Genomic DNA, 50,886 nt, shown 5'->3' on the forward strand with positions numbered 1-50,886 from the left:
CCTGGCGACTGTTCGGGTTCGATGGAACGGCGGATGAAGACCCAGGCTCTGCCACGGGCTTGGTGTCCCAAGGGAGGTTCGGTCTCCCATCCGCCACCGCATCTGGCAGTAAATCGCCAAAAGCGGATAAAGGGAAGTTACAAGGGGGGTAAACCACACCCGTCAACGCCGCGTCTCCATTTTGTCGTCCGCAACCTTTTTGCCCGCCCTCACCCGGATCAGCGCCAGCACCGCGAGCGCCGTCACCATTACCACCGCGATCTCGCCCAATGTATCCGTGCCGCGGAAGTCGACGATGATGACGTTGACGACGTTGGCGCCGTGGGCGACGGTCTTGGAATAGGCGTTGAAGAAGTCGGTGAGCAGGGTGTCGAACGGCGCCTGCGTCGATTTCAAGAGGAGCAGCGTGAAGCCGAGGCCGCAGGCGACCGCGATCGTCCCGTCGAAGAGCGTTTGTCCTAGGGGCCGGTGGTCGCGGGGCGAGAGCCGCAGCCGCGTCATTACCAGCGCCAGGATGACCACCGACAGCGTCTCGACCATGAACTGGGTGAACGACAGGTCCGGCGCGCCGAACAGCAGGAAGATGACGGCGACGGCAAAACCCTGGATGCCGAGCGAAACGATCGCCGTCAGCCGATCCTTTGCACGCAGCACGGCGATAAGGCCGATCACCGCGATTGCGAAGAACGCGGCTTCCTGGACCAGCAATTGCTCCGGCCACCTGGGCATTGCCGGCAGTTCCCCGAACAGGAAGGGCGGGACGAGCAGCGTCACGGCCAGCAGGATGAAGGTGGCGGTGATGTAGATTTCCAGCCGGCCCGGCTGGACGAGGCGGGTGACGACGCCCGAAAGCCGCACCAGGCCGGAGACGAAATGGTCGAAACCGCGGTCCGGGCCGGGGCCAAGGCTTTCCACCGCCCGCACCATGAAGGCCCGCAGGTCCGTCAGCCGCCAGAAGGCGAGTGCGCCGAGCAATACGGTGATCACCGACAGAAGCAGGGGCACGCCGAGATGCGGCATGGTCGAAATGTCGATGACGATCTTCTGGGCGGTGATCGCGCTTGCCATCGGCGAGGAGATGTAACGATGCGCCACGCCGGAAAAGAGTGCGGCCGCCAGGCCGAGCACGGACAGAACGACCGGGCCCAGCCAGAGCGTCACCGGTCCTTCGTGGGCATGTTTCGGCGTCTCGACATCGGGGCCGAGGAAAGGTTTCAGCGCCACGGCAAAGCCAATCGCGAACATCAACGCATTGCCGATTACGGCGAGGCCGGTGAAAAACACCGCGCGCGGATTTCCGGCGACAAGCGCCGCATAGATCTCCTCCTTGGCGAGGAAACCGAAGAACAGCGGCAGGCCGCCCATGGAGAGCGCCGCCAGCAGCGCCGCGCCGAAGGTGACCGGCATGGCGGCGCGCAGGCCCCCGAGCTTCGTGACGTCGCGGCTGCCGGCCTCATGATCCACCGTGCCGGCGACCATGAACAGCGCGCCCTTGAACAGCGAATGGGCGACGAGATAAAGCACCGCCGCCTCGACCGCATGGGCCGAACCGAAACCGGTCAGCATGACCAAGAGACCGAGCGAGGCCATGGTCGTATAGGCAAGCATCAGCTTCAGGTCCGTCTGGCGGACTGCCAGAAACGTGCCGGCAATCAGCGTGATACCGCCGAAGAAGGGCAGCAGGATCATCCAGGCGGGCGTTTGCCCCATGACCGGGTTCAGCCGCATCAGCAGGTAGACGCCGGCCTTCACCATGGTTGCCGAATGCAGATAGGCGGAAACCGGCGTCGGCGCTTCCATGGCGTTCGGCAGCCAAAAATGGAACGGAAACTGCGCCGACTTGGTGAAGGCGCCGGCGAGCACCAGCAGCAGGGTTGCGAGATAGAACGGGCTCTGGCGCAGCCCGTCGCCAAGATGCACGAGCAGCGAAAGCTGGGTGACGCCGGTGATGTTCCAGAGGAAGACCAGGCCGGCGAGCAGGCAGAGCCCGCCGCCGCCGGTGACCACCAGCGCCTGAAGCGCCGCACGCCGCGCCGCCTCCCTCTCGTGATCGAAACCGATCAGCAGGAACGAGGTGATCGAGGTCAGTTCCCAATAGACGAACAGCATCAGAAAACTGTCGGAGACGACGAGGCCGAGCATGGCGCCCATGAAGGCGAGGATGAAGGCCATGAAGCGCCCCTGCCCCTCATGACCCTTCATGTAGCCGCCGGAATAAACGACGATCAGGGTGCCGATGCCGGTGATCAGAAGCGCGAAGGTGAGCGACAGGCCGTCGAGGAACCAGGAGAAGGAGAGGTTGAAGCTCGGCGCCCAGGCATAGCCCCCGGTCACCACTTCGCCGGCGGCGATTTCGGGCAGGAAGGTGCAGAAATGCGCAAATGCGAGCGCCGGGGCCAGCGCCAGAACCCAGGCGGCCCTGTCGCCCAGAAGGCGGGTAAGGACCGGTGCCAGAACTGCGGCGATAAAGGGCAGGAACAACGCGAAGAACGTCAACGCCGGCGCATTGGCAGCCATGTCATCTCCACGCTTCAGAAGCCCCACACCGCCCGACCGTTCGGAGGCAGGTGATTTTCTATGGGAAACGCGGCCTCGCCTCAAGCAGAACCGGACGAAACACACAGAAACGCGCGTTTTCCGGATTTTGATGGCAAGTGCCGCCAACGCTTAAGGGGGCAGCTTCTCGCGAGGAGCGGTCATTGCTGGCGTCGCAAAACTGCTAATTCTGCGGCCGGTCGAGCTATGTTGGGTTCGCGCTCCCGGCTGGTGCTTGGGCTATGCTTGGGAAACGGTTCGGCATCATGCCTCATGAGAAGGCTTCACGAAGAAGCCGAGAATTTCACCGTCACGCCGCGCTGCCGAAAATAGGCCTGCATCAGCTTTCTGCCGGAACGGTTGTTCTGCACGAGCTTAGCCGGGTCGAATACGGCCTCTTTCAAACCCGCCCGTGTCAACGCTGCCTTGAGAGTCGCGATATGCACGTCGATGTCGGCATTGTTCGCCTGGAGCGATTCATAAATGCGGCCTGTTGCATCTGCTACGGTCGGTTCAGTCACTACCACTCTCCTGCTGTTATTCGCGTGGCGCTTACCACATTTTTTCGGCTTGACCTTATTGTGGTGAAAAATCCCCTCGTCAATGTGCGACGATAGATTGGAACATCGCGTCCGCTTTCGAAGATGGGACTCCAGAGGCAGGCCAGCGGAAACCAGCATTACGGCCCGGATGCTAGGGCAACAATGCGCCAGAAGTGGACGCCGTCGCGCTTATGAGAGACGGCCGACCTGGAGACAAATGCGGAGGTTCCTGTACTAGAAGACAGAGCACCAAGACCGCTACCGCCTAAAACAGTGCAGTAGTGTAGATCAACAAGTCGTTCTCGCGTAATGAGAGCAACAACATCATCAGATTATCGAAGCTCTTCTAATGTCAACAAAACACACGGCGATTCTTTATGTCCATGGGATTGGCAACCCCGCCCGAAACTCGTCTCTAAGCAATTTTCTGGACTACTTTGATTTGTACGGGCAATCCCAAAGCAAGAAGGGAATTGGTAAACCGAGAGATTTTTCATACAAAACGGCTGTCAACGATGACGATCAAGTCATCCATTACGTAGATTTCAAAAGGATCGTTGAGGTAGATGGACGGCCACGTGTCGCCAAGACTATCAGAGTTTATGAAGCTTACTGGGTGCCAGAAGCGGAAAGCCGCTACTCCGTGTTGTATGTATGTTTCTGGCTTCTGATGCGTGCAATTAATCCTTTCCGCTTAGCCTTTTCATCGTGGCGCAACTTTCCATCTTTTCGCCTCGCGTGCTTGCATGAACTTGCAGCTTATAGAAGCAAAAATCGAATCGAGAAGCTTGAGAGAGCCTATCGGGATTTCGAAAACTGGGAGAGCCGACATAAATTCCCAAATGGATCGTTCAGAGAATTCAAAACCTTTCTGCGTGAACGTCCTCCTACGGTAGGAACGACTGCCGACGATCTTTTGTTGCTGGCCAGTGAATGGCGTCGCAATACGCGAAGAAAGGTCCGCAATAGGTCCGCCAAAGTCGCACTCGCACTTTTAGGCTCGACTGCCGTTACAGCGATCCAGTGTTATCTGTGCTACGGTACCTGGAAATTCATAGCAGCAGGAATGCCAAACATCATCGCCTACCTCTACGTCGTTGTGACGTTGGCGTCACTCCTTTGCTTGATAGCATTGGGAAAATCGGCAAAAAGCTACGCCTACGATGTCCTCACGTGGACAATTGACTCCGAAAGAGATCAGCGGTTCCAAACACGAGAACGCGTGGTTGCTTACACGAGAAAGCTCATCAGGTACGTCGCAGCCAGCGAAGACTGTGGTCAGTTTTTCATAGTCTCGCATAGCTTAGGAACGAGCATCGCGATGGAAGCGCTTCTGCAAGAAGGGCGACGCGCAAAAGCAGGCTCGGATAAAACCGAGCGGCTGCGCGTCCTAGAGAAACTCCATACAATTTTCACTATAGGCTCTCCTATCGATCTAATTTTCAATTTTTTTCAAATCGATACCACGTCTTCCCATCGATATAATCGACTTCGTGAGGAGCAACGCCTTTCTTTAGCAATGCCGCCCTTTCGTATCGAAGGTAGAGCAGGACGTGCCAGACTGGTGAATTTCTGGTCTCGGTTCGACCCAATCAGTTCACCTGTGACGTCATTACGTAAGAGTATTTCTGAGCGACGGGATGCCATAGCGAATATTGAGGCCATTCCGCCCGGCGTTCCTAACCCGATAGAGGCTCATACGAGCTATTACGCCGACCCGAAAGTCATGCAGGTCATTTATGCTGCTGTGATGGAGAGTTCCGATAGGGAAGAAACTACTGAAGACCAAGGCTCCAATAGTCCGCTCGGCATGTATGGCCCGTGGGTTAACCTTGTCACCGCAGCTATCACTGTAGCGCTGCTCACGGTCTTCGCTGTCCTGCCCAATTCCATGGCTTGGATAGTTATATTATTGTCGCTGCTGATATGGATTTTCATCGGTCGAAGATGGAGGAAAGAGGTGCTTCTGAGAGCCGAGCAGAAGCGCGGCGCTTTATTGAATCGATAAACCGATTGAACATCTCTTGATTGTCAGTTATCTGTGGAGGTAGAGCAAGGTGCAGCTCTCTTTTGACACGCACCTGTTAGGGGCTGCCTCTTGTAGGTGGCCCCGTTCTCTGTCGTGCAACACGCTTTCGGGTAGCGTGTGATGAGAAGTTTGGCTTCTGAAGACTGTCGCCTTCAAGTGTTTGAAATCCAGGTTTTCCGAGACGACGAACATTAGCGTCGTCATCGAAGTGATAGGCTGCAGCAGCAGTCTCAAATCCATTCAAAACTTGCAAGCCGCTGTCCGCTTTTGGGCCCGAAAACAGCCATGCCGGCATCCGCTCTCAAATCGCGGACTTTTCCTTCGCCGCCTCGATGCCTATCTATGGGGAAAACGAAAGGAACCTTGCGATGTCCGATGTGATCACCCCGAAAGTCCAGAAGACCGATGCGGAGTGGCGCGAGCTCTTGACGCCCGAGCAGTACCGAATCCTGCGGCAGGCCGGCACCGAACGCGCCTTTACCGGGCCCTTCTGGAACAGCCATGAAAAGGGCCTCTACAGCTGCGCCGCCTGCCACGAACCGCTGTTCGTCTCCGATACCAAGTTCGATTCCGGCTGCGGCTGGCCGAGCTATTTCGAGGCGGTGAATCCGGAGGCGATCACCGAAATCCGCGACGTGTCGCACGGCATGGTGCGCACCGAAGTCCGCTGCAGCAATTGCGGCGGCCATCTCGGCCACGTCTTCCCCGACGGCCCGCCGCCGACCGGCCTGCGCTACTGCATCAACGGCCATGCGATGGACTTCGAGGCGATGAAGTAAAGCAAAACACCCGAAGCGCCGGCGATCCGCCGGCGCTTTTTTTATTCTCAATAATCGTCGCTGATCTCAAGCCAGTAGCCGTCCGGGTCCTGCAGGTAGATCGACCGGACGCCGTCGGCACGGGTGTAGATCCTACCCTCGTTTCTCGCCAGATCGCCGTATTTCGTGCCGGTTGCGGCGATGTGGGCGACCGTGGCGTCGAGGTCGGTCACGGCGATGCAGAGATGGGTCGACATGGTGACATAGGTTTGGCCGAAATCGCCTTCGATCAGGTGGATCGACTGGTCGTCGCCGATGCCGAACCAGCGGATGTTCGGCTTGCGGGCCTTGCACTCGATTTCCGGCAGGCGCAGGACCCGGTGATAGAACTCGGCGCTGCGGGTTAGATCGCGAACCATGATGGACAGGTGGTTTATGCGAAGCGACGCGGTCATGCTCTCCTCCAACAGCACTCGCGGGACCGCCTGACGTCAGGTCGGGTCCTTGTCGTGGACAATGATCCGGGCGGCAGTTGCACCCGGGAATGCCGGCGGTAGTCATAAACCGAATGTGGGGTCTCGGAAAGCCGGGACGCTCTGTACGCTAGACCGGCAGTTCCACCATGAACGCGAAGCGGGCCTTTTCGCCCGGCTGGAGAACCACGCCGTAGGGACGTTTCGCCAGGTCGTCCGAACCGCCGAGTTCGGCCGCTGTGCCGTGCCAGGGTTCGATGCAGATGAAGGAGGCGCCGGGTTTTTGCCAGAGCGCCAGGTTCGGCAGGTTCTCGAAGGAAAATTTGAGCGCGGGACCGCCCTCGGCGGCATAGGTCAGCCCCTCGCCCGCCCCTTCCGGAAAGATCATCGCATCCGCCTCGAACATCGCATGGTCGAGCGTCAGGCTGCCGGCCGTAAACGGCGACGGCAGCTTTTCCGGGCTGACCAGCCCGCCCTCCAGCCGCGTCAAAGCCGGTTCGGCGCCGTTATCGAGGGTGATGGTATGGGCCTTGGCCGCCGCGCCGGGAATCGGCCAGACGAAGGCCGGGTGGAAACCGAAGCCGAAGGGCATCGGGTTCCGATCCCGGTTCTCGACTTCGGCCGCAACCGTCAGCGTCCGGCCATCCAGCGAATGCTCGACCGCCAACAAAAATTCGAATGGATAGACGGCGCGTGTCGCGTCGGAGGCGGCGAGTTCGTAACGGCACATGGTCTCGCTCGACGAGGCAAGCGTAAACTCGCTGCGGCGGGCAAAACCGTGCTGGCCCATCTCGTAGGGCTTGCCGTCGACGCTGATCCGGTTTTCCGGCGCCTTGCCGACCATCGGAAACAGAACCGGCGAGCGGCCGTTCCAGAAGGCGGCGTCGCCATTCCAGAGAAACGAGCGGCCATCGGCGGCTGTCAGCGCCTGCATCTCGGAGCCGAGCGAGGAGATGTCGACGGTCAGGTACGGGTTGGAGATGCGGGTGACGTCGGACATGGCGGCTCCTTCAGGTTCCGGTTCGGAATCATGTCCTCATCTTTGCGCACCAGACGTTTCGGTTCAATGACGCGCGGGGTGTTTTCGAGCGTCAAACGGCGCCAAGCCAGTTCGGCTCAGTCTTTCGCGACCTCGCCTGCATATTGATCGTCCGTCACCGCCCCCAGCCATTCCGCCGTGCTGCCGTTCAGCGCTTCCTGGATGGCGATATGGGTCATGGCGGTGGTCGGGGATGCGCCGTGCCAGTGTTTTTCGCCGGGCGGGAACCAGATCACGTCGCCGGGCCGGATGGCCCGGACCGGCTCGCCCCAGACCTGAGCGAGGCCAGCGCCAGCCGTGACGAGCAGCGTCTGGCCGAGCGGGTGGGTGTGCCAGTCGGTGCGCGCGCCCGGTTCGAAGGTGACCGAAAGGGCGCGCACCCGGGCCGGCTCCGGCGCCTCGACGATCGGATCGAGCCTGACGGTGCCGGTGAAATATTGTGGCGGCGCCTTCGAAGGCTGCGATCCGCTGCGCTTGATGTCCATGGTTCGATCCTCGCTGAACGACTGGTTACACTTCATATGGTCAGGTCATATAGGTCACAACGGGCGCGGCGCGACGTCCAAAAATTCTTGACTTCGGTTTTTGCACGGTTATGCCTTTCGGTCGAAGAGCGTCGGCCTTTGAGGTTCAGTTTGCCTAAGTAATCCCCGGTCTCGACAGGTTCACCCTCCCATGCGTGGAAGAGCGATGACGCTTGCCCGCGTGGGAACACTGTTCATCGGGGTGGCGGCTTGAGACCGGTTTGGCATTGATCGTGCCAGTGCGGCCTCGTGCTGCCCTGAACCGTCCGACTAAGACCTCCGACGCTTGCTCCCCACAGTCCGGACCTTCGCCACACCGTGCGCGCCCGAAAGGGCTTCTTGAGTGCCGTTTCCCGCATGAACTTCCTGACTGGAAGATCAAAACGGCATGTGCGACATCCTCCATCTCGAATGGACTGCAACCCCTAGAACTCCACCCCGGCCGATCCTTGCCTGCAGCGGCTGCGGGTTATCGAGACCGTTCCGCTCCAGCGGCCGCATCCGCCTCAATGCCAATGGCAAGCGGCTCGATGCCTGGCTCATCTACCGATGTATCGCCTGCGACGGCACCTGGAACCGGCCGATCTTCGAGCGGCAGACCATCCGGGCGATCGATCCCGCCCTGCTCGACGCGATGCAGGCGAGCACGCCGGATTTCGTTTCCCGCATCGAATTCGACGCTCAGGCGCTGAAGGCCAGGGCCGGACGCATCGAGGAAAGCGACGACATCGAGACGCGCAAGGCGGTGCTTCGCCACGATGCGGACTGGAGGCAGATCACAATCACGCTCGCCCTGCCCTATCCGACCGGCCTGCGGCTCGACCGGCTGCTGGCGGCGGAACTTCAGCTGTCGCGCAGCCGGCTGCAGGCGCTTTTCGACAGGCAGGAGATCCGGGTCGGGCCAGAGCGGAAGGACGCGCTGAAACGCGGCATCCGCGACGGCACCCAAATCACGCTCGACCTGCGCGACGAGGCCGAGCGAATGGCGGTGGGCAAGGCGGCGATGGGCGGCTGATCAGCGATAACCGGTGGCGTCGGCCGGCTTGCCGGGCTCCTGAACCTCGTTCAGGTAGCGCCAGCAATCCGGCCGCGAGCCGTCGACATCGTTGAACTCATAGACCTTGGCAAGGCCGCCGCTCGACAGCGACTGGCCGTTCCAGCGTGCCCGGTCTGGATCGGCGGCAAGCGCTGCCACCGCCCGACCGATGAAGCGCGGCGTTTCGGAAATGCAGAAATGCGGCTGGGCGACCAGAGCATCCCGCCAGTTTTCCTCGGTCACCTGGTAGATATCCAGCATCATCTCGGAGCGCATCCAGCCGGGCGTGATCGACACCGAGGTGCTGCCGACCTTTTCGAGATCCTTGCCGTGCGCCCAGGCCATGCGCGTCACCGCGGTTTTGGCGAGGTCGTAGAAGGGCGAGAGCCGATAATGTTCGGCATTGTATTCCGCCGTGCCATCGGTGACCTCGACCAGCAGGCCACCCGGCGTCTCGATCATCAGCTTCAGCGCATGATGGGCGGTGATCAGGTGGGTGTCGATCGCCAGCCGCAGCATGCGCAGGCCCTTTTCGAGGTCGTGCTCCCACACCGGCTTGTCCCATTCGAACAGATGTTCTCCGCCCCAGATGTCGTTGACAAGGATATCGAGCCTCCCCTGCTCCTCGCGGATGCGCCCGACGAGCGCTGCGACATCCTCCGGGACGAGGTGATCGAGCGGCACCGCGATGCCCGTGCCGCCGGCTAGCGTCACCAGTTCGGCGGTATCCTCGATCGTCTCCGGCCGCCCGTATTCCGACTGCTTCTCCCGGGTGGTCCGGCCGGTGACATAAACGGTTGCGCCAGCCGCCCCGAGCTCGACCGCGATACCCCGCCCGGCACCCCGCGTGGCGCCTGCCACCAGCGCGATTTTTCCCTCCAGAGGCTTTTTGTACACGTGCGACATGACGGCTCCTTCCCTTCCGGTTCCCTATGGTTAGAACTGGCGTTTCATATAAAGGCAATATATAAACGTTTATTCGTTTATAATTCGAGAGGCAAGATGGCGCGACCAAAAACCATGCCGGACAGGGACGTACTGGCGGCGGCGCTGAAGGTGATGCACGAAAAAGGCCCGGAGGCGCTGACCTTCGCTTCGCTCGCGGCGGCTTGCGGCCTTTCCGGCTCGACGCTGGTGCAGCGCTTCAGGAACAAGGAGGAACTTGCCCGCGCCGCGCTGCTGTTTGCCTGGGACGATCTGGATGCCAAGACGGAAGCGGCGATCGCCGCCGCGCCGAAAACGCCTCAAGGTGCCGTGGACATTCTCGTCGCGCTTTCCGGAGACTATGGCGGCATCGAAGCCTATGCCGAAGGCCTGCTGATGCTGCGGGAGGATTTTCGCGATCCGCGCCTGCGCGCCCGCGGCAGCGCCTGGGGCGAGGTTATCTCCACCGCGATCACCGCCTGTTTTGCATCGACACCCGGTAGGCCGGACAATATCGGCATGCTGATGGCCTCGCAGTGGCAGGGTTGTCTTCTCTGGTGGGGGTTCGATCCAGCGGGGCCGGTCGACGCGCATGTGCGCCGAAACCTGGAAGCGTTTGTCGCAGCGGTGCTGCCCGGACAATAGAAACGGCACGGGATCCCGTCAGCCCCTGACCGTGACAAGCGCCAGTTGACAATTTTCGAAAATTTGCCCTCCTTGTCGTGTCTCAATCTCAACAGGAAAGAGACAGCAATGCGCAAATCCTTCTACGTCACCCAAAGCATCTACTCGGAACCTGGGCCGTATCGCGAAACATTGATGCGCGGCGGCGTCGAGCCAAACTCAATTGCCCGGTGGATTAGCTCATTCATGCAACATCCTCGCGGGGCCGAATCCGAAGAACGAGGTTTCACACCCGAACAGGCCGCCGATCTTGAGCTTCGTTCCGTGGCCGAGATTCTGTCAATCGTTGTAGAGCGCAATTTGCTCGAAGGCGATGCCGTACAGCCTAAGGTTGGCGGCGTATGCCGGGATTTCGCGATACTGGCGGTTAGTAGATTTCGCGAACTCGGCACCCCGGCTCGCCTCCGTGTCGGGTTTTCCGACTATCTGGTGCCTGGTCATTGGGAAGATCATTGGCTTTGCGAATGGCATGACGGCGGGCGCTGGAAACGGCTCGATTTGGAGTTTGCAGCTATCGGGGGAGTTTCCTTCGACACCTTAGACGTGCCGCGCGCCCGCTTTCTAACAGCGGGCGAGGCATGGTTTCGGATCAAAGACGAACCGGAGATTGCCTCCCGTTTTGGCGTGTCGAGCCTCGGCCTCGGCGGGGAATGGTTTGTCGCGGGAAGCCTGCTTCGGGAAGTCGCAGCCCTGCGTAAACTGGAACTGAAACCGTGGGATTACTGGGGTCTATCAAAGGACCTCTCCCCCGTTTCAACCGAGTTGTCGTACCAGGCGAGGACGACGCTAGACCAACTCGCTTCACGGCTCAGGACCGTCGCTATCGATGGGGAGGACGAGCCGGAAGCTTTAGCGGACTGGCCTTTACCAGAGGAGGTTATCAGCTTCCCGCAAGGTGAGGCTGTAGCTGTCGTGCTGCGTAATTCCTGACTTCTGCGGCAAAAACGAGGCGCTGATTTTCAGGAAATTCCTGTCGCGAAAGTCAGAGTTTCGCGACAGGACATATTCCACATTTAAGTCGGGGGCTGGCGGGACCCCGGGCCTTTCGTCAACCTTCCAGCTCAGGCGATCTTGCCGCTGCGCCGCGGGTGAAGAATGGCAGCCAGCCGGCGGTAGGCGATCGACAGAATTTCCGTCTTCAGCGACACGATCGCGACACCGGCAAGCACGATCGCGGTGGCGATGATTTCTCTCAGGCTGACGGGTTCGCCCAGCAGGACAAAACCGAGGATAATCGTCCAGGGCGGCAGGAAATAACCGTTCATCGAACCGATGGTCGGACCCGCCTTCTTGAGGATGTTCATGTAGAGAACGATCGGCAGGGCCGTTCCGAACACGCCGAGGACGAGAAGCAACGGCAGGTTGTCGAGCGCCGGAGCGAAGGCCGAAAGACCGCCGAGATAGATCATCACCGCGAAGGTCGGCAGGCCGGAGAACAGCTGCTGTCCCAGCGCCAGCCGGACCGGCTGAGCATTTGGAATGCCGCGCACATAAAGATTGCCGAGCGCGTAGCTGACCGCGACGATGACCACGGCGCCGACGCCGCGAAGGCTGACGTTGTCGGCACCGAGCGCTGCCGGACCGATCAGCAGGACCATGCCGCCGAAGCCGGTCGCAAGCCCGAGCGCCACTTTCGGCGTCAGCCGCTCGCTGGCAAACAGCGCCTGCGCCAGAACCGCGACGACGAGCGGCGTGGAGGCCTGGATCATCGATGTCAGGCCCGCCGAAATTTCCGTCAGCGCATAGGCCGTCAGGCTGTTCGGGACGACGCCCTGCAGGAAACCGAGGACGACCCAGTCGCGCATTTCCCGTCCGCGCGGGAGAATGTTGTGGCCGGAGACGATCATCCAGACGGCGATCAGGCTGCCGCCCATCAGCCCCCTCACCGCCGTCAGGGCGAGCGGAGAGAGCGCGGTGCCCGCCAGCTTCAGCAGAATGAAAGCGCCTCCCCACAGAAACGAACAGGCAAGCATCTGCACGATCAGCGGGATTTCAAAGGACTTCCTTGCGGCGATCGAAGGCATGGTGGTCGGTTCCTCACCTATTTATCTTCACATGAAGATATTTGCCCTCAATTTATCTTCATGTCAAGATAGTTTTATCGAGACGGAGAATCGGAATGGCGCAGACGCAAAAAACGCAGGATCACATCGACCGGGCGCGGGCCCAGTGGGCCAAACAATTGCCGGATCTCGACACGGGCCCGATGGAGATTCTCGGCCGCGCCTACCGCCTGTCGCGGCTGGTCACGCCGTCGATCGAAGCGACATTCGCGTCGTTTCAGCTGGACCGCGGGGAATTCGACGTGATCGGGACGCTGCTGCGCTCCGGGCCGCCCCATCGGCTGACGCCGACGGAACTCTACCGGTCGCTGATGATCGCCTCCGGCAGCCTCACCCACCGGCTGGGCCGGCTGGAAAAGGCCGGACTGATCAAACGCGTTCCGTCCAACAGCGACGGCCGCAGCCTTTCCGTACAGTTGACTGACGAGGGCATCGGCAGGGCGGAGGCCGCATTCCGCCAGGATATGGCGAGCGAGGCGAAAGCGATCGCAGGCTTCGATCCGGAAAAGAAGGCGCAGCTTGCAGACCTGCTGCGGGAACTGAACCTCGCCGTCGAAGCCCATCTTTCCCGACAGGGACCGCCAGAACCCACGGAGGATTGACGAAAGGCGGGATCACGCGGAGACGAGCTTCCTCCGTGCCGGCAAGGTCATGGCGGCAACACCTGCGACGACGCAGACGAGGCCCGCCCATGCGCCCGGATGCAGGCTTTCGCCGAGGAAAACGACGCCGATCGCCACCCCGATAGGCACACGCAGATAGGCCTGCGAGGTCGCGCCGACCGAGCCGAGCGTCTGCATCAGCCTGAAATAGATGACGAAGGCGAGCGCCGTCGAAAACACCGAGAGCGTCACCAGCGCCAGGATCGAGTCCAGCGAGGGCTCAAGCGTCCAGGGCTTGTCTACGATCAGGCTTGCAGGGACCAGCAGCGCGGCGCCGCAGACGAGCGAGCCAGCCGCCGGCATGATCGGGTCGAGGCCCTTGAAGTTCTTGCCAAAGATCGCCGCGCCGGCATAACACACGGTCGCCAGCACGATCGCCAGCTGCGGCACCAGTCTCTCGCCGAGCCCCGACAGCGCTTCGACGCCGATCACCATGCAGATGCCGACCAGCCCCGCGCCGACGCCGAACAGTTTCCGCACCGTCACCGGCTCATGGCGGGTGATCAATGCCGTGATCAGGAAGGCGAAGATCGGCGTGGTGGAATTGAGGATCGCGGCAAGCCCGGCATCGGTTGATTGTTCCGCCCAGGCAATCAGCGTGAAGGGAATGGCGCTGTTCAGGCAAGCCTGGAACAGGAAGCGCGCCCATGTCGCTCCATCGCGCGGCAGCTTCAGGCCGCGCCAGCGGATCACGCCGAGCAGCACGGTTCCGGCAATCAGCGTCCGCAGTGCGATCAGCGTGACCGGCGGGATGGTTTCGACGCCGATCTTGATGAACGTATAGGAAGCGCCCCAGAGCGTGGAGAGCGCCAGGAGCAGCGCCAGTTCCCTGGTCATATTCGGTGTATTCGGCATGATGTCAGCTGGCCCGTTCGTATTTCGATGCGGATGTTCTAGGTGAAGACGCAGGGCTGATGCTTCGGTGCGGATCGAAGTATTCTCAAGCTGCGCTGCCCGATCGGCTGCACTTGCGGGCGGGCACCGCCTGTTGCAATGATGCGGGTTCATTCAAGGAACACGATATGCCCTCGACCGAGCTGTTTCTCGCCTTCCTCGCCACCACGGCGGTGTTCGCCTATATTCCCGGGCCGGCCATGCTTTATGCCGCGGCCCAGACGCTGGCGCGCGGGCGGTGGTCGGGGCTGATGGCCTCGCTCGGCATCCATATCGGCGGTTACGCGCATGTGTTCACCGCCGCCGCGGGGCTTTCGGTGCTCTTTCATGCCGTTCCGATCCTGTACATGGTGGTGAAGCTCGGCGGGGCGGCCTATCTCGTCTGGCTCGGCATCTCGCTGTTCCGCGCCAAGGCGGCGGGCGATGCGGAACTTCCGGAGATCGCGGAGAAATCCGGCCGGCGGGCGTTTTTCGAAAGCATCACGGTGGAAGTGCTGAACCCGAAGACGGCGATCTTCTTCCTCGCCTTCCTGCCGCAGTTCATCGACGCCTCGGCCGCCTTCCCCATCTGGCTGCAGTTCGCGATCCTCGGCACGATCGTCAACCTGATGTTCTCGTCCGCCGATATCGTCTGCGTCTTCCTCGCCGGCGCTGTCATCACCCGCCTGAAACGCTCGAGCGGAGCGCAACGGCTGATGCAGCGAGCCGGAGGGGCGCTGCTGGTGGGGCTGGGGGCGCATCTGGCGTTGCAGCGAAGCTAAAAGGAGTCGTCGGGGAAGAGTATGGCTTCGTAATCCTGAGCACCGTTGAGAATGTGCAGGATGTAAATCCGCTCGTCCACGATCCGGTAAAAGATCAGATAGTTGCCGTAAGGTATTCGGCGGATGCCGCTTGGTTCATGCCCTGGCATGAGCGGGTATCGTAAAGGCATGTCTGAGAGGGCCATGCTTCGTCCGACGATTTCACGTACGAAACTGATGGCGCGTCGGGGATTGCTTTGCTCGATATAGGCCCATATCCGGTTAAGGTCGCCACGCGCTTCGGGCGTGAAGATGACGATCACGCAGTGCGGTCTTTCATCCCGGCCGCATAACGGGCCTCGAAATCGGCCAGAACCTCTTCGGCAGGCGTTCCTCTTCCAGCTTCAGAATCCGCCAGTCCGCGTGCCAACGCAGCCTCAAGCTCCACGCGTCGCCGCTCCTTGATCTGTAGCAGCCGGAGGCCTTCGCGCAGAACGTCGTCGCGCGAATCGTAACGTCCGGCATTCACCAACTCGTCGACATAGTCTTCGAGATGTCTTCCGAGATTGTCGTCGCTGGCCATCGCACTATCCCTTTGCCGAGAGAATACCAAGTCCGATAGCCGTTATCAACATCACCCCATAACCTTCAGCTCCATGCAGGTCAGATCCAGCCAGCGGCCGAACTTGGTGCCGACCTCGGAAAACGTGCCGGCGGTGCGGAAGCCCAACTTCTCGTGCAGGCCGATCGAGGCGGTGTTTCCGGCCTCGATGCAGGCGACCATGACGTGGATGCCGTTCTCGGAGGCGCGGGCGATCAGCTCTTGCATCAGCAGCCGGCCGATGCCGGCGCCACGGAAATCGCGGTGGACGTAGACGGAATGCTCGACCGTGTGGCGGAACCCGTCGAAGGCGCGCCAGTCGCCATAGGAAGCGTAACCGGCGACCTTGCCGCCGACATCCGCCACGAGCACCGGAAAGCCGCGCGCCTTGCGGGCGGCGAACCATTCCTTGCGGTTCTGGAGGTCGACGAGGACCTCGTTCCAGATCGCCGTCGTGTTGGCGACCGCGTCGTTGTAGATCTCCATGACGGTGGGAAGATCGGCTTCGGTAGCGTCGCGGATAAGTGGTTGGGTCATCATATTTCGTCCATTATGATACTCGTTTGTCCACTATATCAGACGATGGAATGGCGAGTCCAGATTGGCTGGCCTACTCCTTTGATAACTTCATTGGAATTGATGAGGGAGGGGCGAGCCTGAAGCTAATCGGTTGCCCGCGACAAACCGAACCTCGGATCAAAAACCGCCGGAGAGGCTGAAGCAGGTCATCACCGCGCCGTAGTGGACGGCGGCGGCAGCGACGACGAACCCGTGCCAGATGGCGTTCTGGAACCGCAGCCGTTCCCAGACGTGGAAGATCACGCCAAGCGAATAGATGAAGCCGCCGATGACGATCAGCCAGACGGTGACCGCCGGGAGATATTGCGAGATCGGGCCGGCCACCATCACGCCGCTCCAGCCCATGGCGAGATAGAGCAGGATCGTCAGCTTGTCGAAACGACCGGGAAACAGGCATTTCAGCGTGATACCGAAGATCGCGGTCGCCCAGATCGCCAGAAGCATGGCGAATATCCAGGGGTCGTGCGCGCCGCGTTGCAGGAACGGCGTATAGGTCGCGGCGATCAGGATGAAGATCGCCGAATGGTCGAGCCGCCGCAGCACCCATTTGGTGCGCGAGTGAGGCCAGATATTGTAGGTGAACGAGATCGACAGGCAGATGATCAGTCCGAGGCCGTAGATCCAGGCGGCGGCGATCTCGCCATGGCTCGACCAGACGGTCGCATAGAAGATCAGGGCGGTGGCGCCGACCAGCGCGAACACGATACCGACGCCGTGGATGATGCCATCCGCGACGATCTCGTGAAAATCGTATTTCCGCCCGAAATTGAAAAACTCGTTCATCCGACCTTCCGCCTGCCTCGATCTAAGAATGAGCACGACTACCGCGGAAGGCAAGAGAGGGACGATTCACATTCCGTTTCCCGCGTTAAACTTCCTCCGACACCTCGGCGGCGCACGCCTGGCAAAGGGGCGTGTGCGGCACGGCATCCAGTCGCTGCTCGGCGATCGGCTGGCCGCATCTGGCGCAGATGCCGAACGTGCCGGCGGCGATGCGGTGAAGTGCCGCATCGATTGCCGCAAGCTCCCGTTCGCCGGTTTCGCCGAGTTCTTCCAGCACCTCGTCATTGTTGCGCTCGACGGCACGGTCTTCGTCGTCAGGATCGCGAGGCGTGACGAAATCCTGTTCGATGCGGCTCAGGCGGCCTTCCAGCTCTGCCTTTCTCGCCCTCAGAATGCTGCCATATCGTGACGTATCCATGGATCCGTTCCTTCTCAGCGGTCGACGAGGACCGAGCATGTGGCGTGGCGCACGACGCGGTCGGCAGTGGCACCGATCAGGTAGTTCGACAGGTCGGGGATATGCGAGGCGACGATGATCAAATCTGCGCCCTGCTCTTCCGAAGCGGCCAGGATTTCGCGCGCCGGCGCGCCCTGGCGGATTTCGATATCGGCCTCGATGCCGGCTTTTTCGCGAAGCTCGACGAGTTGCCGTTCGGCATCCTGACGGGCCGCAACTGTCAGATCGACGGTCAGCTCGGAGACAAGATAAGCGGGCATATCCTCGACCACGTTGACGATCAGGATCATGCCGCCCGTGTCGAGCAGGTTCGTTGCCGTGCGCAGAATGCGCTCGCCCTTTTCCAGAGCGGAAACATCCACCGCAACGACGATCTTCTTGTACATGCGATCTCCTTCATGTTTTTCGCCCATTGTAGCTTCATACGGTCCAAACCGCCTTGACCGAGGTCAAACCCGCCCATTGTCCATAATTTGGAGACGATCCATCGTCAGTTTGCGCTCTATCGTGAACGATGGGCATGGGCCATATAGGTTGCAACGAGGCGTTCACCCGCCCCATGCCCGAAAGGATTTCGATATGTCCGACGTCATGCAACCCTTCGCCCTGACCCGCCCGGCCCATGTCCGCGGCGCGCATCTGGTCGTCAGCGACCTGGCCCTGGTTTCCGGCTTCTACCAGAACATTATCGGCCTGAAGGTTATTGAAAAGAGCCCGAGCGGCGAAGTGCTGGGCGTCGGCGGCCAACCGCTCCTGACGCTTTCGACCGGCAAAAACGTCGCCCGTGCGCCGCGCAACGCCGCCGGCCTGTTCCACACCGCCTTCCTGGTGCCGAACCGGCAGGAGCTTGCCCACTGGCTGGCACATTCCGCCCATAACAATATCCGGCTGGAAGGCGCTTCCGACCACCTCGTCAGCGAGGCGATCTATCTGTCCGACCCCGAGGGCAACGGTATAGAGATCTACCGCGACCGAACCCCGCAGGAATGGACCTATCAGCCGGACGGTACGATCGCCATGGCGACCGAACGCCTGAACCTGCAGGAACTTTACAACAGCGCTCCGAAGCAGGCCTTCGACGGCATGGCCGATGGCACCGCCGTTGGTCACATCCATCTGCAGGTCGGCGATATTCCGCAGGCAGACGCCTTTTATCGCGACGTGCTGGGCCTGAAGGTGATGGCGCGGTATCCGGGCGCGAGCTTCTTTGCAACCGGCGACTACCACCACCATATCGCCGCCAATATCTGGAACAGCCGCGGCGCAAAGGCGCGCGAAAACAACATGACCGGGCTTTCGGACTACACGGTCCGGTTCAACGACAAGGCGGCGCTCGACAGGGCGCTTGCGGCGCTCGATGCCCAGGAGATCGCCACGACCAAGACCGCCGAAGGCTGGTCGCTGAAGGACCCGTGGGGCATCGGCCTGACGCTCGCCGCCTGAGTACCGTCACCCGTTTTGCCGACAAGCGGCGCTCCGGAACCGGAGCGCCGCTTTCGCGTTGAGAGCGATCACGGGGACCTCTGGACACGAAAAACATGAGTGCGCGCGGCAATGGCAAGCTGAAGAAACACCTGACGGAGATGCCGGCCCAGCGCAAGGAGGCGCTGCTGCACCCGGAAGAGATCGACGTGGTGGAGAACCTGCCGCTTGGGCGCGAGGCGCTCGACGTGGCGATGGCCTGGGCGGTGATCGGCATTTTCGCGATCGTGTTCTTCTCGCTCGTCCATTACATGTCGCTGATCCTGATCCCCGTCACGCTCGCTGTCGTCGTCGGCCTCATCCTGGGTCTTGTCGCGGATCGCCTCGGCAAGGCCGGCGTGCCCCGTTTCGGCATTGCCTTCATCCTCTCGACGCTGGTCTTCGCGGCCCTGTTCCTGATCATCAATTCGCTTGCTGAACCGGTCGCAAAGCTGATCCAGGAAGGTCCGAATTTCATCGAGCGGACCATCAACCGCATCAAACCGTTCCTCGAAAGCCAGCATTGGATCAACGTCTCGCCCGCGACATTCGAGACCGGGCCGATGTCGATGCAGTCGCTGATCGAGAATTCCGGCAATATCCTTGGCATCGTCACCGCCAACCTGACCCCTGCGATCGTCCAGGGAATGATCTTCTTTGCGGCCCTGCTGCTCTTCCTCTATGGCAGGGTGCGGTTGCGGCGCACGATCATTCTCGCCTTCCCCACACGCCGGCAGCGGCTGATGGCGATCCGGGTGCTCAATTCGATCGACGAGGTGCTCGGTTATTATTTTGCGACGGCCAGCCTGCTCTATCTGGGGCTCGGGGTGGTGATGGCGCTGATCGCCTATTTCGGCGGGCTTTCGATGCCGGTGCTATGGGGCCTGTTCGCTTTCGTCTCAAGCTTCATCCCGTTCGTCGGCATCACGCTGATGACGGTTTCGGTGGCGATCGCCGGCATTCTCACCCATGACGCTTTTTTCCTCGGCCTGATCCCGGCGGCAATCTTCTTCACCGTCCACCTGGCGATGGAGAACCTGCTCTTCCCGGCGATCATGGGCCGGCAGTGGGAAATCAACCCTTTCATCGTCTTCATCGCCATCCTGTTCTGGACCTGGATGTGGGGTGCGGTCGGGGCGATGCTCGCCCTGCCGCTTTCCCTCATCATGATGACGGTGCTGAACGAGCTTTTCCCCGACCGGAAGACGGTGCCGCACCTGCCGGGATGATGTCACTCGTAGAGGTAATACTTTTCCCACTCTTCGCGCGGGACTTTCGAACCGATCTTGTAGTCGAAGGACATCACTTCCAGACCCTTGTCGCCGGTCTCGCACTTGTATTTGAGCCGATACCAGTCGCCGGCACTGCGGAAGACAGCACCCGGCGCCCGGATGGCGTTGCCATCTTCGACCGGCTGGGAAAAGGTATAGGCGATCACCTTATCCGGTTTGAACTCGCCCTTGTTGTCCTTTTTGATGCGATCCATCGCCTCGATATCGCAGCGCTGTTCGCGCCGTTCATCCGGGGCGAGCGCATCGAGCTGCCGGACGATATGGGCATCGAGAGCATGCGCCGGCAGGGCGGAAAGAAGAGCCAATGCTGCGACTGACCAGGTTTTTATCATGTCATTTCCTATCCAATATGACTCGGACGGCCGGAAACTATGAGACGGTCACGCAATTGACCACCTACCAGAACGGGAAATAGGATGATGTGATCAAGGGGGTGAACAATGACCAAACTGCGCTACCCGGTTTTCGTCTCACCGCTCCCTCCAGAAGATGGCGGCGGTTTCCTCGCGACCGTACCGGATCTTCCCGGCTGCATGAGCGATGGCGAGACTCCGCAGGAAGCCCTTTCCAACGTACAAGACGCCATCGAAAGCTGGATCGAGGCAGCGCGGGACATGGGGCGGGATATCCCCGAGCCTTCATTGCAGGCCGCCCTCGGCTAAGCATTCCAGAAGCAACCCGCTTGCCTCGCGCCCAAGCGCCCCCTATCTCTGGCACTCCTCGCCTCACAATCGGAGTGCTTCCTTGGCCACCTCCCGTATACCGCCTTTCGCCGATCTTCCCGCCGCTCCCGTTGCGCCCAGGAAGCCGGTTTCCGATACCCGCCACGGCATTACCCGCACCGACGACTATGCCTGGTTCCGCGCCGACAACTGGCAGGCGATGTTCAAGGAACCGTCGCTTCTCGATCCGGAAATCCGCAAACATCTGGAGGCCGAGAACGCCTATATGGAAGCGGCCATGGGCGACACGGCCAAGCTGCAGAAAAAGCTGTTTGCCGAGATGCGCGGCCGCATCAAGGAAGACGACAGCTCCGTGCCGATGAAGGACGGGCCGTTCGCCTATGGCACGCTGTTCGTGACCGGCGGCGAACAGCCGCACTATTTCCGCACCCCGCGCGACGGTGGCGAAAAACACCTTCTGCTCGACGGCGACAAGGAAGCCGTGGGCAAGGACTATTTCCGGCTTTCCGGCATCGACCACACGAGCGACCATTCCCGCGGCATCTGGGGTTATGACGACAAGGGGTCGGAATATTTCACCCTGCGTATCCGTGACCTTGCCACGGGCGAAGACCTTGCCGACGTGGTCGAAAATACCGGTGGCGGCGGGGTGTGGGCGCCTGACGGCAAAAGCTTCTTCTATACACTGCAGGACGAGAACCACCGGCCCTCGAAAGTCTTCCATCACATCGTCGGCCAGCCGCAATCGGAAGACAGACTGGTCTACGAGGAGGAGGATCCGGGCTTCTTCATGGGCGTCGGCGGCTCGCTGCTCGACGACTTTATCTATATCGACATCCACGACCACGAGACCTCGGAATACCGGCTGCTCTCGACCAAGGATCTGACGGCCGAGCCGATGCTCGTCGCAGAGCGCGAGGAAGGCATCGAATATTCGATGACCGAAGGCGGCGACGTCTTCTACATCCTTACCAATGATGGCGACGCCAAAGACTTCAAGATCTGCCAAACGCCGGTTAACGCGCCGGGCAAAGAGAACTGGACCGAGGTCGTGCCGCACGAGCCCGGCCGGCTGATCATCAGCCACATGGCGTTCGCCCGTTATCTTCTGTGGCTGCAGCGCAAGGACGGCCTGCCGCAGATCATCATCCGCGACCGGGCGACCGGCGAGGAACATGCGATCGCCTTTGCGGAAGAGGCCTATTCGCTCGGCCTGCAGGGTGCCGCCGAATACGACAGCGACGTCATCCGCTTTTCCTATTCGTCGATGACGACGCCGAGCCAGCTTTACGACTACGACATGAGCACCCGCAAGCGGGTTCTCCTGAAGACCCAGGAAGTGCCGTCGGGCCATAATCCCGACGACTACGTCACCCGTCGGGTGATGGCGCCGGCGCATGACGGCGAACTGGTGCCGGTCTCGCTGCTCTACCGGAAAGATACGCCGCTCGACGGTTCGGCGCCCTGCCTGCTTTATGGGTACGGCGCCTACGGCATCACCATTCCGGCCGGGTTCTCGACCAATAACCTGTCGCTCGCCGATCGCGGCTTCGTTTATGCCATCGCCCATATTCGCGGCGGCAAGGACAAGGGGTTCGCCTGGTACGAGAACGGCAAGATGGAGCATAAGCACAATACGTTCAAAGACTTCATCGCCGCCGCTGACTATCTGAATCAAGCGAAGTTCACATCTTACGCGAACATCATCGCCGAAGGCGGTTCGGCCGGCGGCATGCTGATGGGTGGCATCGCCAACATGGCGCCGGAAAAATTCGCCGGCATCATCGCCGCCGTGCCCTTCGTCGATGTGCTCAACACCATGCTTGACGACACGCTGCCGCTCACCCCGCCGGAATGGCCGGAATGGGGCAACCCGATCGACAGCCTCGAAGAATACCAGTGGATCGCCGCCTACTCGCCTTACGACAATATCGAGGCGAAACCCTATCCGCCGATCCTCGCCATTTCCGGCCTGACGGACCCGCGCGTTACCTATTGGGAACCCACCAAGTGGGTCGCGAAGGTCCGAGAGTTCTCGACCGGCACCGCCCCGATCCTCTTGAAGACCAACATGGCGGCCGGCCATGGCGGCAAGTCGGGTCGCTTCCAGCGGCTGGAGGAGATCGCGTTCGAATATGCGTTTGCGATCAAGGTGGCGGGGAAGATGTAAGGGCGATTCTAACGGAGAGGGTATGCCGTGTCCGCCCCCCTCTGGCCTGCCGGCCATCTCCCCCACAGGTGGGGAGATTGGCTGGGCGCTAGCTCACCGCTCTACATTCAGCGTCTTATTCTGCGCGCTGCACGACGCTTGTTTGGAAGCGATGGTCGCGCCGCTTGTGATCTCCCCACCCGTGGGGGAGATGGCCGGCAGGCCAGAGGGGGGCGGATGTGCGATGCCCTTCAATGCAAGTCCGGCGACACCGGAACGCGCTAACGGGTTGCCCTTCGGGAGGGGAGAAAATGACCGTCTACATTGCCCTGCTTCGCGCGGTGAACGTCGCCGGCACCGCACTGCAGATGACCGAACTGAAATCCCTCTGCGAAACCCTCGGCTTCGCCGACGTCAAGACCTATATCCAGAGCGGCAATGTGCTGTTCCGGTCAGATGAGGCGGAGGCAAAGGTGGCCGACAAGCTCGACGAGGCGCTGGGTCGGAAGTTCGGCAGGAAGCCGGGCGTGATGGTGCGCTCCACCGGAGAGCTGGAGGCGATCGTCGAAAACGCGCCCTTCCCCGATGCCAAGCCGAATTTCCTGCTGGTGCATTTCCTCGCTGAAAGGGCCGCCAAGGATGCACTCGACAAGATGGTCGCGCCGGATGGCGAGGAAGCGGTCGTTGCCGGGCGCGAGATCTATGTCCATTATCCGATCGGCTCGGGCAAATCGAAGCTGAAACTGCCGGCGCTGAAACCCGGCACGTCGCGCAATCTCAACACCGTGCGCAAGCTCGCCGAAATGGCCCGCGTCATGGAAGGCTGAACGTCCGATGGCAGGCACCGTCATTCCGATCGTCTGCCATGCTGTCATCTTTCACGTCCCGGGCGTGGCTCGGATTTCGCCCGCCAGAGCGGCTTTACCTTGAGCGGCTAGGGACCCGCAGAGCGATATCCGACAGGTTTATCAGCAACCAGAACGGATGCGGAACGCGCCGAACAGCCGTTCATGTCATTTTTTTGTCAAGCCCCTGCCGTCAAAACGAAACATCAGACGCAAGCCTCGCGCAAGCTTCGTGCGTTAACTATTTGTTAACCATTCTGAACACGGGCGTTTCGCCATGAAGATCGATAGCGGCCTCAACGGCTATTATTATCCCAACCGGGCACAAGAGATGGACCGGAAAGTCGAAGAAGCGCCCCAGCGCGAGACTGTCGCCGCCCAGCGTTCTCCGAATGCCCTAACGGGAAGCAGTACGCTGCTGTCGCCTTCGCTTGCCAACGCGCTCTGGGTCATGGAAATCGACGATGCGGGTTCCGCAAACGTCGACATGCAGGTGCGGGCCGCCCAGCAGGACTGGGTCGAAGGCCGTTACCAGGAATTCGCTGAATTCTAAAATGCTCTTCTACGCTGCTTGAGCCGGCGTGACTTCCACTGTCACATGCGACAGATCCCGGATGTTCCGGAGCTTATCCTTGTAGAAGGACGGCGCCTGGGGGCTTGGCGTGACCAGCGCGACGATTGCCGCATGGTGCCCCGGCCCTACCTGCCAGACATGCAGGTCGGAAATCCTGTCCTCCTCCGTCTCGACACTCCGGCGGATCTTGCCTGCCAGTTCCTGGTCATCCGGCTGCGCATCCAGCAATATCGTCGCGGTCACCCGGATCAGCCCCCAGGACCAGCGCGCGATCACCAGGCCGCCGACCACACCCATGACCGGGTCCAGCCAGGACCAGCCGTAGGACCGGCCGAGAGCGAGCGCGACGATCGCCAGCACCGAGGTCAGCGCATCGGCAAGAACATGCAGGTAGGCGGCGCGCAGATTGTGATCCTTGGCAGCCCCGTGCGCATGGGCGCCATGATGACCGTGGTGTCCGTGATGGCCGCCATGATGATGACCGCCGTCATGGGCGTGGCCGCCGTCATGGGGATGATGATCCTCCCGCAGCAGCCAGGCGCTGAGCAGGTTGACCGCCAGCCCGGCTACGGCCACGAAGATCGCCTGGTCGAAATCGATCGCAACCGGATTGGCGAGGCGGGCAAAACTCTCCCAGGCGATCAACAGCGCGATCAGGGCGAGCACGATGGCACTGGCGAAACCGGCGAGATCGCCAAGCTTGCGGGTGCCGAACGTGTAGCGCGGATTGCGGGCCTGGCGGCGGGCATAGAGATAAGCGAGCGCCGCAATCAGCATGGCGCCGGCATGAGTGGACATGTGCCAGCCGTCGGCTGTCAGCGCCATCGAACCGAAGACCGAGCCGGCGACGATTTCCGCCACCATCATCGCCGTGGTCAGCGCGATTACCAGCCAGACCTTGCGCTCGTTGCGCTCATGGTCGGCGCCCAGAAACACGTGCTCGTGCTCCAGCTCCTCGATGGAATGGGCCATTGTCTTCTCCTTCGTCTCGATCAGCGGATATAGGTGCGGAGCGCCTCGGCGAGTTCGTCCACCGCCTGCGCCCTCTGTTTTTCATTGTCGGCATGCAGCACATGCTCATGGAGGTGATCTTCCATGACCTCGCCGGTCAGCCCGGCGAGCGCGCCGCGGATCGAGGCGAGCAGTTGCAGCACCTCGCCGCAAGGGGCTTCGGCCTCGAGCGCCCGCTCGACCGCCTCCATCTGCCCCTTCAACCGGCGCACCCGCGCCAGAAGCTTTGCCTTTTCCCGAATGGTATGCGCCACGGACGTCTCCACGTAATATAGGGGGGTATCCTATCTTTCCATGCACGGCCGACACAAGCCCAATCCGAAAGCTCCGTGCAGGTTTCGGGACCTAAGCCGCTAGTGGTCTCACACAAGGAGAGTCGCGATGACGACAATTGGCAGCACCAACCCATATTACGCATCTCTTTATGGCATCCTTGGCAAGAACAGCGGCGACAAGAATGCTTCGGGCGGCAGCGCCAATGACTACGCGGCGCCGCGGCAGTCCGTATCGGGCGGCATGACCGGCAGCGACACGGTGTTCGGCGCGAAACTGGCCGACAGCCTCTGGACGATGGAAAGCCAGGGTGTCGACATCGACCAGAACCCCGGCGATACCTGGCTTGGCGAAGCGCCCTCGACGAAAGACGAGGACGAATTCTTGGGTCTCGCCAAGAAGACCTTCGCCGAGCGCATCCGCGAACAGTATCTCAAGGACAAGGATATTACCGAACACGATCTCAAGATCATGTCGGCGAAAGACCGCGAGGCGGTCGAGGCGGATATCCGCAAGGCAATCCTCGAAGCCATGGGCGTCAACGGCCAGAAACAGGAAGCGACGATGGACATGGGCGGCAATCCAGCGGCCCTGGCGCAGGGCAACGCGCAGAAACAACAACAGCAGCAGCAGAACGGCACCGAGGACGATCCGCTGCTCTCCATGTAAGGTTATAAACACTCAGCGGCCGCAGCCTTGTCAGTCAGGGCTGTGGCCGTTTTAGGTTGGGCGACCGGCGCCATGTCCCCCGCTTGCCTTCATGCCGATGACTGACTAGATAATTCCTCTAGTGACTAGAGCTACAAGAGGAATTTTCAGCCATGCTGTCGATCGGCGATCTTTCGAAACGCACCGGCGTCAAGGTGCCGACCATCCGCTATTACGAGCAGATGGGCCTTATCGAAGCGGCGGAGCGCTCAGAGGGCAACCAGCGACGGTATGAGCGAAACGACCTCGAACGGCTCGCCTTCATCCGACACGCCCGCGACCTCGGGCTCGACATCCCGGCGATCCGCGAACTGATCGCGCTCAGCCAGCACCCCGACCTCCCTTGCGTCAACGCCGACAGGATCGCCGCCGATCATCTGGTCGCCGTGCGCGAAAAGATCGAAAAGCTGAAGAAGCTGGAGCACGAACTCGAACGGATCATCTCGCACTGCGACGGCCATTCGATCGAGGATTGTTATGTGATCCGGGCGCTATCCGACCACGGGCTGTGCGAGGGGGAGCATTGAAGGGCGGCGACGGCTTGCCTTAAGCGGCAGCCTCGATGTCGAATTCCAGGTGGATACGATCATAGGGAAAGACGATCCCCCCGCCCTCGGCCTTATCGATCACGCCACTGACCAGCAACATGTCCACGTCGCTGTGCACACCCTTGAAATCCCGGTCGACCCTGCGGGCCACCTCCCGAATGCTCAAAGGCCCCTGGCCCGTCATCGCCTGCACGATTTCCAGCCGTTTCGGCGCCAGAACACGATGGAGCATCTCCCAGGAAGGAAATGACAATACACTCGTCGCGGGCCTGCGCTCACCGACTTTGGACGCCTTTACGGCTTCAGAAACCGACGCCATGGACTGTTCGAGCGTTTCGATCTTCACCTTAAGGGTTGTCACGCAGCCATCCTCTCACGTCGGCAGTGAAATCGGCCAAGAGCTGGTCGATATCCTTGAAAAAATAGGCTGTTTCCAGCGTACCGAAATGCCTGTGATCGCCTTTTCCGGCTTCATTGTCATATCGCAACACGCACTCGCCTCCGGCCACCAGCGCCATGCTGTACTTGAATTCATGAGCGCTTCCGCGTAGCGAAGCCGGCACCTGCCAGATCACGACTTCAACGAACACGCCTTCCCGCAGATAGCTACGCGTCCTCTGAACCAATGTCGCTTTCGCCATTCGAGGCCTCGTGATGTCTGATGTAATATACCCCATCACGAGCAATCGGCAAGTAGGAAGGCGCTCGGGAAGCGAGCTGGTGATGATCGAGAATGCCGGCCATTCCACAGCCGATCAGGGCATGGCGGAGGCGATCGTGGCGGCCGCCAGCCGTTTCGCGGATGGCGCTTGACAAGATTTGAGATCGGGAGCATCTAGACGCCATGATCAACACGCGCACGACCACCGCCTGCTCGTATTTTTGGGCCTTCCTTTAAAGGGCGGCCCGACAGATCACCATGTCAACAAGCCGCCGTCAGGCGGCTTTGTTGTTTCAAACGGCACCTGACGGCAAGAAGACCGAAAAAGGATGCCGGAAATGACGGAAGATACCGATATCACCCTGCCCCGCCCGCCGGTCGTGACGATCCGCAACGCGAAATCGCGCGACCTGCCGGAACTCAACGAAATGATCGCGCTACTTGCCGCGCATCACAACGACCCCGCCGCCATCACCCCTGAAAAGCTCGAACGCGACCTGTTCGGCGAGATGCCGTGGATCAGCGCGCTCGTCGCCGATACGGGCTCGGATCTGATCGGCTACGCCATCCTCGTGCCGCTCTACCGGGCGCAGGAAGGCACCCGCGGCATGGACCTGCACCATCTCTTCGTGCGCGACGGCCATCGCGGCCACGGCATCGGCCAGCATCTCGTGTCACGCGCCCGCGAAATCGCCAAAAATGCCGGCTGCGACTATCTTTCGGTCAGCGCCGCCACCGGCAATTTCGCCGCCCACCGCTTCTACGAACAGATGGATTTCAAGCCGCGCCCGGTCACCGGCATGCGCTACACGCAGGCGCTGGCGTGAAATCTGCGGCCGAGGCCTATCCGGCGGCCTTGGCCAGGATTTCGCCTGCCCATTCGTTGAGGCTTTTTCCAGCCAGCTCCGCTGCTTTTGCGGCACGGGCGTGAACGTCGGGATCGATGCGAAACATCACCCGGCCGGAATAGGGCTTGTGCGGAGATCTTCCAAGTCGTTCACAGGTTTCCAGATAATCGTCGACCGCCTCGTGGAAGGCGGTCTTGAGATCGACGACGGAATCGGCGTGAAAGCCGACGACATCGGCAATGCCGGCGATGTGCCCGACAAAAATCTCGTCTTCGGCATCGAATTCGATGCGGGCCGAGTATCCCCTATATTCCAAGACATTCATGGCTCTATTCCTAACTGAGACAGAAAAAGCCGCGCATCCTTGATCTGATATCGCTTCGCTTCCTTATCCGGGTGGGGTCGATGGAAAAACACGACCAATCCGTCTTTTTCAAAACGAACTCGCGATCCGCTGCCCTCGAGCAGATGGCATCCAACCGCGATCAAAAGATTTTCGACGTCGCTCCAATCGATGGACGGCGACACCGGATCCCGAAATATGGCGACAAGCGTCTTGCGCTGCTTGCTGTTCATGCTAGCACTTTAATGCATGCTAGCAGATTTTGCAAGCAATCCACCTACCTCGCCGGCACCGCCTTCAGGTAGGCCGCGATCGCTTCCAGATCGCTTTTTGGCAGATGGGCGATGTTCTGCTGTACCTCGACCATCGAGCCGCCGACGGTGTCGAAATCGGGGGTGAAACCGGTTTCGAGATAACCGGCGATGTCGCTCTCGCTCCAGGAACCGATATCCTTCGAGCCCGGCGTGATGTTGGGGATGGTTCCCTTGCCTTCCGGATTGGGACCGCCGGCAAGCCAGCGGTCGGGGAGAAAACCGCCCGTCGCGTCGCGCGGCGTATGACATTCGCCGCAATGGCCGGGCCCTTCGACCAGGAACTGGCCGCGCTTGACCTTGTCATCGAGCGACGCGAGCTCAACCCGCGGCTGGTCGTTGAAATAGAGCAATTTCCAGCCGCCGACCGCCAGGCGGATATTGTAGGGGAACGGCAGCTCGTGCGGCGGGGCGACATTGGGGCTCGCCGGCAGGGTCTTCAGGTACCCGAAGAGATCGTTGACATCCTTGGCCGAAAGCCTGGAATAGGAACCGTAGGGGAAAGACGGAAAAAGGTGTTCGCCGTCAGGCCCAACGCCGCGGGTGGTGGCATTGCCGAACTGCGCCAGCGTCCAGTTGCCGATGCCGGCTTTCGGGTCGGGCGAGATATTGGGAATATGGAACGTGCCGAACGGGCTCGGCAGCGCCCTGCCCCCGGAGAGAACTTTGAGTGCATCGCCGGTGGCACCGGTCGCTGCATGACAGCTCGCGCAGCCGCCGGCCCAGAAAAGCTGCTCCCCCTTGGCAAGATCGGGGGCGCCGAGACCTGCCCAATGGGAATCCGGATAGGGATCGGGCTTGGTCGGCGCCAAGGCCATGGCTGTGCCGGCGGCGATCACCACGACGCCAGCCGCCAGGATTTTTGACCATATCGATGCCATTGCCTTCATCCTCCGGCGTTACTTTGCAATGCAAGGACGGCCGCAGAAAACTGCGGCCGTCCCGATGCTAAGACAAGGCAGCGATCACTTCAGGCGAAAGTTCTGATGGCAGGTGTTGCAGTTGCCGCCGAGCGTCTGCAGGGCCTTGCCGACAGCGGCCTGGTCTGCCGGCATGGAAGCCAGAACAGCCTCCGCATCGGAACCGAGCTTCTGTGCGTTCCCACGGAATTCGGCGTTCTTTTCCCAGATGGCCGGTGCCGCCTTGGTCTTGTCGCCCGTCTCGGAACCTGCCGGGAACTGATCGGGGAAAGCCTTGATATTGGTGCTGATCGTGGTCAGCGCCGTGCGGACCGCTGCCTGGTCATAGGGTTTTTCGCCCTTGGCGATCCCACCCAGAGCGCCGGCTGCGCCGCCAATACCCTTCATCAGCGCCTGGCGCTTGGCAATTGGGGTTTCCTGCGCGGTCACGGCCGTAAATCCAAGACAGAGTACGGCCGCGGCGGCGGCAATCAGTTTAAACTTCATCCATTCTTCTCCTCATCGAGCCGGTTACGCCGGCGCAGTTTTGCGAGGATCATGATTGCCGGCTTATGCGTTTGAAAAAAGTAACGTTCCTGTCATGACGCCGCGAGCGGCCCGCCTGTTGCCCGTCGGGCACGGAATATGAAGGAACTGTGTCTGTTGCCCGGACGGCCGTCGCCTGCCCTTCAGGCCATCACCCCTTCCCAGAGCGTCAGCATGGACACGGCAAGCAGCAGCAGGCCGGCGATCCGTCCCACCCAGATCGTCGCATTGCCGTTGCCGACCAGGAATTGCCGCGCGTGGCCGGCGGCGGCGGCGAGGCCGCCATAGATCGCGAACTGGGTCGTGGCTGTCATCGCCGCCATGATTGTCGCCTGCGGGGCAAGCGGGCCGAAATCCGGCCGCAGGAACTGCGGATAGACGGCGAGCATGAACAGATAGGCCTTGGGATTGATGAGGCAGGTGACCGCGCCGCGCCGGAACGCTTCCCAGTTCGACCGCGTGTCCGCCGGGCCGACATGATCGACGGTGATCGAACTGCGGATCAGGCTGACGCCGATCCAGGCCATGTAGAGCGCGCCGACGATCAAAAGCGGCTTGAACAGGACCGGCATCAGGCTTGCGAGCAGGCCGACGCCGACCGCGCCATAAAGCGAGTGCACCAGCCCGCCGGCGATGATGCCGGCGGTGGCAGCCATGCCCGCGGTGCGTCCGCGGGTCAGCGAATTGGCGAGCACGAAGATCATGTCCATGCCCGGCACGACGATGATGCCGAACAGAAGCGTAAAAAAGAGCCAGAGGTTTTCGGTGTAAGTCATGTCAGTTTCCAGAGCCTTGGATCATCGGCTTCGAATGCCGAAGCCTTGTTTTTCAATCGGATATGCGCTCCTATACGGCAGCCCAACTGACAGCGTGTTGTCAGTAGCGATCGTCTGGCCACAAGGAAACCCGGCATGCGCAAGGCCTCGCGCCTGTTCGAGATCATCCAGATCCTCCGGCTCGCCAGAAAGCCGGTGACGGCGGCGGAGATCGCCGTTCAGCTGGAAGTCACCGTGCGCTCCATCTACCGGGATATCGCGGCACTTCAGGCGATGCGGGTGCCGATCGAAGGCGGGCGCGGCATCGGTTATATCCTGCGCCCCGGCTTCACGCTGCCGCCGCTGATGCTGTCGATCGAGGAGACGGAGGCGATCGTGCTGGCGCTCGCGCTGCTGGAACGGACCGGCGACACGGAGCTGCGGCAGGCGGCCAAGCAGGTCAACCGCAAGATCGCCGCCGTGGTGCCGGCGCCGCTTGCCGGCACGTTTTCCGCCAATGCGCTGCATGCCTGGGGCTCGGTCGCGCCGGTGCCGGACGCGCTCGACCTGGCGATGGTGCGCCGGGCGATCCGCGACGAGCAGAAGCTGGCGCTCGACTACCGCGACGAATATGCACGTGCAACGGAACGGACGATCCGGCCGGTGGCGCTGATCTATTATTCACAGACGGCCAATATCGTCGCCTGGTGCGAACTGAGGCAGGCGATCCGCAATTTTCGCGCCGACCGGGTGGAGCATTGCGAACTGGCGGAAGATTTCTTCCGTGGCGAAGGCGAAAAACTGCGGTCGCTATGGATTCAGGGCTGGAGCAGTCCGCCGATGTGATCGCCCCGTGACCTTCGCCCTCCCCTGACAGCCGGCGGCTTTGTCCCTATGCTGCGCCCGCTTCGTCAGGAATCAGCGGGGCATGGGAGACATCGAATGCGTAAGGCCATTATCGTCTGGGGCGGATCGAAGATCCATGAGCCGGAGGAATGCGCCGGCATTACCGGCGCCATCCTTCGCGAGGACGGGTTTTCGGTCGAGATAACGGGCGATCTCGGCATCTTCGGCTCCCAGACCATCGCCACTGCTGATCTGCTGGTGCCGATCATTACCGGCGAAAAGCTGGAAAGGGTGCATGCCGATGCGCTTGTGAAGGCGGTGCGTGGCGGGCTCGGGCTTGGCGGCCACCACGGGGCGCTTGCAACCTCCTTCAAGGAGAGTGCTGCCTTCCGTTATCTTGCCGGGGTCACCTGGGTGGCGCATCCCGGCAATATCATCGACTACCGCGTCAACGTCACTCGCCCCAACGATCCGGTGATGCAGGGCATTGCGGATTTCGACTACCGGTCGGAGCAGTATTATCTGCATTACGACCCGTCGGTCGAAATCCTCGCGACGACGACCTTTTCAGGCAAATATGACGAGGCGGTGCGCAACGTGACGATGCCCGTCGTGTTCAAGCGCCATTTCGGCAAGGGACGGATCTTCTATTCGGCGCTCGGCCATGTGGCGGCCGAGTTTGAACATCCGCAGATGCGCAGCATCCTGCGGCGCGGGCTTTCCTGGGCGGCGCGCGGCTGAGCCTAGTGAGCGAGGGTGCGGCTTTCCTCACGGCCATGGCCGATGATCTCGATGCGGTCGGCAAAGATCTCGACGACGGCAAAGGTGTTTTCCGCCTGCGTATCGACCATGCCCTTGAAGTTGACGTACCAGGTGTTTCCGGCACGGCCGAGATTGCCGACGTGGTTATGGCCGTTCAAATAGGCGATGACGTTGCCGGAGCGGGCGAAGAGATCGGTCAGCCGCTCGGCACCCCAGAGATTGTGCTCGTTTTCGGGGTAAAGCGGATAATGGCCCATGACCACGACCTTCTCGTCCGCTGCACTTGCCCGCGCAAGCACCGCCTCCAGCCAGGCGAACTGCTCGTCGCTGATGCCGCCGTTCCATTCCTTGGCGTTGATCGCGCCTTCGGCCAGCAATGTCTTCAGCCGCTGCTGCGCCAAAGCGTGGCGCGGCTGGTCTTCCGGTGTTGAAAACAAGCTGATCTCGTTGCCGTCGATCACTACGAAGCGAACGCCGTCGCGGGCAAAATCGTGCCAGGCGGCCGGCATGCCGAGCCGCGCATGGACATCGTCGAGCTGCGCCGGCGCGACGAAGAAATCGTGGTTGCCCGGCATCAGAAAACTTTCGTGGCGCAGGCCCTGATAGACGGCAAGCACCGGATCGAAATTCTCCCAGCCGCGGTCGATGAGATCGCCGAGCGTCACCACGAAGGAGAGATCCTCGCCGTTGAGCACGCCGATCGCGTGGCGCAGCTTGTCGAGGCTGTTGGCGTAATAACGGTCCATCTCCAGCCATGGGGGCAGGTCGGCATATTGCGGATCGGCGATCACGCCGAAGCGGAGAAGCGGTTTTTCGTGGGGCATTTTCGCGGAGGTAATAGGTGGCTGTGACAGGCGTGTGACGCCCTGGCATTCGTATCAAGAAGGAAACCCGTTAAAGATCGGCCTCACGGCTCGGGGAGGAATTTCTGGTAAAGACATCGTCATCGATGTCGGCATCAAGGTGAAAATTCCGGAGATACCGGACGAGATTGGAGCCATCCTCCGGCACGGCTTTCCCGGCGACCTCAGCGGCTTCGAGGCTGACGATCATCGCCGCCGGCTTTTCATGCTGGGTCATTGTTACGAATTCGCCAGCATCCGCCTGATCGGCAAAGCCGGAAAGGCCCGCCTTGACATTCTCCAAGCTGACATCCGGCAATTCAGCCTCCAAAATTGTTGCAAGAAGCCATTCTGGGTCTTTCCAATAAAAAATCCAGGTGGGAGCAGACCAAAGTCATCGCCATCCGGAAACCTGTCCTTCAAGCGATCACCGTTCCCTGGTGAAAAACGATCTTCCAGCCGGTCGCAGTGTTCCTCCAGAACGTGGAGCGCCGGCTGAGGCGATCGGGCTCCTCCAGGATATACGACAAATGGTAGAGGTCGTCGACGAGGCGGCTGATGGTGAAATCCCGGCAGGGCCAATCGTGAGGCTCCGGCTCGCGGTATCGTTCGAGAAGGTTGGCGATGACGAACTCGCGTCGGTAGACCCTGCCGCTGGCGCCGATTTCCCAGAAGGCTTCATCGGTCATGGCTTCCAGCGCCTCCCGGCTGGTGCCGAATTCGCGGCGATGGAAGATCGGCTCGCGGGCGGCGAGTTCCGCAAGGACCATCTCTATCGATTGCTCATCCATAACCTGCTCCCCCTGCTTTCCGTCCCGATGACGGAGTTCAAAAACAAAAAACACCCGGCGCCTTGCGACACCGGGTGTGATCCTCGGGTTAAACCCGAGGAGGACGGCGGTTGGCCGGATTACTTCGTGGCGGCTTCGTAGCGCTCGAGGACGTAGTCCCAGTTGATCAGGCTGTCGACGAAGGCTTCGAGGTATTTCGGGCGGGCGTTGCGGTAGTCGATGTAATAGGAATGTTCCCAGACGTCGACGCCGAGGATCGGCTCTGCACCGTGAACCAGCGGGTTCTCGCCGTTCGGGGTCTTGGAGATGACGAGCTTGCCGTCTTTTACGGAAAGCCAGGCCCAGCCGGAGCCGAACTGCGTCGTGCCGGCGGCGATCAGGTCAGCCTTGAACTTGTCGTAGCCGCCAAGATCGGAGGCGACCGCCGCCTCGAGCTTGCCCGGCAGCTTGGTGCCGCCGCCGCCCTTCTTCATCCACTTCCAGAAATGGACGTGGTTGTAGTGCTGGGCAGCGTTGTTGAAGAGGCCCTGGTTGGTGCCGAAGGACTTCTTGACGACCTCCTCGAGCGACAGATCAGCCATGCCGGCTTCGGCAGCGAGCTTGTTGCCGTTGTCGACATAAGCCTTGTGATGCTTGTCGTGGTGGAATTCGAGCGTCTCTTTCGACATGAAGGGCGAAAGGGCTTCGTAGTCGTAGGGGAGTTCGGGAAGTTCGAAAGCCATTGGTCTACTCCTTGTTCGATAGCTACCTGGGTTCGGCAGATACCTGGGTAAAGCGTCGTGCGGGAACATAGGAGCGCAAGGCCCAAGAGGCAACGGTAACTTTGCCAAAAATCAAGCCAATCGGGTCAAGAACTTGCTGAAATTTCGAGATACAAGAAACGGGCCAGATCACGATTCGGAGCCCGTTTGATGAAGACCACTTTTGCTCTTGCCGCCGTCCTCCTCGCATCCGGCGTCACCGTTACGCACGCCGCCTCGGACGACGCCTGGTCCAACTTCCGCTCGGAGGTGGCCAAGGCCTGCGTGACCGCCGCCAAGGGGCTGATCGAGAACGGCAAGGCACTGGTCGATCCCTTCGGCAGCCAGAGCTACGGGCTCGCCATCGTCTCCGGCAAGGCGGTCGGCGCCAACGTGACGATCAGCACGATCTGCGCCTTCGACAAGAAGACCCGCAAAGCCGAGATCGGCGGCCAAATCTCCGCAGACAAGCTGACGGTGAAATAGCCTCACCGGATCAGGCGGCGCAGATGCGCGACCACGACGATGGGCCGACAATTTTTCCGCTCGTCTGGCGACCTTCCCGCGCGGGTAAAACGGGAACCTTTCTTCACGCCTGCGGATTGAAAGCGAACGCCCGTGGCAAAGAGGAGGCTGCATGTCGCTCGACTTCCTGACGTCTGATTTCCTGATCTTCGTTGCCATAGGCTTCTTCGCACAGGTTGTCGACGGGGCGCTCGGCATGGCCTTCGGGGTGCTGACGACGACCAGCCTGCTTGCCATCGGCGTCGCGCCCGCGGCTGCAAGCGCCATGACCCACGTGACGGAGTGTTTCACGACCGCCGCCTCGGGACTGTCGCATCTCTATAACCGCAACGTCGATTGGCGGCTGGTGGCAAGGCTTGCGCCGGCCGGTATGATCGGCGGGGCGATCGGCGCCTATGTTCTGTCGAATATCGACGGCAAGGCGATCGAGCCCTTCGTCTCGGTCTACCTGATCGCCATCGGCCTGTTCATCCTCTACAAGGCCTTTCAGCCGAAGTTTCCGCGCGACGTGCGCGACTGGATCGTGCCTTATGTCGGCGGCGCCGGCGGACTGCTCGATGCGATGGGCGGCGGCGGATGGGGGCCGATCGTCACCAGCTCGCTGCTCGGCCGCGGCCACGACCCAAAGAAGGTGATCGGCTCCACCAACCTCACCGAATTCGCCGTCACCACCCTGATTTCCGCAACCTTCATCATGGCGCTCGGCTGGTCGGAACTCTCTTCTGCCCTCGGCCTCATCCTCGGCGGCATCCTGGCCGCCCCGATCGGCGCCTTCATCGTCCGCTACCTGCCGGTCAAACCCCTGATGATCGCCGTCTCGATGATCATCATCGGCACGGCTGCGGTCCGGCTTGTGTGAGGGGAGGACATACGACCGGCCAGACTGGCGGCCGCACGTGGAATATGGCAGACTTATCTCATGAAGAACGACGCCGAAATCTCCGAGGACCTCAGCCGCCGTGTCGACCAGCTCGCGGCCCGCTCCAGGCTGACGCGCGGGCAGATCATCGAAGACGCGCTGGCTCACGGTCGCTCGCTCGCCTGGCAGGAAAAGTGGATCGCTGGGGTGGAGGCAGGGCTTGCCGACGCAGACAACGGCAGTTTCGCGACGGAGGCGGAAATCGCTGCCGTGTTGACCAAGTACGGGCCGGCTTAAGCTTCCCGTGCGGATCGTTTTCACCCGGCGCTATCTACGAAAATTAGCAAGCATCGGAGATTATATCGGCGAGCGTAACCCGCGCGCGGCAGCCCGCGTCGTGCACGAGATCCACTCGAAGACCGTTCGGCTGCTATCGGACAATCCATTTATCGGGCGCCTCGGTGAAATCAGCGGCACGCGCGAGCTGGTGATCGTCAGCACGCCTTACGTCGTCGCCTATCGTGTGACGGAAAACCAGGTGGAAGTGCTTTTCGTCCAGCATGGCGCCCAGGAATGGCCTGACAAGGTGTGACAGCGAAAATAGCGCCCCTTGCCCGATTGTGATAGGCTTGCCCGCGAACAGGAACAGACCGATGCGCCCGAACCGATCGATTACCATCTCCCTGCCGGAAGACATGGCCGAACTGGTCCAGAAGAAAGTCGCGTCCGGCGAATTTGCTGACGAAAGCGAGGTTGTCGCCGAAGGATTGCGATATCTGGCGGACCATGATGCGGGCATAGAGAGCTGGCTGCGGGATGAGGTCGTGCCGACCGTCACGGCGCATGATCCTTCCAAGGCAATTCCGATCAACGAAGTCCGGCGGCGCATCACTGCGCATATGGATGCGCGCGACAAAGACACCCGTCTTCCCGAATGAGATACCGGGTTGTTTTCGATCCGGCAGCGAATGGCGACCTTGCCGAACTCTATGACTACATCGCTCCGAAAGCCGGCCGTGCCATTGCCCGGCGATATATCAATGAACTCGTCGGCCACTGCGCGGCCTTTGAAACCTTCCCCGCCCGCGGCACGACGCATGACGAGTTCGGCCCCGGCATCCGCGTCGTCGGCTTCAAACGGAAGGCCAGCATCGTCTTTCGCATCGATGCCGACCTCGTGACGATCATGCGCATTCTACATCGGGGCAAAAGCCTTACCGGCGCGGACGACGTCGAAGACGACGAATTCTAACTTATCGCCTGCCCCACACGCACGCCGCGTGGAGGTTTCAGGCCTCGTCGCCGGGGGAGCGGGCCCAGTCCATGTAGAGTTCCAGCGCCTTGCGGGCGACCGGGCCTTCCTGGAGCTGGCGTTCCTCGAAACGGTTGACCGGCACGATCTTGGAATAGTTGCCGGAGGTGAAGATTTCGTCGGCATCCATGAAATCCTCGACCGTCAGCGTCATCTCGCGCACGTCGAAACCGCCGAGGCGCAGGAGGTTGATGACGCGCGAGCGGGTGATGCCGGCAAGGAACGTGCCGTTGGCGACCGGCGTCATGATCACCCCGTCCTTGACCATGAAGATGTTCGAGGACGCGGTTTCGGCGACATTGCCGTTCATGTCGCGTGCCAGCGCATTGTCGAAGCCGCGGTTGCGCGCTTCCATGATCATACGGCCGCTATTGGGATAAAGGCTGCCGGTCTTGGCGCCGGTCATCGCCACTTCCGGGTTCGGGCGGCGATAGGGCGAGACGGTGAGCGACGAGGGTTTGGCGGTCTGCATCGGCGCCTCGAACAGGCAGAGCGCGAAGCGGGTCGATTCGGGATCGGCGGTGACGACGCTGTAGGGCATGCCGTGTTCCGACCAGTACATCGGCTTGATGTAGATCGCCGTCTTGCCGTCGAACTTCTTGACGCCTTCCCAGGCGAGCGCCTCGATCTCCTCGGGCTGCATCACCGGCTGCATGCCCATGTTCCTGGCCGAGCGGTTGACGCGCTGGCAATGCTGGTCGATGTCCGGCGCGATGCCATCGAACCAGCGGGCGCCATCGAACACGGTGGAGCCGAGCCACATGGCATGCGAGGTCGGTCCGATCAGCTTCGGATTGCCCTCCAGCCATTCGCCGTCCACGAACGTCCAGGTGGTGGTACGCGGGGCTGTGTTGACGGGCATGGCGATCTCCTTGGTCATTCCGGGGTCATTCGCGTGAGGCGCTTCAAAATTGAGGGTGAGTGAAGTCCGGGGCCGCCACCGAGGTCAAGCGATAATATGAGATGGATCATCACAAAAATTGATATTTTTGACCATGGAGACCGGGGTGCCGGAGTGGCATGTTTCAGCGAGACAAGATCGAAGGAAGCTGGAAATGGCATGGTCTGCGGAGCAATATGTGAAATTCGAGGACGAGCGGACGCGGCCGGCGCGCGATCTTCTGGCGCAGGTGCCGCTTGCCTCAGTGGCTCGCGCCTATGACCTCGGCTGCGGTCCGGGCAATTCTACGGAGCTGATCGCGGCACGGTTCGGGGCCGCCAATGTCACCGGCCTCGACAGTGACGACAACATGCTGACGGCGGCGCGCAAGCGCCTGCCCGGCACGCAGTTCACCAAGGCCGATCTGAAGACCTGGATCCCGGAGGAGCCGGCCGACCTGCTTTACGCCAATGCCGTCTTCCAATGGGTGCCGGACCATATTTCCGTGCTCGCCCGGCTGATGGACCACCTGGCGCCCGGCGGCGTGCTGGCCGTGCAGATGCCGGACAACCTCTCCGAACCCAGCCACACGCTGATGGAGGAGACCGGTGCCGCCGGCCCGTGGAAGGCAGCCTTCGAAGGCGGCAGGGTTCGCCGGCCGGTGCTGCCGCAGCCGACCGCCTATTTCGACCGGCTGGTGCCTAAATCCGCCCGCGTCGACGTCTGGCACACGGTCTATTACCATCCGCTTGGCGATGCGCATGCGATCGTCGAATGGGTCAAGGCGACCGGGCTCCGCCCCTATCTCGACGCCGCCGACCCTGCTCATGCCGAAGCCTTTGCGGCCGACTATACCGCCCGCATTGCCAAGGCCTACCCGCCGATGGCCGACGGGCGGGTGCTGTTGCGCTTCCCGCGGTTCTTCATCATCGCAGTGAAAGCCTGAAGGGCGGTTTCAAGGGGTGCCCGGCGGCTTCAAGGCGTGCCCGGTGGCGGGGCCAGCGGGTTTTGCGCCTGGGGCTGCGTGACTTCGATCCGGCCGAGACCAGAATCATTCATCCAGATGATGCTGAGGACACAACCGACCAGGATCATCAGCACCGCGATAAAAAGCCAACGCATCAAAAACTCTCCCCCGGCCCTCAACCGGAATGTACCCGGCCAAGGAAGTCGCGGATGAGCGGGGCGACCTCGTCGAGATTGGTTTCCAGCAGCCAATGACCACCATCGAGAAGATGAAGTTCCGCCCTCGGCAAGTCGCGCAGGAACGCGCGGGCGGATTTTTCCGGCATGTAGCCGTCCTGGGGACCCCAGACGATCAGGGTCGGCGGCTGGCGATCGCGCAGATATTGCTGATAACGCGGAAACCAGGCGACGTTCTCGCGCAGCCCGGCGATGACATCGACCGCGATCTGCCGCCGCGTCTCGTCCATCAGGGCCCAATGCAGTTTCCAAAGGTCGGGCGAGATGCGTTCGGCGATCTCCGGCCGCACTTCGTTGAGGAACTCTTCCCTGAAACCCTCCTCGTTGACGGCGCCGGCGATCTTGCGGCGGCCTTCCTCGGTCGGGTTGCGCCAGAATTCCTGCAGGGCGGCGTATTTGGGGCCAAGCGCGTCCTCGTAGATGTCGCCGTTCTGGATGATCAGCGCGGCGATCTTCTCCGGGCGCCGGATCGCCAGACGAAGACCGATCTGCGACCCGAAATCGTGGAGGTAGAGCGCGAACCGGTCGAGACCGAGCGTTTGCGTGAACTCGTCCAGGAAGCCAGTGAAACCATCGAAATCATAGGCAAAGCCGGAGGGCGTGTCGGTATAGCCCGAACCTGGAAAATCCGGCGCGACCAGATGCCATCGATCGGCAAGCCGGGGCATCAATTCGCGGAATTCATAGGACGAGCACGGATAGCCATGCGGCAGCAGAAGCACGGGTGCACCGGCCCTGCCCGCCTCCCGGTAAAACACCTTGATGCCGTTGAGGTCGAGCCACTTGTGTTTTACCCGCATCCTCTCCCGGGGGGCTTCGGTGGTCATGTCCATGATCATCGCTCCTTGGCTGCCAGCCCTTCAAGAAAGGTTCATGCTGGAAATGTTCCGTGACCATTTCGTGGCACCAGGCCGACTTTTCGCATCGCGGCGACGTCGGCGGTTCTCCAGCTTGACGCACCCGGCGCGTAGCCGCAACGCAGCAAAATGGTTGACTCGGGCCGGTTCGGCTTGCACTCTCGATCCTTCCCGTTTTCATCGTCCTGCCCGAAAAGCCGTTCGAAGCCATGCCGAAACCATCCACATTGTCGCTGACGCAGGACCTGGTCGACCTTTGCTTTCGCGAGGAGATCGATCCCGGGCAGCCGGCCACATGGGAGCCGCTGACCGACGACGATTTCATCGAGATCGCCGATCGGCTGGCCGCGGAAATCGGCGAGGATCCGCTTTGGGTGTTCGCCTATGGCTCGCTGATCTGGAAGCCGGGCTTCGATAGCATCGCCTGCCAGCGGGCAGCCGCGTTCGGCTGGCATCGCTCCTTTTCGCTCAGGATCGAGCGCGGTCGCGGCTCGCCGGCACAGCCGGGGCTGATGATGATGCTGTCGCGCGGCGGCCGCTGCGACGGGGTGATCTACCGGGTGGCCGACGACGACAAGCGCGTCCAGATCGAAAAAGCACTGCGCCGCGAGGTCAGCCATCGCGACAGCCTCGCCTCGTTCCGCTGGCTGCCGGTCCGCACCCAGGCCGGCGAGACCGTGCGGGCGCTGACCTTCTGGGTCGGCGGCACCAGCAAGCGCATCGTCCGGCCGCTGCTGCCGCTCGACGAGGTCGCAAAGATTCTGGCGCGCGCCTGCGGGCATCGGGGCTCCTGTGCCGAATATCTCTACAATACCGTCGTGCATCTCGCCGAATTCGGCATCCGCGACCGCAATCTCTGGCGGTTGCAGGAGATGGTGGCGAAGGAGATCCGGGTGATGCATGTGCGGGAGGCGGTTGCGGTCGGGGCGTGAGGCGGGAAATGGGAGAGGTCGGGCCGTGTCAGCCCCCCTCTGCCCTGCCGGGCATCTCCCCCACAGGTGGGGAGATTGGCTGGGAGCGCCGGCGTCTCCCAAGAAACAGACGCTACTATTCCGCGCAGGCCAATATTGGGCGAAGGTCGAGCCGCATGTGATCTCCCCACCCGTGGGGGAGATGGCCGGCAGGCCAGAGGGGGGCTGGCGATCTCGTCAGAAGAGGTTTGAAATCGCCTCGCCACAAAACCAGTTGCAAAAAGCAATCAGCTGAGTTATTCCTAAACCAGTTTCAATTCGCAATCGGTTATGGGAGGCCGTCATGCGTCCGGTTCTGTATTCACATCCGTTCTCGTCCTACTGCCAGAAGGTGCTGACCGCGCTCTATGAGAACGGCACCGACTTCGACACCCGCATGCTCGGGCCGGAGGATCCTTCGGCTTACCAGGATCTCTGCAGCATGTGGCCGGTGAAGCGTTTTCCGATCCTGATCGACGGGGAGAAACGGGTCTTCGAATCGTCGATCGTCATCGAATATCTCGACCAGCATTATCCCGGCCCGGTAAAACTGATCCCGGACGACGCGGACGCGGCGCTCGATGTGCGGATGATGGACCGCTTCTTCGACAACTACGTCTCCATCCCGCAGCAGAAGGTCGTCTTCAACGCCATCCGCCCGGAAGAGAGCCGCGATCCCTATGGCGTGCAGGAAGCCCGCGACATGCTGGACGCCGCCTATGGCTGGCTCGACCAGCGCATGGCGGACCGGGAATGGGCGGCCGGAGGGGCATTCAGCCTCGCCGACTGCGCCGCCGCGCCCGCCCTCTTCTATGCGGACTGGACGCACCGGATCGGCGAGCAGTTCGCCCATGTGCGGGCCTATCGCGATCGCCTGCTCGCCCGGCCGTCTTTTGCGCGGGCGGTGGACGAGGCCCGGCCTTACCGCTCGTTCTTCCCGCTCGGCGCACCGGATCGGGACTAGGATGGGTCACCGGCAGTAGCGGGCTTCAGAACATGCTGTCATTGGCGATCGGCAGACCGCGCATCGCAGCATAGACTCGCCACACCTCGTGGCGCAGGACTGCACTTGGGCGCACGCCGCCGCTGCCGTAGTTCTTGTATTTGTCGCGATAGGCTTCCATAAAAACCCTCACCGCCTCGATCACGTCGGCATGCAGCTCCGCCCTGCGGCGCAGCTCCTCCCTCTCGGAACGGAGGATCTCAAAGCTCTGAACAAGCAACCGCAGGTCTTCGGTCGACATGGCGACATGCGAGCGATCGGCCGAACCGGCAGCCACCTCCGCCCGTATCCGGGCGATGATTTCATTCAGCTGGTCATTCATGGGATTAGATTCTCCTAATCCTGCCGATGTGGGTGGCAAAATTGACCAATGCAAGGCGAAACTGTGGCCTGAAAGACACGTTTGCCGATCAACATGACTGGAACGGTCTCCTAAAGTCGTGCCGCGATAAAGTCGATATAGGTGCGAATGCGCAGGGCGAGGTGCTCATGGCCGGCGTAAACGGCATGGATTTCCTCGATATCTTCGGGATTGAAATCCTCCAGAACCGGCACGAGCCGGCCCGCCTCGATATCCGGTTCCACATGGAAACGCCCGACCCGGCCGATGCCGAGATGATCCAGGCAGAACTGCCGGATGATCGAGCCGTTGCTCGCCTTCAGGTTTCCGGAAACCGGCAACAGCTCCCGGCTGCCGGTTTTCGGATCACGAAAAGGCCAGCCTTCGACCGCCCGCCGGAAATTAAAATTGATGCAGTTGTGATGGATAAGCTCGGCCGGCATTTTCGGGACACCGTGACGCTCCAGATAGCCGGGCGAGGCGATCACCACCTGGCGGCTCTCGCCGAGCTTTCGCGCCATCAGCGACGAGTTGCGCATCGGCCCGTGGCGGATGGCGATATCGACGCGCTCACGAATGAGATCGACGATGTCGTCGGTCAGGGTGATATCGAGCTGAATATCGGGGAAAAGCTGCTGAAACTCGCAGGTCAGCGGCAGGATGTAACGCTCGCCGAAGCCGACCGAAGCGTTGATCGACAGCGGCCCGCGCGGCAGCGTCCGCCCACCGCCGGAGACCATTTCCTCCGTATCGGCGATCTCGGCAATGATGCGCTGCGCCCGCGCCAGATAGGTCTCCCCCTCCGGCGTCAACTGCAACATGCGGGTGGATCGGACCACGAGGCGGGTGCCGAGCCGGTCCTCCAGGCGGGTCACGAGTTTACTGACGGCGGAGGGGGAGAGCTTTAGCTTGCGACCGGCGGCCGAGAAGCTCTTGAGCTCGGCGGCCAGGGCAAAGACTTCCATTTCTCCGGCGCGGTTGTCCATTTGGGGCTCGCTTTCAGATTTCGATCAATTCGGTTGTGCCGCGGCGCCCCCCTCTGGCCTGCCGGCCATCTCCCCCACGGGTGGGGAGATCGGCTGGGCGCGCCGGCTTCGCGTGGAGCCCCTCCCCCTTGTGGGGAGGGGTTGGGGAGGGGTTTTCGCTCCGCATAAAAACCCCTCCCGCCTGCCGGCCACCCTCCCCACAAGGGGGAGGGTTAAGACTGCCGCACCGTCTCCTCTAAACGATCGCTTGTCTGGAAATGGCGGTCGCGCCCAGCCAATCTCCCCACCCGTGGGGGAGATGGCCGGCAGGCCAGAGGGGGGCCGGCTTGCTCCACCATCAATGTCACCTGTGACTTCAATTCACAAATGATTATCCGCTTATGCGGCTACACACGCAAGTCCGAGGTAACGATATTGCGGTGCATCAAATGCAACTCCTTCCTCCCAAGGACAAGGACCTAAGCCAATGCCTCTCGCTCTCTACGCGCTGACGGCCGGTGCCTTCGGCATCGGGGTCACCGAATTCGTCATCATGGGCCTGCTGATCGACGTCAGCAAAGATCTCGGCGTATCGATCTCCGCCGCCGGCCTGTTGATCTCCGGTTACGCGCTCGGCGTCGTCGCCGGTGCGCCCATCCTCGGCATGCTGACCGGCAAATGGTCGCGCAAGACCCTGCTGATGAGCCTGATGGTGGTGTTCACCGTCGGCAACCTCGCCTGTGCGCTGGCGCCCGACTACTGGACGCTGATGGCGGCACGGGTGCTGACCGCGTTCGCGCATGCCTCGTTCTTCGGCGTCGGTTCAGTGGTCGCCACCAGCCTGGTTGCCCCGAACAAAAAGGCTTCGGCCATCGCCATCATGTTCACCGGCCTGACGGTCGCCAATATTCTCGGCGTCCCCTTCGGCACCTGGCTCGGCCAGGCCTATGGCTGGCGCTCGACCTTCTTTGCCGTCACCCTGATCGGTCTCGTGGCGCTCGCCGTCATCGCGTTGGTCGTCCCGAAGGACAAGGCCGCCGATAATCAGGAGGAAGGCTCGCAAGGCGCGCTTGCCGTGCTCGGCCGCCGTTCGGTTCTGCTCGGGCTTTTGATCACCGTGCTGAGCTGGGTCGGCGTGTTTGCGGGCTTCACCTATATCGCGCCGATCCTGACCCAGATCACCGGCTTTTCGGAAGCCGCCGTTTCGCCGATCCTGCTCGTCTTCGGCGGCGGTCTGGTGATCGGCAACCTTGCCGGCGGCTGGCTTGCCGATCGTCACCTGGTGCCGACCATCGTCGCCAGCCTCATCGCGCTCTCGGTCGTGCTGCTGGCGCTGACCGCCGCGATCCACCAGCCGGTGCTCGCCGTCATCGCCATCGGCCTGTTCGGCGCCGCAGCGTTCGCAACGGTCTCGCCGCTGCAGATCTGGGTGCTGCAGAAGGCCGAAGGTGCCGGCCAGGGGCTTGCCTCGTCGTTCAACATCGCCGCCTTCAACCTCGGCAACGCGATCGGCGCATGGCTCGGCGGCGTGGTCATCGACCACGGCCCAGGCCTCGGCTCGGTCACCCTGATCGCCGGGCTGGTGCCGCTTGCCGCGCTTGCCGTCGCCCTCTTCGCCATCCGGCTGGACAAGCGCGAAACCGCCGTCAGCGGTACGCCCGCCCTCTCCTCACCTGCCGAATAGTTTTCACACTCGAGGATCACGATCATGGAATACCGCAATCTCGGACAATCCGGCCTCAGGGTGCCGGTGCTTAGCTTCGGAGCCGGTACGTTCGGCGGCTCCGGCCCGCTGTTCAGCCACTGGGGCACGACCGATGTCGAGGAAGCCCGCCGCCTCGTCGACATCTGCCTCGAGGCCGGCGTCAACCTGTTCGACACGGCCGACGTCTATTCGGCCGGCGCTTCGGAAGAGGTGCTGGGAGAGGCGATCAAGGGTCGGCGCGACCAAGTGCTGATCTCCACTAAGGCCAGCCTGCCGACCGGCGACGGGCCGAACGACTGGGGCTCCTCCCGCTCCCGCCTGATCACCGCGGTGGATGCCGCCCTGAAGCGGCTCGGCACCGACCATATCGACATCTTCCAGCTGCACGCCTTCGATGCCTCGACTCCGGTCGAAGAGGTCGTCTCGACGCTCGACCAGCTCGTGAAGGATGGCAAGCTGCGTTATATCGGCGTCTCGAACTTCTCCGGCTGGCAGATCATGAAATCGCTCGCCGCCGCCGAGAAACATGACTGGACGCGTTATGTCGTGAACCAGGTCTATTATTCGCTGGTCGGCCGCGACTACGAATGGGACCTGATGCCGCTTGGGCAGGACCAGGGGCTTGGTGCGCTGGTCTGGAGCCCGCTCGGCTGGGGACGCCTCACCGGCAAGATCAGCCGCGGTAAACCGCTTCCGGAAGGCAGCCGCCTGCATGAGACGGCGGATTTCGGCCCGCCTGTCGAAGACGAGCTGCTCTACCGGGTGGTCGATGCGTTGCAGGTGGTGGCGGACGAGACGGGCAAGACGGTGCCGCAGGTGGCGATCAACTGGCTTGTCAGCCGCCCGACCGTCTCCTCGGTGATCATCGGCGCCCGTAACGAGGAGCAGCTTCGCCAGAATCTCGGCTCGGTCGGCTGGTCGCTGACGACAGAGCAGATCGGCAGGCTCGACGCGGCAAGCACTGTCACCGCCCCCTACCCGCATTTCCCCTATCGGCGCCAGGAAGGTTTTGCCCGCCTCAACCCGCCGCTTGCCGGCTGACGCCTCCTGAAATCAGGGTGGTTGATCCGTCACAGAATCGGTCCATGTAATACGGGCCTCATTTGGCCCGGCCGTTTGCCGGGCTTTCCCTTCAGGAGTTCCATATGTTCACAGTCAGCGCCAATGGCGCCAACATTCCCGCCCTCGGCTTCGGCACCTTCCGCATGCCTGACGAAGACGTCGCCCGCGTGCTGCCGGAGGCCCTGAAGCTCGGTTTCCGCCATGTCGATACCGCCCAGATCTACAAGAACGAGACGGCCGTCGGCGATGTGCTTTCCAAGTCCGGCATCCCGCGCGCCGACATCTTTCTCACCACCAAGGTCTGGGTCGACCGCGTCGGCCATTCCGCCTTCATCGCCTCGGTCGACGAGAGCCTCGCCAAGCTGAAGACCGACTATGTCGACCTGCTTCTCCTCCACTGGCCGCAGAGCGAAATGCCGCTCGCCGACCGCATGGGTGCGTTGAACGCGCTCAAAAAGGCCGGCAAGGTGAAGAATATCGGCGTCTCCAATTTTTCCGTGGCACTGATCGCCGAAGCGGTGAAGCTCTCGGATGCGCCGCTTGCCACCAACCAGGTGGAATACCATCCCTATCTCGACCAGACGAAGGTTCTCGCCGAAGTCGCCGAGCACGGCATGTCGCTGACCGCCTATTACCTGATGGCGAACGGCGCGGTGCCGAGCGACGCAGTCTTGAAGGATATCGGCGCCAAGCATGGCAAGACGGCCGCGCAGGTGACGCTGCGCTGGGCGATCCAGCAGAAGGACGTGATCGCGCTTTCCAAGACCGCGACCGTTTCCCGTCTGCCGGAAAACTTCGACGTGTTCGATTTCGCGCTGGCGGAAGACGAAATGCAGGCGATCCACGCGCTTGCCAAGCCGACTGGCCGTATCGTCAACCCGGGGCATCTGGCCCCGGAATGGGATCTTTGAGATTCTTCGACAAACTGACATGATGCGCCGGAAATCTCCGGCGCGTTTTTTGTTTCTGAGGAAAGCCAATGACCGAGAGCAAAAAGCCTATGGCCCGCGACTCGCTGGCCATTGAGGATGACGCGCCGGATTTGACGGAAAGCCCGTGGGCCGAAAAGCTGACGTCGGCACCGGTCATCCGCGGCCGTCCCAAAAGCGAGCAGACCAAGGTGTCGACGACGATCAGGCTGGACGCAGATGTGTTGGAAGGTTTCAGAGCCGGTGGACCGGGCTGGCAGTCCCGTATCAACGACGTCCTGAAGGCATGGCTCGCCGGGAGATGAGAAAGGCCCCCGGAAACATCCGGAGGCCTTCCCTGGTCACAGCCAGCCTTTCCGCTTGAAATAGAGATACGGCAGGGCCATCGAGACGATCATCATGGCAATCGCCATATGGTAGCCGTAGGTCCATTGCAGTTCCGGCTGGTTGGCGAAGTTCATGCCGTAGATCGAAGCGACCAGGGTCGGCGGCAGGAAGACGACGGAGGCGACCGAGAAAATCTTGATGATCTGGTTCTGTTCGAGATTGATCAGCCCCAGCGTCGCATCCAGCAGGAAATTGATCTTGCCGGACAGGAAGGCGGAGTGATCGCCAAGCGACGTGGCGTCCCGCTGCAGCAATTTCAGGCGCTGGCGCAGTTCCTTGGTCAGCTTGCGGTCGACACCGTCGAGCGCCGCATAATAGGCAACAACGCGGGAGACACTGACGAGGCTTTCGCGCACGACGGTGATGAACTCACCCTTCTGACCGACCTCGCGGATGAGGTCCTGCAGGTCGCGCGTCTTCGCGTTGGCCTTGGCGGCCTTGGTCGAGAAGACCTCCTGGGAAATCTGGTCGATCTCGGTGCCGAGCCGTTCCAGCGTATCGGCCATGCGGTCGATGATCGCCTCGATCAGCCCCGTCATGATCAGTTCGCCGTAGCTGCAATGCAGGCCCGTTCCGTTCGGCTTGCGGGCGCGCGCCATGAAGGCGTCGAAGGGGCGCGGCTCGGCATATCGGACAGTGACCAGGACCTGGCCTTTGACGATGAAGGTGACGGGAACCTTTCGCGGCGTGCCGGCATCGGGCCTGGTCAGCACCGTCATGGTCATGAACTCGGCGCCGTCCTCCTGATAGAGGCGGGCGGAAAGCTCGATGTCCTCCATCTCGTCCATGGTCGGCACGGTGATGCCAAGATACTCGCCGACGGCGCGTTCTTCCTCGGACGTGGGGCTGACAAGGTCGTACCAGACGATGGGAGGCTTTGCGGGAGCGGGCGTTGCAAGATCGAGCGTTGCAAGATCGGACGTTGCAAGGTCGGACGTTACGGGTGCCGACACGTCGGATGCCGCCGGCGCTGCGGCAACAGCCGGCACATCGGAGGCGACGGAAACAAGGCGATCAAGGTCGTAGGCATGGATGCGCAGCATGACGGCTCCTTTTTCGGACCATCGGTCCCTTCGGAGCACGCATCCTTATCAAGAAGGACTAGAGCCCCGGAGGAACGGGTCGGTATGATGACGTCGAACTTCGACTGTCGGGGTTCATCTCAATTGTCCTTTGAAAGAGTGGCGCCCGGTCGGACGTCACTTCGCTTTCGGAAATGTGCCTTAAAGGATGAAAAGTCAATGGCTTTTCTGTCGCAGCCGCCGCCGAAACAACTGCCGTCATTTCGGGCCGGATAACCGGGGGGATCGGCCGCCGCGAACCGGGAAACCGGGCGATCGGACGGTTCATCTGGTGATCCGGAAGCCGACCGGTTTTTCCGCGAGCGTCGCCGGTTGTCGCTCCGCACCGGAGACCGACGCGCCGGGCGGACCGTGCCGGAAACGCTCGAGCATTTGCGATATGCCGGCGGTTGATCCCGCGAGCAAAGCAAGGACGGAACCATCCGGCTCGTTGCGGACCCAGCCCGTCAAACCCAGCTGTTCCGCCTCTTGACGGGTCCAGGCACGGAAACCGACGCCTTGCACCCTTCCCGTTATCCGCACCATGGCGGCCTCGTCGTCATCGGACATGGCAACCTCCCATTCTGGGTCACTCTCATTGACATGGGGAGTGCGGAACCGAGGACAAGCCTGCAAGAGTGCCGACGGTATCCGATTGGTCCCTCGCCCGTCTCATTGCTTTAAGACAAAAAAAGCCGCCGGCCTCGCGGCCGACGGCTTGAAAAAGTCGAAGGAGGCAGATCAGACGAACTGCGACAGGCCCGGAACCGAAGCGATGACCGTATCGACCACTTCGTCGCCGGCATGTTCGCGGGCGACCGCCATGGTTTCCTTGGCAAGGCCGGTGATCTCGCCCATGCCGAGACCCTGGCTCATCAGCTGCTGGCCGAGCGCCATGACGCCGCCGCCGAAGCTTGCCATCAGGCCGCCGAGAAGACCGCCGCCGCCCGCACCTTCGCCGTTGAACTTGGCGACCAGATCGGAAGCGCCTGGGATCGCCTCGATCATCTTGGCAACCGCGCCGTCATCGGCCTCGCGCTGCAGGAAACCGAGCATCATGCCGATCGCCTTTTCGGCGACGTCAGGGGCAATGCCGACATTCTCGGCGACGCGGGAAACCAGTTCGTTCATCAATCTCTCCTGAAGGTTTTGACGTTCACGTCAACGTAAAACAACCATCCAATAAACTCAAGCCACAGGGGCTTTGCAATTTTCACGGTGGATTCGACGCTCAAGCGTTGTTGCCAGTCCGCTGCGAGCTTATAAAAGCTTTGTGAGAGCATTGCGATGGACGAATGAAAAGCATCGCAGGCCCGCAAAACGCTCGCCGACCTGAACGGCTCTATCCTTTTGTTTTCATGCGATGCCGGGCGGGAAACCGCTTCACACTTTTCCTGGAATTGCTATTAAGGACGGATAGCCGCACGAATTTGCAGGGAATGGAACCGAATGGACGATACGGGAAAGCTCTTCATCGGCGGCAGCCGCAAGCCGGACGATTCGCTCAACAAGGCTGAATATCTGGAACTGAAGTTCGGCAACCGCCACGGTCTCGTCACCGGCGCCACCGGCACCGGCAAGACGGTGACCCTGCAGGTGCTCGCCGAAGGGTTCTCGAAGGCCGGCGTGCCCGTCTT

The 50,886-nt window shown here is 61.5% G+C and carries 68 protein-coding genes (1 of these 68 only partly in view); 32 read left to right on the plus strand and 36 right to left on the minus strand.

Annotated features, from left to right (window positions below):
• Positions 1 to 162 precede the first annotated feature (162 nt).
• Entirely contained in the window at positions 163 to 2,517 is a 2,355-nt protein-coding gene (locus AC1DLT_RS20775) for a putative monovalent cation/H+ antiporter subunit A (protein ID WP_477488018.1), read from the minus strand.
• 302 nt (positions 2,518 to 2,819) lie between these two features.
• On the minus strand, positions 2,820 to 3,056 hold the full coding sequence (locus AC1DLT_RS20780) for a hypothetical protein (protein ID WP_477488019.1): 237 nt from the start codon (positions 3,054 to 3,056) through the stop codon (positions 2,820 to 2,822).
• Between the two features lie 370 nt (positions 3,057 to 3,426).
• Here AC1DLT_RS20780 and AC1DLT_RS20785 point away from each other — a divergent pair, with 370 nt between their 5' ends.
• Positions 3,427 to 5,085: a hypothetical protein gene (locus AC1DLT_RS20785; protein WP_477488020.1), complete on the plus strand. Its 1,659-nt coding sequence runs from the start codon at positions 3,427 to 3,429 to the stop codon at positions 5,083 to 5,085.
• A gap of 389 nt (positions 5,086 to 5,474) precedes the next feature.
• Positions 5,475 to 5,885 (plus strand): peptide-methionine (R)-S-oxide reductase MsrB, encoded by a 411-nt coding sequence (gene msrB / locus AC1DLT_RS20790; protein ID WP_038584863.1) that lies wholly within the window; start codon positions 5,475 to 5,477, stop codon positions 5,883 to 5,885.
• A gap of 47 nt (positions 5,886 to 5,932) precedes the next feature.
• Here the strand turns inward: msrB and AC1DLT_RS20795 are convergent, their stop codons facing one another.
• The 3 genes from AC1DLT_RS20795 to AC1DLT_RS20805 all read right to left on the minus strand — a co-directional run bounded on the left by AC1DLT_RS20795 (position 5,933) and on the right by AC1DLT_RS20805 (position 7,861).
• A complete protein-coding gene (locus AC1DLT_RS20795; protein WP_477488021.1) occupies positions 5,933 to 6,319 on the minus strand; it encodes a VOC family protein in 387 nt (128 codons plus the stop codon).
• Positions 6,320 to 6,467: 148 nt separating this feature from the next.
• A complete protein-coding gene (locus tag AC1DLT_RS20800; protein WP_477488022.1) occupies positions 6,468 to 7,337 on the minus strand; it encodes an aldose 1-epimerase family protein in 870 nt (289 codons plus the stop codon).
• Between the two features lie 116 nt (positions 7,338 to 7,453).
• The gene (locus AC1DLT_RS20805; RefSeq protein ID WP_038584852.1) at positions 7,454 to 7,861 is read right to left on the minus strand and encodes a (R)-mandelonitrile lyase; all 408 of its coding nucleotides are present in this window, start codon (positions 7,859 to 7,861) and stop codon (positions 7,454 to 7,456) included.
• A 427-nt stretch (positions 7,862 to 8,288) separates the two neighbouring features.
• Between AC1DLT_RS20805 and AC1DLT_RS20810 the strand changes: the two genes are divergently transcribed.
• Positions 8,289 to 8,915: a DUF1062 domain-containing protein gene (locus AC1DLT_RS20810; RefSeq protein ID WP_477488023.1), complete on the plus strand. Its 627-nt coding sequence runs from the start codon at positions 8,289 to 8,291 to the stop codon at positions 8,913 to 8,915.
• Here AC1DLT_RS20810 and AC1DLT_RS20815 read toward each other — a convergent pair whose 3' ends face one another.
• Positions 8,916 to 9,842 carry an SDR family oxidoreductase gene (locus AC1DLT_RS20815; RefSeq protein WP_477488024.1) on the minus strand — a complete coding sequence of 309 codons (927 nt, stop codon included), beginning with the start codon at positions 9,840 to 9,842 and terminating at the stop codon, positions 8,916 to 8,918. It abuts the gene before it with no gap.
• Positions 9,843 to 9,938: 96 nt separating this feature from the next.
• On the opposite strand from AC1DLT_RS20815, the gene AC1DLT_RS20820 reads away from it, so the two are divergent.
• Together AC1DLT_RS20820 and AC1DLT_RS20825 are read left to right on the plus strand one after the other, a co-directional pair.
• On the plus strand, positions 9,939 to 10,505 hold the full coding sequence (locus AC1DLT_RS20820) for a TetR/AcrR family transcriptional regulator (RefSeq protein ID WP_477488025.1): 567 nt from the start codon (positions 9,939 to 9,941) through the stop codon (positions 10,503 to 10,505).
• A gap of 108 nt (positions 10,506 to 10,613) precedes the next feature.
• Positions 10,614 to 11,474: a transglutaminase-like domain-containing protein gene (locus AC1DLT_RS20825; protein ID WP_477488026.1), complete on the plus strand. Its 861-nt coding sequence runs from the start codon at positions 10,614 to 10,616 to the stop codon at positions 11,472 to 11,474.
• Between the two features lie 131 nt (positions 11,475 to 11,605).
• Here the strand turns inward: AC1DLT_RS20825 and AC1DLT_RS20830 are convergent, their stop codons facing one another.
• Positions 11,606 to 12,568 carry a DMT family transporter gene (locus AC1DLT_RS20830; RefSeq protein WP_477488027.1) on the minus strand — a complete coding sequence of 321 codons (963 nt, stop codon included), beginning with the start codon at positions 12,566 to 12,568 and terminating at the stop codon, positions 11,606 to 11,608.
• Positions 12,569 to 12,663: 95 nt separating this feature from the next.
• On the opposite strand from AC1DLT_RS20830, the gene AC1DLT_RS20835 reads away from it, so the two are divergent.
• Positions 12,664 to 13,209, plus strand: coding sequence for a MarR family winged helix-turn-helix transcriptional regulator (locus AC1DLT_RS20835; protein WP_477488028.1), 546 nt, complete (start codon positions 12,664 to 12,666; stop codon positions 13,207 to 13,209).
• Positions 13,210 to 13,221: 12 nt separating this feature from the next.
• On the opposite strand, the gene AC1DLT_RS20840 is transcribed toward AC1DLT_RS20835, so the two are convergent.
• Complete coding sequence (locus AC1DLT_RS20840; protein ID WP_477488029.1) at positions 13,222 to 14,124, minus strand: DMT family transporter; 903 nt, start codon at positions 14,122 to 14,124, stop codon at positions 13,222 to 13,224.
• 167 nt (positions 14,125 to 14,291) lie between these two features.
• On the opposite strand from AC1DLT_RS20840, the gene AC1DLT_RS20845 reads away from it, so the two are divergent.
• Complete coding sequence (locus tag AC1DLT_RS20845) at positions 14,292 to 14,924, plus strand: LysE family translocator (protein ID WP_477488030.1); 633 nt, start codon at positions 14,292 to 14,294, stop codon at positions 14,922 to 14,924.
• On the opposite strand, the gene AC1DLT_RS20850 is transcribed toward AC1DLT_RS20845, so the two are convergent.
• The 6 genes from AC1DLT_RS20850 to AC1DLT_RS20875 form a co-directional block, all read right to left on the minus strand.
• Positions 14,921 to 15,226, minus strand: coding sequence for a type II toxin-antitoxin system RelE/ParE family toxin (locus tag AC1DLT_RS20850; protein WP_477488031.1), 306 nt, complete (start codon positions 15,224 to 15,226; stop codon positions 14,921 to 14,923). The two genes, AC1DLT_RS20845 and AC1DLT_RS20850, sit on opposite strands and share 4 nt — an antisense overlap.
• Positions 15,223 to 15,486: a type II toxin-antitoxin system ParD family antitoxin gene (locus tag AC1DLT_RS20855; protein ID WP_477488032.1), complete on the minus strand. Its 264-nt coding sequence runs from the start codon at positions 15,484 to 15,486 to the stop codon at positions 15,223 to 15,225. The genes AC1DLT_RS20850 and AC1DLT_RS20855 overlap by 4 nt, the downstream gene beginning before the upstream one ends.
• A gap of 51 nt (positions 15,487 to 15,537) precedes the next feature.
• Positions 15,538 to 16,041: an N-acetyltransferase family protein gene (locus AC1DLT_RS20860; RefSeq protein ID WP_477488033.1), complete on the minus strand. Its 504-nt coding sequence runs from the start codon at positions 16,039 to 16,041 to the stop codon at positions 15,538 to 15,540.
• Positions 16,042 to 16,200: 159 nt separating this feature from the next.
• Positions 16,201 to 16,866, minus strand: coding sequence for a PAQR family membrane homeostasis protein TrhA (trhA, locus tag AC1DLT_RS20865; protein WP_038584820.1), 666 nt, complete (start codon positions 16,864 to 16,866; stop codon positions 16,201 to 16,203).
• Between the two features lie 85 nt (positions 16,867 to 16,951).
• Entirely contained in the window at positions 16,952 to 17,284 is a 333-nt protein-coding gene (locus AC1DLT_RS20870; RefSeq protein ID WP_477488034.1) for a TraR/DksA family transcriptional regulator, read from the minus strand.
• A gap of 14 nt (positions 17,285 to 17,298) precedes the next feature.
• A complete protein-coding gene (locus tag AC1DLT_RS20875) occupies positions 17,299 to 17,709 on the minus strand; it encodes a universal stress protein (RefSeq protein ID WP_477488035.1) in 411 nt (136 codons plus the stop codon).
• Between the two features lie 193 nt (positions 17,710 to 17,902).
• On the opposite strand from AC1DLT_RS20875, the gene AC1DLT_RS20880 reads away from it, so the two are divergent.
• Positions 17,903 to 18,766, plus strand: a complete 864-nt coding sequence (locus AC1DLT_RS20880; RefSeq protein WP_477488036.1) for a VOC family protein — start codon at positions 17,903 to 17,905, stop codon at positions 18,764 to 18,766.
• A gap of 140 nt (positions 18,767 to 18,906) precedes the next feature.
• On the plus strand, positions 18,907 to 20,013 hold the full coding sequence (locus tag AC1DLT_RS20885) for an AI-2E family transporter (RefSeq protein ID WP_405029396.1): 1,107 nt from the start codon (positions 18,907 to 18,909) through the stop codon (positions 20,011 to 20,013).
• Positions 20,014 to 20,015: 2 nt separating this feature from the next.
• On the opposite strand, the gene AC1DLT_RS20890 is transcribed toward AC1DLT_RS20885, so the two are convergent.
• Positions 20,016 to 20,408, minus strand: a complete 393-nt coding sequence (locus tag AC1DLT_RS20890) for a DUF930 domain-containing protein (RefSeq protein WP_038541055.1) — start codon at positions 20,406 to 20,408, stop codon at positions 20,016 to 20,018.
• Between the two features lie 108 nt (positions 20,409 to 20,516).
• Here AC1DLT_RS20890 and AC1DLT_RS20895 point away from each other — a divergent pair, with 108 nt between their 5' ends.
• The 4 genes from AC1DLT_RS20895 to AC1DLT_RS20910 all read left to right on the plus strand — a co-directional run bounded on the left by AC1DLT_RS20895 (position 20,517) and on the right by AC1DLT_RS20910 (position 24,306).
• Positions 20,517 to 20,738, plus strand: a complete 222-nt coding sequence (locus tag AC1DLT_RS20895; protein WP_477488037.1) for a type II toxin-antitoxin system HicB family antitoxin — start codon at positions 20,517 to 20,519, stop codon at positions 20,736 to 20,738.
• Positions 20,739 to 20,835: 97 nt separating this feature from the next.
• Positions 20,836 to 22,929 carry a S9 family peptidase gene (locus AC1DLT_RS20900; protein ID WP_477488163.1) on the plus strand — a complete coding sequence of 698 codons (2,094 nt, stop codon included), beginning with the start codon at positions 20,836 to 20,838 and terminating at the stop codon, positions 22,927 to 22,929.
• Positions 22,930 to 23,219: 290 nt separating this feature from the next.
• Entirely contained in the window at positions 23,220 to 23,735 is a 516-nt protein-coding gene (locus AC1DLT_RS20905) for a DUF1697 domain-containing protein (protein ID WP_477488038.1), read from the plus strand.
• Between the two features lie 295 nt (positions 23,736 to 24,030).
• Positions 24,031 to 24,306: a hypothetical protein gene (locus tag AC1DLT_RS20910; RefSeq protein ID WP_038541043.1), complete on the plus strand. Its 276-nt coding sequence runs from the start codon at positions 24,031 to 24,033 to the stop codon at positions 24,304 to 24,306.
• Positions 24,307 to 24,315: 9 nt separating this feature from the next.
• Here the strand turns inward: AC1DLT_RS20910 and dmeF are convergent, their stop codons facing one another.
• The gene (gene dmeF / locus AC1DLT_RS20915; protein ID WP_477488039.1) at positions 24,316 to 25,299 is read right to left on the minus strand and encodes a CDF family Co(II)/Ni(II) efflux transporter DmeF; all 984 of its coding nucleotides are present in this window, start codon (positions 25,297 to 25,299) and stop codon (positions 24,316 to 24,318) included.
• 20 nt (positions 25,300 to 25,319) lie between these two features.
• Positions 25,320 to 25,592 (minus strand): Ni(II)/Co(II)-sensing transcriptional repressor DmeR, encoded by a 273-nt coding sequence (gene dmeR, locus AC1DLT_RS20920; RefSeq protein ID WP_247037747.1) that lies wholly within the window; start codon positions 25,590 to 25,592, stop codon positions 25,320 to 25,322.
• Between the two features lie 127 nt (positions 25,593 to 25,719).
• Here dmeR and AC1DLT_RS20925 point away from each other — a divergent pair, with 127 nt between their 5' ends.
• Positions 25,720 to 26,280, plus strand: coding sequence for a hypothetical protein (locus AC1DLT_RS20925; RefSeq protein ID WP_477484368.1), 561 nt, complete (start codon positions 25,720 to 25,722; stop codon positions 26,278 to 26,280).
• Positions 26,281 to 26,432: 152 nt separating this feature from the next.
• A complete protein-coding gene (locus AC1DLT_RS20930) occupies positions 26,433 to 26,846 on the plus strand; it encodes a MerR family transcriptional regulator (protein WP_038541031.1) in 414 nt (137 codons plus the stop codon).
• Between the two features lie 19 nt (positions 26,847 to 26,865).
• Here AC1DLT_RS20930 and AC1DLT_RS20935 read toward each other — a convergent pair whose 3' ends face one another.
• Positions 26,866 to 27,228 carry an HVO_A0114 family putative DNA-binding protein gene (locus tag AC1DLT_RS20935; protein WP_038541029.1) on the minus strand — a complete coding sequence of 121 codons (363 nt, stop codon included), beginning with the start codon at positions 27,226 to 27,228 and terminating at the stop codon, positions 26,866 to 26,868.
• Positions 27,215 to 27,544 (minus strand): toxin-antitoxin system TumE family protein, encoded by a 330-nt coding sequence (locus AC1DLT_RS20940; protein WP_477488040.1) that lies wholly within the window; start codon positions 27,542 to 27,544, stop codon positions 27,215 to 27,217. The genes AC1DLT_RS20935 and AC1DLT_RS20940 overlap by 14 nt, the downstream gene beginning before the upstream one ends.
• 322 nt (positions 27,545 to 27,866) lie before the next feature.
• Between AC1DLT_RS20940 and AC1DLT_RS20945 the strand changes: the two genes are divergently transcribed.
• Positions 27,867 to 28,355 carry an N-acetyltransferase family protein gene (locus tag AC1DLT_RS20945; RefSeq protein ID WP_477488041.1) on the plus strand — a complete coding sequence of 163 codons (489 nt, stop codon included), beginning with the start codon at positions 27,867 to 27,869 and terminating at the stop codon, positions 28,353 to 28,355.
• Between the two features lie 16 nt (positions 28,356 to 28,371).
• Here the strand turns inward: AC1DLT_RS20945 and AC1DLT_RS20950 are convergent, their stop codons facing one another.
• The 5 genes from AC1DLT_RS20950 to AC1DLT_RS20970 all read right to left on the minus strand — a co-directional run bounded on the left by AC1DLT_RS20950 (position 28,372) and on the right by AC1DLT_RS20970 (position 31,251).
• On the minus strand, positions 28,372 to 28,701 hold the full coding sequence (locus AC1DLT_RS20950) for a type II toxin-antitoxin system HicB family antitoxin (RefSeq protein ID WP_477488042.1): 330 nt from the start codon (positions 28,699 to 28,701) through the stop codon (positions 28,372 to 28,374).
• The gene (locus AC1DLT_RS20955; RefSeq protein ID WP_477488043.1) at positions 28,698 to 28,952 is read right to left on the minus strand and encodes a type II toxin-antitoxin system HicA family toxin; all 255 of its coding nucleotides are present in this window, start codon (positions 28,950 to 28,952) and stop codon (positions 28,698 to 28,700) included. The genes AC1DLT_RS20950 and AC1DLT_RS20955 overlap by 4 nt, the downstream gene beginning before the upstream one ends.
• A 44-nt stretch (positions 28,953 to 28,996) precedes the next feature.
• A complete protein-coding gene (locus AC1DLT_RS20960) occupies positions 28,997 to 29,911 on the minus strand; it encodes a c-type cytochrome (protein WP_477488044.1) in 915 nt (304 codons plus the stop codon).
• 84 nt (positions 29,912 to 29,995) lie between these two features.
• The gene (locus AC1DLT_RS20965) at positions 29,996 to 30,436 is read right to left on the minus strand and encodes a c-type cytochrome (RefSeq protein WP_477488045.1); all 441 of its coding nucleotides are present in this window, start codon (positions 30,434 to 30,436) and stop codon (positions 29,996 to 29,998) included.
• A gap of 182 nt (positions 30,437 to 30,618) precedes the next feature.
• Complete coding sequence (locus AC1DLT_RS20970; protein WP_477488046.1) at positions 30,619 to 31,251, minus strand: LysE family translocator; 633 nt, start codon at positions 31,249 to 31,251, stop codon at positions 30,619 to 30,621.
• A 135-nt stretch (positions 31,252 to 31,386) separates the two neighbouring features.
• Here AC1DLT_RS20970 and AC1DLT_RS20975 point away from each other — a divergent pair, with 135 nt between their 5' ends.
• Positions 31,387 to 32,076 carry a helix-turn-helix transcriptional regulator gene (locus tag AC1DLT_RS20975; protein WP_477488047.1) on the plus strand — a complete coding sequence of 230 codons (690 nt, stop codon included), beginning with the start codon at positions 31,387 to 31,389 and terminating at the stop codon, positions 32,074 to 32,076.
• A 96-nt stretch (positions 32,077 to 32,172) separates the two neighbouring features.
• Positions 32,173 to 32,817, plus strand: coding sequence for a ThuA domain-containing protein (locus AC1DLT_RS20980; protein ID WP_477488048.1), 645 nt, complete (start codon positions 32,173 to 32,175; stop codon positions 32,815 to 32,817).
• 2 nt (positions 32,818 to 32,819) lie between these two features.
• Here AC1DLT_RS20980 and AC1DLT_RS20985 read toward each other — a convergent pair whose 3' ends face one another.
• The 4 genes from AC1DLT_RS20985 to AC1DLT_RS21000 form a co-directional block, all read right to left on the minus strand.
• On the minus strand, positions 32,820 to 33,662 hold the full coding sequence (locus tag AC1DLT_RS20985; RefSeq protein ID WP_477488049.1) for a metallophosphoesterase: 843 nt from the start codon (positions 33,660 to 33,662) through the stop codon (positions 32,820 to 32,822).
• A 70-nt stretch (positions 33,663 to 33,732) separates the two neighbouring features.
• Positions 33,733 to 33,999 carry a type II toxin-antitoxin system Phd/YefM family antitoxin gene (locus AC1DLT_RS20990; protein ID WP_477488050.1) on the minus strand — a complete coding sequence of 89 codons (267 nt, stop codon included), beginning with the start codon at positions 33,997 to 33,999 and terminating at the stop codon, positions 33,733 to 33,735.
• A gap of 100 nt (positions 34,000 to 34,099) precedes the next feature.
• Complete coding sequence (locus AC1DLT_RS20995; protein WP_477488051.1) at positions 34,100 to 34,471, minus strand: nuclear transport factor 2 family protein; 372 nt, start codon at positions 34,469 to 34,471, stop codon at positions 34,100 to 34,102.
• A 119-nt stretch (positions 34,472 to 34,590) separates the two neighbouring features.
• The gene (locus AC1DLT_RS21000; RefSeq protein WP_038540989.1) at positions 34,591 to 35,193 is read right to left on the minus strand and encodes a superoxide dismutase; all 603 of its coding nucleotides are present in this window, start codon (positions 35,191 to 35,193) and stop codon (positions 34,591 to 34,593) included.
• Positions 35,194 to 35,382: 189 nt separating this feature from the next.
• Between AC1DLT_RS21000 and AC1DLT_RS21005 the strand changes: the two genes are divergently transcribed.
• The 6 genes from AC1DLT_RS21005 to AC1DLT_RS21030 all read left to right on the plus strand — a co-directional run bounded on the left by AC1DLT_RS21005 (position 35,383) and on the right by AC1DLT_RS21030 (position 37,847).
• Positions 35,383 to 35,697, plus strand: a complete 315-nt coding sequence (locus tag AC1DLT_RS21005) for a hypothetical protein (protein ID WP_247037767.1) — start codon at positions 35,383 to 35,385, stop codon at positions 35,695 to 35,697.
• 166 nt (positions 35,698 to 35,863) lie between these two features.
• Positions 35,864 to 36,595 carry a sulfite exporter TauE/SafE family protein gene (locus AC1DLT_RS21010; RefSeq protein ID WP_477488164.1) on the plus strand — a complete coding sequence of 244 codons (732 nt, stop codon included), beginning with the start codon at positions 35,864 to 35,866 and terminating at the stop codon, positions 36,593 to 36,595.
• A 60-nt stretch (positions 36,596 to 36,655) separates the two neighbouring features.
• Positions 36,656 to 36,892 (plus strand): CopG family ribbon-helix-helix protein, encoded by a 237-nt coding sequence (locus AC1DLT_RS21015; protein WP_247037771.1) that lies wholly within the window; start codon positions 36,656 to 36,658, stop codon positions 36,890 to 36,892.
• A gap of 7 nt (positions 36,893 to 36,899) precedes the next feature.
• The gene (locus AC1DLT_RS21020) at positions 36,900 to 37,187 is read left to right on the plus strand and encodes a type II toxin-antitoxin system RelE/ParE family toxin (protein WP_477488052.1); all 288 of its coding nucleotides are present in this window, start codon (positions 36,900 to 36,902) and stop codon (positions 37,185 to 37,187) included.
• A 61-nt stretch (positions 37,188 to 37,248) separates the two neighbouring features.
• Positions 37,249 to 37,533, plus strand: coding sequence for a ribbon-helix-helix domain-containing protein (locus tag AC1DLT_RS21025; RefSeq protein WP_477488053.1), 285 nt, complete (start codon positions 37,249 to 37,251; stop codon positions 37,531 to 37,533).
• On the plus strand, positions 37,530 to 37,847 hold the full coding sequence (locus AC1DLT_RS21030; RefSeq protein WP_477488054.1) for a type II toxin-antitoxin system RelE/ParE family toxin: 318 nt from the start codon (positions 37,530 to 37,532) through the stop codon (positions 37,845 to 37,847). The genes AC1DLT_RS21025 and AC1DLT_RS21030 overlap by 4 nt, the downstream gene beginning before the upstream one ends.
• A gap of 37 nt (positions 37,848 to 37,884) precedes the next feature.
• On the opposite strand, the gene AC1DLT_RS21035 is transcribed toward AC1DLT_RS21030, so the two are convergent.
• Positions 37,885 to 38,769, minus strand: a complete 885-nt coding sequence (locus AC1DLT_RS21035) for a branched-chain amino acid aminotransferase (RefSeq protein WP_038548897.1) — start codon at positions 38,767 to 38,769, stop codon at positions 37,885 to 37,887.
• Positions 38,770 to 38,962: 193 nt separating this feature from the next.
• On the opposite strand from AC1DLT_RS21035, the gene tam reads away from it, so the two are divergent.
• Positions 38,963 to 39,733 (plus strand): trans-aconitate 2-methyltransferase, encoded by a 771-nt coding sequence (gene tam, locus AC1DLT_RS21040; RefSeq protein WP_477488055.1) that lies wholly within the window; start codon positions 38,963 to 38,965, stop codon positions 39,731 to 39,733.
• Between the two features lie 29 nt (positions 39,734 to 39,762).
• Here the strand turns inward: tam and AC1DLT_RS21045 are convergent, their stop codons facing one another.
• Together AC1DLT_RS21045 and AC1DLT_RS21050 are read right to left on the minus strand one after the other, a co-directional pair.
• A complete protein-coding gene (locus AC1DLT_RS21045; RefSeq protein WP_157885083.1) occupies positions 39,763 to 39,909 on the minus strand; it encodes a hypothetical protein in 147 nt (48 codons plus the stop codon).
• Positions 39,910 to 39,929: 20 nt separating this feature from the next.
• Positions 39,930 to 40,817, minus strand: coding sequence for an alpha/beta fold hydrolase (locus tag AC1DLT_RS21050; protein ID WP_477488165.1), 888 nt, complete (start codon positions 40,815 to 40,817; stop codon positions 39,930 to 39,932).
• Positions 40,818 to 41,056: 239 nt separating this feature from the next.
• Here AC1DLT_RS21050 and AC1DLT_RS21055 point away from each other — a divergent pair, with 239 nt between their 5' ends.
• Together AC1DLT_RS21055 and AC1DLT_RS21060 are read left to right on the plus strand one after the other, a co-directional pair.
• On the plus strand, positions 41,057 to 41,779 hold the full coding sequence (locus AC1DLT_RS21055; protein ID WP_477488056.1) for a gamma-glutamylcyclotransferase: 723 nt from the start codon (positions 41,057 to 41,059) through the stop codon (positions 41,777 to 41,779).
• A gap of 322 nt (positions 41,780 to 42,101) precedes the next feature.
• Positions 42,102 to 42,761, plus strand: coding sequence for a glutathione S-transferase family protein (locus AC1DLT_RS21060; RefSeq protein WP_477488057.1), 660 nt, complete (start codon positions 42,102 to 42,104; stop codon positions 42,759 to 42,761).
• Positions 42,762 to 42,786: 25 nt separating this feature from the next.
• Here AC1DLT_RS21060 and AC1DLT_RS21065 read toward each other — a convergent pair whose 3' ends face one another.
• Positions 42,787 to 43,122 carry a hypothetical protein gene (locus tag AC1DLT_RS21065; protein ID WP_477488058.1) on the minus strand — a complete coding sequence of 112 codons (336 nt, stop codon included), beginning with the start codon at positions 43,120 to 43,122 and terminating at the stop codon, positions 42,787 to 42,789.
• Between the two features lie 110 nt (positions 43,123 to 43,232).
• A complete protein-coding gene (locus tag AC1DLT_RS21070; protein ID WP_477488059.1) occupies positions 43,233 to 44,126 on the minus strand; it encodes a LysR family transcriptional regulator in 894 nt (297 codons plus the stop codon).
• 466 nt (positions 44,127 to 44,592) lie between these two features.
• On the opposite strand from AC1DLT_RS21070, the gene AC1DLT_RS21075 reads away from it, so the two are divergent.
• The 4 genes from AC1DLT_RS21075 (at position 44,593) to AC1DLT_RS21090 (ending at position 48,106) form a co-directional block, all read left to right on the plus strand.
• Entirely contained in the window at positions 44,593 to 45,789 is a 1,197-nt protein-coding gene (locus AC1DLT_RS21075; RefSeq protein ID WP_477488060.1) for an MFS transporter, read from the plus strand.
• Positions 45,790 to 45,813: 24 nt separating this feature from the next.
• Positions 45,814 to 46,851, plus strand: a complete 1,038-nt coding sequence (locus tag AC1DLT_RS21080; RefSeq protein ID WP_477488061.1) for an aldo/keto reductase — start codon at positions 45,814 to 45,816, stop codon at positions 46,849 to 46,851.
• A gap of 104 nt (positions 46,852 to 46,955) precedes the next feature.
• Entirely contained in the window at positions 46,956 to 47,783 is an 828-nt protein-coding gene (locus tag AC1DLT_RS21085; RefSeq protein ID WP_477488062.1) for an aldo/keto reductase, read from the plus strand.
• A 68-nt stretch (positions 47,784 to 47,851) separates the two neighbouring features.
• Positions 47,852 to 48,106 carry a BrnA antitoxin family protein gene (locus AC1DLT_RS21090; protein WP_477488063.1) on the plus strand — a complete coding sequence of 85 codons (255 nt, stop codon included), beginning with the start codon at positions 47,852 to 47,854 and terminating at the stop codon, positions 48,104 to 48,106.
• A 36-nt stretch (positions 48,107 to 48,142) separates the two neighbouring features.
• On the opposite strand, the gene AC1DLT_RS21095 is transcribed toward AC1DLT_RS21090, so the two are convergent.
• From AC1DLT_RS21095 to AC1DLT_RS21105, 3 genes are all read right to left on the minus strand, one after another.
• On the minus strand, positions 48,143 to 49,231 hold the full coding sequence (locus AC1DLT_RS21095; RefSeq protein WP_477488064.1) for a magnesium transporter CorA family protein: 1,089 nt from the start codon (positions 49,229 to 49,231) through the stop codon (positions 48,143 to 48,145).
• 303 nt (positions 49,232 to 49,534) lie between these two features.
• On the minus strand, positions 49,535 to 49,819 hold the full coding sequence (locus tag AC1DLT_RS21100) for an acylphosphatase (RefSeq protein WP_477488065.1): 285 nt from the start codon (positions 49,817 to 49,819) through the stop codon (positions 49,535 to 49,537).
• A gap of 171 nt (positions 49,820 to 49,990) precedes the next feature.
• Entirely contained in the window at positions 49,991 to 50,380 is a 390-nt protein-coding gene (locus AC1DLT_RS21105; protein WP_038540944.1) for a hypothetical protein, read from the minus strand.
• Positions 50,381 to 50,698: 318 nt separating this feature from the next.
• On the opposite strand from AC1DLT_RS21105, the gene AC1DLT_RS21110 reads away from it, so the two are divergent.
• On the plus strand, positions 50,699 to 50,886 hold the beginning of the coding sequence (locus tag AC1DLT_RS21110) for a helicase HerA-like C-terminal domain-containing protein (protein WP_477488066.1). It continues 1,384 nt past the right edge of the window; only the first 188 of its 1,572 coding nucleotides appear in the window; it begins with the start codon at positions 50,699 to 50,701; the stop codon falls past the right edge of the window.

The organism is Neorhizobium sp. 05N33, assembly GCF_056397445.1.

What these genes read in the sequence shown, in the direction of transcription:
- AC1DLT_RS20930 (WP_038541031.1), top strand. Translation starts at nt 26,433, where the DNA reads ATGCTGTCGATCGGCGATCTTTCGAAACGCACCGGCGTCAAGGTGCCG.
- AC1DLT_RS21035 (WP_038548897.1), bottom strand. Translation starts at nt 38,769, where the DNA reads ATGCCCGTCAACACAGCCCCGCGTACCACCACCTGGACGTTCGTGGAC.
- AC1DLT_RS21050 (WP_477488165.1), bottom strand. Translation starts at nt 40,817, where the DNA reads ATGACCACCGAAGCCCCCCGGGAGAGGATGCGGGTAAAACACAAGTGG.
- AC1DLT_RS20945 (WP_477488041.1), top strand. Translation starts at nt 27,867, where the DNA reads ATGACGGAAGATACCGATATCACCCTGCCCCGCCCGCCGGTCGTGACG.
- tam (WP_477488055.1), top strand. Translation starts at nt 38,963, where the DNA reads ATGGCATGGTCTGCGGAGCAATATGTGAAATTCGAGGACGAGCGGACG.
- AC1DLT_RS20975 (WP_477488047.1), top strand. Translation starts at nt 31,387, where the DNA reads ATGCGCAAGGCCTCGCGCCTGTTCGAGATCATCCAGATCCTCCGGCTC.
- AC1DLT_RS20810 (WP_477488023.1), top strand. Translation starts at nt 8,289, where the DNA reads ATGTGCGACATCCTCCATCTCGAATGGACTGCAACCCCTAGAACTCCA.
- AC1DLT_RS20940 (WP_477488040.1), bottom strand. Translation starts at nt 27,544, where the DNA reads ATGGGGTATATTACATCAGACATCACGAGGCCTCGAATGGCGAAAGCG.
- AC1DLT_RS21055 (WP_477488056.1), top strand. Translation starts at nt 41,057, where the DNA reads ATGCCGAAACCATCCACATTGTCGCTGACGCAGGACCTGGTCGACCTT.
- AC1DLT_RS20860 (WP_477488033.1), bottom strand. Translation starts at nt 16,041, where the DNA reads ATGACCCAACCACTTATCCGCGACGCTACCGAAGCCGATCTTCCCACC.
- AC1DLT_RS20925 (WP_477484368.1), top strand. Translation starts at nt 25,720, where the DNA reads ATGACGACAATTGGCAGCACCAACCCATATTACGCATCTCTTTATGGC.
- AC1DLT_RS20905 (WP_477488038.1), top strand. Translation starts at nt 23,220, where the DNA reads ATGACCGTCTACATTGCCCTGCTTCGCGCGGTGAACGTCGCCGGCACC.
- AC1DLT_RS21075 (WP_477488060.1), top strand. Translation starts at nt 44,593, where the DNA reads ATGCCTCTCGCTCTCTACGCGCTGACGGCCGGTGCCTTCGGCATCGGG.
- AC1DLT_RS21015 (WP_247037771.1), top strand. Translation starts at nt 36,656, where the DNA reads ATGAAGAACGACGCCGAAATCTCCGAGGACCTCAGCCGCCGTGTCGAC.
- AC1DLT_RS20795 (WP_477488021.1), bottom strand. Translation starts at nt 6,319, where the DNA reads ATGACCGCGTCGCTTCGCATAAACCACCTGTCCATCATGGTTCGCGAT.
- AC1DLT_RS20890 (WP_038541055.1), bottom strand. Translation starts at nt 20,408, where the DNA reads ATGATAAAAACCTGGTCAGTCGCAGCATTGGCTCTTCTTTCCGCCCTG.
- AC1DLT_RS20830 (WP_477488027.1), bottom strand. Translation starts at nt 12,568, where the DNA reads ATGCCTTCGATCGCCGCAAGGAAGTCCTTTGAAATCCCGCTGATCGTG.
- AC1DLT_RS20815 (WP_477488024.1), bottom strand. Translation starts at nt 9,842, where the DNA reads ATGTCGCACGTGTACAAAAAGCCTCTGGAGGGAAAAATCGCGCTGGTG.
- AC1DLT_RS20825 (WP_477488026.1), top strand. Translation starts at nt 10,614, where the DNA reads ATGCGCAAATCCTTCTACGTCACCCAAAGCATCTACTCGGAACCTGGG.
- AC1DLT_RS20820 (WP_477488025.1), top strand. Translation starts at nt 9,939, where the DNA reads ATGGCGCGACCAAAAACCATGCCGGACAGGGACGTACTGGCGGCGGCG.
- AC1DLT_RS20805 (WP_038584852.1), bottom strand. Translation starts at nt 7,861, where the DNA reads ATGGACATCAAGCGCAGCGGATCGCAGCCTTCGAAGGCGCCGCCACAA.
- trhA (WP_038584820.1), bottom strand. Translation starts at nt 16,866, where the DNA reads ATGAACGAGTTTTTCAATTTCGGGCGGAAATACGATTTTCACGAGATC.
- AC1DLT_RS20785 (WP_477488020.1), top strand. Translation starts at nt 3,427, where the DNA reads ATGTCAACAAAACACACGGCGATTCTTTATGTCCATGGGATTGGCAAC.
- AC1DLT_RS20835 (WP_477488028.1), top strand. Translation starts at nt 12,664, where the DNA reads ATGGCGCAGACGCAAAAAACGCAGGATCACATCGACCGGGCGCGGGCC.
- AC1DLT_RS21100 (WP_477488065.1), bottom strand. Translation starts at nt 49,819, where the DNA reads ATGTCCGATGACGACGAGGCCGCCATGGTGCGGATAACGGGAAGGGTG.
- AC1DLT_RS21005 (WP_247037767.1), top strand. Translation starts at nt 35,383, where the DNA reads ATGAAGACCACTTTTGCTCTTGCCGCCGTCCTCCTCGCATCCGGCGTC.
- AC1DLT_RS21095 (WP_477488064.1), bottom strand. Translation starts at nt 49,231, where the DNA reads ATGCTGCGCATCCATGCCTACGACCTTGATCGCCTTGTTTCCGTCGCC.
- AC1DLT_RS20985 (WP_477488049.1), bottom strand. Translation starts at nt 33,662, where the DNA reads ATGCCCCACGAAAAACCGCTTCTCCGCTTCGGCGTGATCGCCGATCCG.
- AC1DLT_RS20955 (WP_477488043.1), bottom strand. Translation starts at nt 28,952, where the DNA reads ATGAACAGCAAGCAGCGCAAGACGCTTGTCGCCATATTTCGGGATCCG.
- AC1DLT_RS20970 (WP_477488046.1), bottom strand. Translation starts at nt 31,251, where the DNA reads ATGACTTACACCGAAAACCTCTGGCTCTTTTTTACGCTTCTGTTCGGC.
- AC1DLT_RS21105 (WP_038540944.1), bottom strand. Translation starts at nt 50,380, where the DNA reads ATGAACGAACTGGTTTCCCGCGTCGCCGAGAATGTCGGCATTGCCCCT.
- AC1DLT_RS20855 (WP_477488032.1), bottom strand. Translation starts at nt 15,486, where the DNA reads ATGGCCAGCGACGACAATCTCGGAAGACATCTCGAAGACTATGTCGAC.
- AC1DLT_RS20885 (WP_405029396.1), top strand. Translation starts at nt 18,907, where the DNA reads ATGCCGGCCCAGCGCAAGGAGGCGCTGCTGCACCCGGAAGAGATCGAC.
- AC1DLT_RS20870 (WP_477488034.1), bottom strand. Translation starts at nt 17,284, where the DNA reads ATGGATACGTCACGATATGGCAGCATTCTGAGGGCGAGAAAGGCAGAG.
- AC1DLT_RS20845 (WP_477488030.1), top strand. Translation starts at nt 14,292, where the DNA reads ATGCCCTCGACCGAGCTGTTTCTCGCCTTCCTCGCCACCACGGCGGTG.
- AC1DLT_RS20840 (WP_477488029.1), bottom strand. Translation starts at nt 14,124, where the DNA reads ATGCCGAATACACCGAATATGACCAGGGAACTGGCGCTGCTCCTGGCG.
- dmeF (WP_477488039.1), bottom strand. Translation starts at nt 25,299, where the DNA reads ATGGCCCATTCCATCGAGGAGCTGGAGCACGAGCACGTGTTTCTGGGC.
- AC1DLT_RS21060 (WP_477488057.1), top strand. Translation starts at nt 42,102, where the DNA reads ATGCGTCCGGTTCTGTATTCACATCCGTTCTCGTCCTACTGCCAGAAG.
- AC1DLT_RS20800 (WP_477488022.1), bottom strand. Translation starts at nt 7,337, where the DNA reads ATGTCCGACGTCACCCGCATCTCCAACCCGTACCTGACCGTCGACATC.
- AC1DLT_RS20965 (WP_477488045.1), bottom strand. Translation starts at nt 30,436, where the DNA reads ATGAAGTTTAAACTGATTGCCGCCGCCGCGGCCGTACTCTGTCTTGGA.
- AC1DLT_RS20995 (WP_477488051.1), bottom strand. Translation starts at nt 34,471, where the DNA reads ATGGATGAGCAATCGATAGAGATGGTCCTTGCGGAACTCGCCGCCCGC.
- AC1DLT_RS21045 (WP_157885083.1), bottom strand. Translation starts at nt 39,909, where the DNA reads ATGCGTTGGCTTTTTATCGCGGTGCTGATGATCCTGGTCGGTTGTGTC.
- AC1DLT_RS21065 (WP_477488058.1), bottom strand. Translation starts at nt 43,122, where the DNA reads ATGAATGACCAGCTGAATGAAATCATCGCCCGGATACGGGCGGAGGTG.
- AC1DLT_RS21080 (WP_477488061.1), top strand. Translation starts at nt 45,814, where the DNA reads ATGGAATACCGCAATCTCGGACAATCCGGCCTCAGGGTGCCGGTGCTT.
- AC1DLT_RS21070 (WP_477488059.1), bottom strand. Translation starts at nt 44,126, where the DNA reads ATGGACAACCGCGCCGGAGAAATGGAAGTCTTTGCCCTGGCCGCCGAG.
- AC1DLT_RS20950 (WP_477488042.1), bottom strand. Translation starts at nt 28,701, where the DNA reads ATGAATGTCTTGGAATATAGGGGATACTCGGCCCGCATCGAATTCGAT.
- AC1DLT_RS21085 (WP_477488062.1), top strand. Translation starts at nt 46,956, where the DNA reads ATGTTCACAGTCAGCGCCAATGGCGCCAACATTCCCGCCCTCGGCTTC.
- AC1DLT_RS20960 (WP_477488044.1), bottom strand. Translation starts at nt 29,911, where the DNA reads ATGGCATCGATATGGTCAAAAATCCTGGCGGCTGGCGTCGTGGTGATC.
- AC1DLT_RS21090 (WP_477488063.1), top strand. Translation starts at nt 47,852, where the DNA reads ATGACCGAGAGCAAAAAGCCTATGGCCCGCGACTCGCTGGCCATTGAG.
- AC1DLT_RS20895 (WP_477488037.1), top strand. Translation starts at nt 20,517, where the DNA reads ATGACCAAACTGCGCTACCCGGTTTTCGTCTCACCGCTCCCTCCAGAA.
- AC1DLT_RS20980 (WP_477488048.1), top strand. Translation starts at nt 32,173, where the DNA reads ATGCGTAAGGCCATTATCGTCTGGGGCGGATCGAAGATCCATGAGCCG.
- msrB (WP_038584863.1), top strand. Translation starts at nt 5,475, where the DNA reads ATGTCCGATGTGATCACCCCGAAAGTCCAGAAGACCGATGCGGAGTGG.
- AC1DLT_RS21000 (WP_038540989.1), bottom strand. Translation starts at nt 35,193, where the DNA reads ATGGCTTTCGAACTTCCCGAACTCCCCTACGACTACGAAGCCCTTTCG.
- AC1DLT_RS21025 (WP_477488053.1), top strand. Translation starts at nt 37,249, where the DNA reads ATGCGCCCGAACCGATCGATTACCATCTCCCTGCCGGAAGACATGGCC.
- AC1DLT_RS20775 (WP_477488018.1), bottom strand. Translation starts at nt 2,517, where the DNA reads ATGGCTGCCAATGCGCCGGCGTTGACGTTCTTCGCGTTGTTCCTGCCC.
- AC1DLT_RS20875 (WP_477488035.1), bottom strand. Translation starts at nt 17,709, where the DNA reads ATGTACAAGAAGATCGTCGTTGCGGTGGATGTTTCCGCTCTGGAAAAG.
- AC1DLT_RS21030 (WP_477488054.1), top strand. Translation starts at nt 37,530, where the DNA reads ATGAGATACCGGGTTGTTTTCGATCCGGCAGCGAATGGCGACCTTGCC.
- AC1DLT_RS20910 (WP_038541043.1), top strand. Translation starts at nt 24,031, where the DNA reads ATGAAGATCGATAGCGGCCTCAACGGCTATTATTATCCCAACCGGGCA.
- AC1DLT_RS20880 (WP_477488036.1), top strand. Translation starts at nt 17,903, where the DNA reads ATGTCCGACGTCATGCAACCCTTCGCCCTGACCCGCCCGGCCCATGTC.